52 protein-coding genes (1 of these 52 only partly in view) are annotated in these 56,570 nt (G+C 64.5%); 21 read left to right on the top strand and 31 right to left on the bottom strand.

Annotated features, from left to right (window positions below):
* The 7 genes from ACYVNQ_RS21660 to ACYVNQ_RS21630 form a co-directional block, all read left to right on the top strand.
* Positions 1-649: the final stretch of a xanthine dehydrogenase family protein molybdopterin-binding subunit gene (locus ACYVNQ_RS21660; RefSeq protein ID WP_460904636.1), read on the top strand. The gene continues 1,772 nt to the left of window position 1, outside the view; only the last 649 of its 2,421 coding nucleotides appear in the window; its start codon lies beyond the left edge, outside the window; it ends in the stop codon at positions 647-649.
* The gene (locus ACYVNQ_RS21655; protein ID WP_460904635.1) at positions 646-1,476 is read left to right on the top strand and encodes an FAD binding domain-containing protein; all 831 of its coding nucleotides are present in this window, start codon (positions 646-648) and stop codon (positions 1,474-1,476) included. The genes ACYVNQ_RS21660 and ACYVNQ_RS21655 overlap by 4 nt, the downstream gene beginning before the upstream one ends.
* Positions 1,473-2,000, top strand: coding sequence for a (2Fe-2S)-binding protein (locus tag ACYVNQ_RS21650; protein WP_460904633.1), 528 nt, complete (start codon positions 1,473-1,475; stop codon positions 1,998-2,000). The genes ACYVNQ_RS21655 and ACYVNQ_RS21650 overlap by 4 nt, the downstream gene beginning before the upstream one ends.
* Positions 2,001-2,039: 39 nt before the next feature.
* Positions 2,040-3,167: an SRPBCC family protein gene (locus ACYVNQ_RS21645; protein ID WP_460904632.1), complete on the top strand. Its 1,128-nt coding sequence runs from the start codon at positions 2,040-2,042 to the stop codon at positions 3,165-3,167.
* Entirely contained in the window at positions 3,164-4,516 is a 1,353-nt protein-coding gene (locus ACYVNQ_RS21640) for an oxamate carbamoyltransferase subunit AllG family protein (RefSeq protein WP_460904631.1), read from the top strand. Before ACYVNQ_RS21645 ends, ACYVNQ_RS21640 begins: the two co-directional genes overlap by 4 nt.
* Positions 4,517-4,594: 78 nt before the next feature.
* Positions 4,595-4,972: an oxalurate catabolism protein HpxZ gene (gene hpxZ / locus ACYVNQ_RS21635; RefSeq protein ID WP_460904629.1), complete on the top strand. Its 378-nt coding sequence runs from the start codon at positions 4,595-4,597 to the stop codon at positions 4,970-4,972.
* A 65-nt stretch (positions 4,973-5,037) separates the two neighbouring features.
* Entirely contained in the window at positions 5,038-6,297 is a 1,260-nt protein-coding gene (locus tag ACYVNQ_RS21630; RefSeq protein WP_460904981.1) for an amidase, read from the top strand.
* Here the strand turns inward: ACYVNQ_RS21630 and ACYVNQ_RS21625 are convergent.
* On the bottom strand, positions 6,283-6,918 hold the full coding sequence (locus tag ACYVNQ_RS21625; RefSeq protein WP_460904628.1) for a MarR family winged helix-turn-helix transcriptional regulator: 636 nt from the start codon (positions 6,916-6,918) through the stop codon (positions 6,283-6,285). The two genes, ACYVNQ_RS21630 and ACYVNQ_RS21625, sit on opposite strands and share 15 nt — an antisense overlap.
* Positions 6,915-7,595, bottom strand: a complete 681-nt coding sequence (locus ACYVNQ_RS21620; protein ID WP_460904626.1) for a DUF1989 domain-containing protein — start codon at positions 7,593-7,595, stop codon at positions 6,915-6,917. The genes ACYVNQ_RS21625 and ACYVNQ_RS21620 overlap by 4 nt, the downstream gene beginning before the upstream one ends.
* Before the next feature lie 414 nt (positions 7,596-8,009).
* Here ACYVNQ_RS21620 and ACYVNQ_RS21615 point away from each other — a divergent pair, with 414 nt between their 5' ends.
* From ACYVNQ_RS21615 to ACYVNQ_RS21600, 4 genes are all read left to right on the top strand, one after another.
* Positions 8,010-8,894, top strand: a complete 885-nt coding sequence (locus tag ACYVNQ_RS21615; RefSeq protein ID WP_460904625.1) for a transporter substrate-binding domain-containing protein — start codon at positions 8,010-8,012, stop codon at positions 8,892-8,894.
* Between the two features lie 22 nt (positions 8,895-8,916).
* Complete coding sequence (locus tag ACYVNQ_RS21610; protein ID WP_460904623.1) at positions 8,917-9,561, top strand: amino acid ABC transporter permease; 645 nt, start codon at positions 8,917-8,919, stop codon at positions 9,559-9,561.
* On the top strand, positions 9,558-10,217 hold the full coding sequence (locus tag ACYVNQ_RS21605) for an amino acid ABC transporter permease (RefSeq protein WP_460904622.1): 660 nt from the start codon (positions 9,558-9,560) through the stop codon (positions 10,215-10,217). Before ACYVNQ_RS21610 ends, ACYVNQ_RS21605 begins: the two co-directional genes overlap by 4 nt.
* Positions 10,218-10,306: 89 nt before the next feature.
* A complete protein-coding gene (locus tag ACYVNQ_RS21600) occupies positions 10,307-11,053 on the top strand; it encodes an amino acid ABC transporter ATP-binding protein (protein ID WP_460904980.1) in 747 nt (248 codons plus the stop codon).
* Positions 11,054-11,202: 149 nt separating this feature from the next.
* Here the strand turns inward: ACYVNQ_RS21600 and ACYVNQ_RS21595 are convergent, their stop codons facing one another.
* The 5 genes from ACYVNQ_RS21595 to ACYVNQ_RS21575 form a co-directional block, all read right to left on the bottom strand.
* The gene (locus ACYVNQ_RS21595; RefSeq protein WP_460904621.1) at positions 11,203-12,288 is read right to left on the bottom strand and encodes a sulfate ABC transporter substrate-binding protein; all 1,086 of its coding nucleotides are present in this window, start codon (positions 12,286-12,288) and stop codon (positions 11,203-11,205) included.
* A 79-nt stretch (positions 12,289-12,367) separates the two neighbouring features.
* Positions 12,368-12,814, bottom strand: coding sequence for a cupin domain-containing protein (locus tag ACYVNQ_RS21590; RefSeq protein WP_460904620.1), 447 nt, complete (start codon positions 12,812-12,814; stop codon positions 12,368-12,370).
* Positions 12,815-13,009: 195 nt separating this feature from the next.
* Positions 13,010-13,744: an MmgE/PrpD family protein gene (locus ACYVNQ_RS21585; protein ID WP_460904619.1), complete on the bottom strand. Its 735-nt coding sequence runs from the start codon at positions 13,742-13,744 to the stop codon at positions 13,010-13,012.
* The gene (locus ACYVNQ_RS21580) at positions 13,737-15,092 is read right to left on the bottom strand and encodes an MmgE/PrpD family protein (protein WP_460904618.1); all 1,356 of its coding nucleotides are present in this window, start codon (positions 15,090-15,092) and stop codon (positions 13,737-13,739) included. Before ACYVNQ_RS21580 ends, ACYVNQ_RS21585 begins: the two co-directional genes overlap by 8 nt.
* A complete protein-coding gene (locus ACYVNQ_RS21575) occupies positions 15,089-16,519 on the bottom strand; it encodes an MFS transporter (protein WP_460904617.1) in 1,431 nt (476 codons plus the stop codon). The genes ACYVNQ_RS21580 and ACYVNQ_RS21575 overlap by 4 nt, the downstream gene beginning before the upstream one ends.
* Before the next feature lie 217 nt (positions 16,520-16,736).
* On the opposite strand from ACYVNQ_RS21575, the gene ACYVNQ_RS21570 reads away from it, so the two are divergent.
* A complete protein-coding gene (locus ACYVNQ_RS21570) occupies positions 16,737-17,441 on the top strand; it encodes a GntR family transcriptional regulator (protein WP_460904616.1) in 705 nt (234 codons plus the stop codon).
* A gap of 139 nt (positions 17,442-17,580) precedes the next feature.
* Complete coding sequence (locus ACYVNQ_RS21565) at positions 17,581-18,345, top strand: hypothetical protein (RefSeq protein WP_460904615.1); 765 nt, start codon at positions 17,581-17,583, stop codon at positions 18,343-18,345.
* A gap of 152 nt (positions 18,346-18,497) precedes the next feature.
* Here ACYVNQ_RS21565 and ACYVNQ_RS21560 read toward each other — a convergent pair whose 3' ends face one another.
* Both ACYVNQ_RS21560 and ACYVNQ_RS21555 read right to left on the bottom strand, forming a co-directional pair.
* Positions 18,498-18,962: a DUF302 domain-containing protein gene (locus ACYVNQ_RS21560; RefSeq protein WP_460904613.1), complete on the bottom strand. Its 465-nt coding sequence runs from the start codon at positions 18,960-18,962 to the stop codon at positions 18,498-18,500.
* Positions 18,963-19,069: 107 nt separating this feature from the next.
* A complete protein-coding gene (locus tag ACYVNQ_RS21555) occupies positions 19,070-19,885 on the bottom strand; it encodes a TlpA family protein disulfide reductase (RefSeq protein ID WP_460904612.1) in 816 nt (271 codons plus the stop codon).
* Between the two features lie 342 nt (positions 19,886-20,227).
* Here ACYVNQ_RS21555 and ACYVNQ_RS21550 point away from each other — a divergent pair, with 342 nt between their 5' ends.
* Positions 20,228-20,839, top strand: coding sequence for a glutathione S-transferase family protein (locus ACYVNQ_RS21550; protein WP_460904611.1), 612 nt, complete (start codon positions 20,228-20,230; stop codon positions 20,837-20,839).
* 72 nt (positions 20,840-20,911) lie between these two features.
* A complete protein-coding gene (locus ACYVNQ_RS21545; RefSeq protein WP_460904610.1) occupies positions 20,912-23,095 on the top strand; it encodes a 2Fe-2S iron-sulfur cluster-binding protein in 2,184 nt (727 codons plus the stop codon).
* Between the two features lie 210 nt (positions 23,096-23,305).
* On the opposite strand, the gene ACYVNQ_RS21540 is transcribed toward ACYVNQ_RS21545, so the two are convergent.
* From ACYVNQ_RS21540 to ACYVNQ_RS21530, 3 genes are all read right to left on the bottom strand, one after another.
* On the bottom strand, positions 23,306-24,766 hold the full coding sequence (locus ACYVNQ_RS21540) for a mechanosensitive ion channel family protein (protein WP_460904609.1): 1,461 nt from the start codon (positions 24,764-24,766) through the stop codon (positions 23,306-23,308).
* Positions 24,767-24,933: 167 nt separating this feature from the next.
* A complete protein-coding gene (locus ACYVNQ_RS21535; protein ID WP_460904608.1) occupies positions 24,934-25,341 on the bottom strand; it encodes an FKBP-type peptidyl-prolyl cis-trans isomerase in 408 nt (135 codons plus the stop codon).
* 248 nt (positions 25,342-25,589) lie between these two features.
* Positions 25,590-26,990: an FAD-dependent oxidoreductase gene (locus tag ACYVNQ_RS21530; protein WP_460904607.1), complete on the bottom strand. Its 1,401-nt coding sequence runs from the start codon at positions 26,988-26,990 to the stop codon at positions 25,590-25,592.
* A 306-nt stretch (positions 26,991-27,296) separates the two neighbouring features.
* Here ACYVNQ_RS21530 and ACYVNQ_RS21525 point away from each other — a divergent pair, with 306 nt between their 5' ends.
* Positions 27,297-27,530 (top strand): hypothetical protein, encoded by a 234-nt coding sequence (locus tag ACYVNQ_RS21525; protein WP_460904606.1) that lies wholly within the window; start codon positions 27,297-27,299, stop codon positions 27,528-27,530.
* 23 nt (positions 27,531-27,553) lie between these two features.
* Here the strand turns inward: ACYVNQ_RS21525 and ACYVNQ_RS21520 are convergent, their stop codons facing one another.
* Together ACYVNQ_RS21520 and ACYVNQ_RS21515 are read right to left on the bottom strand one after the other, a co-directional pair.
* Complete coding sequence (locus ACYVNQ_RS21520) at positions 27,554-28,099, bottom strand: DUF1003 domain-containing protein (RefSeq protein ID WP_460904605.1); 546 nt, start codon at positions 28,097-28,099, stop codon at positions 27,554-27,556.
* Positions 28,100-28,213: 114 nt separating this feature from the next.
* Positions 28,214-29,239, bottom strand: coding sequence for a LysR family transcriptional regulator (locus ACYVNQ_RS21515; RefSeq protein WP_460904604.1), 1,026 nt, complete (start codon positions 29,237-29,239; stop codon positions 28,214-28,216).
* Between the two features lie 94 nt (positions 29,240-29,333).
* On the opposite strand from ACYVNQ_RS21515, the gene ACYVNQ_RS21510 reads away from it, so the two are divergent.
* From ACYVNQ_RS21510 to ACYVNQ_RS21490, 5 genes are all read left to right on the top strand, one after another.
* Positions 29,334-29,648, top strand: coding sequence for an NIPSNAP family protein (locus ACYVNQ_RS21510; protein ID WP_460904603.1), 315 nt, complete (start codon positions 29,334-29,336; stop codon positions 29,646-29,648).
* A gap of 16 nt (positions 29,649-29,664) precedes the next feature.
* The gene (locus ACYVNQ_RS21505) at positions 29,665-30,648 is read left to right on the top strand and encodes a D-2-hydroxyacid dehydrogenase family protein (protein WP_460904602.1); all 984 of its coding nucleotides are present in this window, start codon (positions 29,665-29,667) and stop codon (positions 30,646-30,648) included.
* A gap of 80 nt (positions 30,649-30,728) precedes the next feature.
* Entirely contained in the window at positions 30,729-32,048 is a 1,320-nt protein-coding gene (locus ACYVNQ_RS21500; protein ID WP_460904601.1) for an MFS transporter, read from the top strand.
* Between the two features lie 124 nt (positions 32,049-32,172).
* The gene (locus ACYVNQ_RS21495) at positions 32,173-32,568 is read left to right on the top strand and encodes a hypothetical protein (RefSeq protein WP_460904600.1); all 396 of its coding nucleotides are present in this window, start codon (positions 32,173-32,175) and stop codon (positions 32,566-32,568) included.
* A gap of 241 nt (positions 32,569-32,809) precedes the next feature.
* Positions 32,810-33,544, top strand: a complete 735-nt coding sequence (locus tag ACYVNQ_RS21490) for a FadR/GntR family transcriptional regulator (RefSeq protein WP_460904599.1) — start codon at positions 32,810-32,812, stop codon at positions 33,542-33,544.
* Positions 33,545-33,567: 23 nt separating this feature from the next.
* Here the strand turns inward: ACYVNQ_RS21490 and glcF are convergent, their stop codons facing one another.
* The 17 genes from glcF to ACYVNQ_RS21405 all read right to left on the bottom strand — a co-directional run bounded on the left by glcF (position 33,568) and on the right by ACYVNQ_RS21405 (position 56,294).
* Entirely contained in the window at positions 33,568-34,791 is a 1,224-nt protein-coding gene (gene glcF, locus ACYVNQ_RS21485) for a glycolate oxidase subunit GlcF (protein ID WP_460904598.1), read from the bottom strand.
* Between the two features lie 44 nt (positions 34,792-34,835).
* A complete protein-coding gene (gene glcE, locus ACYVNQ_RS21480) occupies positions 34,836-35,915 on the bottom strand; it encodes a glycolate oxidase subunit GlcE (RefSeq protein WP_460904597.1) in 1,080 nt (359 codons plus the stop codon).
* Positions 35,915-37,414, bottom strand: a complete 1,500-nt coding sequence (glcD, locus tag ACYVNQ_RS21475) for a glycolate oxidase subunit GlcD (RefSeq protein ID WP_460904596.1) — start codon at positions 37,412-37,414, stop codon at positions 35,915-35,917. Before glcD ends, glcE begins: the two co-directional genes overlap by 1 nt.
* 129 nt (positions 37,415-37,543) lie before the next feature.
* The gene (locus tag ACYVNQ_RS21470) at positions 37,544-38,434 is read right to left on the bottom strand and encodes a LysR family transcriptional regulator (RefSeq protein WP_460904595.1); all 891 of its coding nucleotides are present in this window, start codon (positions 38,432-38,434) and stop codon (positions 37,544-37,546) included.
* A 155-nt stretch (positions 38,435-38,589) separates the two neighbouring features.
* On the bottom strand, positions 38,590-39,513 hold the full coding sequence (locus tag ACYVNQ_RS21465) for an extracellular solute-binding protein (RefSeq protein ID WP_460904594.1): 924 nt from the start codon (positions 39,511-39,513) through the stop codon (positions 38,590-38,592).
* Between the two features lie 4 nt (positions 39,514-39,517).
* Complete coding sequence (locus ACYVNQ_RS21460; protein WP_460904593.1) at positions 39,518-41,677, bottom strand: TonB-dependent receptor; 2,160 nt, start codon at positions 41,675-41,677, stop codon at positions 39,518-39,520.
* A 127-nt stretch (positions 41,678-41,804) separates the two neighbouring features.
* The gene (gene moeA, locus ACYVNQ_RS21455; protein WP_460904979.1) at positions 41,805-43,031 is read right to left on the bottom strand and encodes a molybdopterin molybdotransferase MoeA; all 1,227 of its coding nucleotides are present in this window, start codon (positions 43,029-43,031) and stop codon (positions 41,805-41,807) included.
* A gap of 90 nt (positions 43,032-43,121) precedes the next feature.
* Positions 43,122-43,655 (bottom strand): molybdopterin-guanine dinucleotide biosynthesis protein B, encoded by a 534-nt coding sequence (mobB, locus tag ACYVNQ_RS21450; RefSeq protein WP_460904592.1) that lies wholly within the window; start codon positions 43,653-43,655, stop codon positions 43,122-43,124.
* Complete coding sequence (gene fdhF / locus ACYVNQ_RS21445; RefSeq protein WP_460904591.1) at positions 43,652-46,417, bottom strand: formate dehydrogenase subunit alpha; 2,766 nt, start codon at positions 46,415-46,417, stop codon at positions 43,652-43,654. Before fdhF ends, mobB begins: the two co-directional genes overlap by 4 nt.
* Positions 46,414-48,123 (bottom strand): NAD(P)H-dependent oxidoreductase subunit E, encoded by a 1,710-nt coding sequence (locus ACYVNQ_RS21440; RefSeq protein ID WP_460904590.1) that lies wholly within the window; start codon positions 48,121-48,123, stop codon positions 46,414-46,416. The genes fdhF and ACYVNQ_RS21440 overlap by 4 nt, the downstream gene beginning before the upstream one ends.
* Before the next feature lie 282 nt (positions 48,124-48,405).
* Complete coding sequence (locus ACYVNQ_RS21435) at positions 48,406-48,885, bottom strand: winged helix-turn-helix domain-containing protein (RefSeq protein ID WP_460904589.1); 480 nt, start codon at positions 48,883-48,885, stop codon at positions 48,406-48,408.
* A gap of 242 nt (positions 48,886-49,127) precedes the next feature.
* Positions 49,128-50,525: an MFS transporter gene (locus tag ACYVNQ_RS21430; protein WP_460904588.1), complete on the bottom strand. Its 1,398-nt coding sequence runs from the start codon at positions 50,523-50,525 to the stop codon at positions 49,128-49,130.
* Between the two features lie 226 nt (positions 50,526-50,751).
* Entirely contained in the window at positions 50,752-51,567 is an 816-nt protein-coding gene (locus ACYVNQ_RS21425) for an HpcH/HpaI aldolase/citrate lyase family protein (protein ID WP_460904587.1), read from the bottom strand.
* Positions 51,564-52,961 carry an MmgE/PrpD family protein gene (locus ACYVNQ_RS21420; RefSeq protein WP_460904586.1) on the bottom strand — a complete coding sequence of 466 codons (1,398 nt, stop codon included), beginning with the start codon at positions 52,959-52,961 and terminating at the stop codon, positions 51,564-51,566. Before ACYVNQ_RS21420 ends, ACYVNQ_RS21425 begins: the two co-directional genes overlap by 4 nt.
* An 81-nt stretch (positions 52,962-53,042) precedes the next feature.
* Entirely contained in the window at positions 53,043-54,221 is a 1,179-nt protein-coding gene (locus ACYVNQ_RS21415; protein WP_460904978.1) for a CaiB/BaiF CoA transferase family protein, read from the bottom strand.
* A gap of 18 nt (positions 54,222-54,239) precedes the next feature.
* On the bottom strand, positions 54,240-55,403 hold the full coding sequence (locus ACYVNQ_RS21410) for an acyl-CoA dehydrogenase family protein (protein WP_460904585.1): 1,164 nt from the start codon (positions 55,401-55,403) through the stop codon (positions 54,240-54,242).
* Between the two features lie 48 nt (positions 55,404-55,451).
* Positions 55,452-56,294: an HTD2 family dehydratase gene (locus tag ACYVNQ_RS21405; protein WP_460904584.1), complete on the bottom strand. Its 843-nt coding sequence runs from the start codon at positions 56,292-56,294 to the stop codon at positions 55,452-55,454.
* Between the last annotated feature and the right edge of the window lie 276 nt (positions 56,295-56,570).

Raw genomic sequence — 56,570 nt, 5'->3', positions numbered from 1 at the left:
GGTGCGCTGGGAACCGGGTGCGGTGGTCGGCGCAAACGGCACCTGCCCGCTCGAACAGATCGCGCACACGTGGTACCTGAAACCGCAACTGCTGCCGCCGGATGTCGACCCGCGCGGTCTCGAAGTCGCCACCACGTACCAGGCCAAACGCGACACCGGCACCTTCAGTTACGCGTGCCACGCCGTGGTGATCGCACTCGATACCGCACTCGGCCAGACCGAGATTCTCGACTATGTGATCGTCGAAGACGGCGGCGTGCTGATCAACCCGATGGTGGTCGACGGTCAGGTGTACGGCGGCGCTGCGCAAGGCATCGGCACCGCGCTGTACGAAGCGATGCCGTACAGCGAAGACGGCCAGCCGCTCGCGTCGACGCTTGCCGACTATCTGCTGCCCGGCGCGACCGAAGTGCCGCCGATCCGCATCGAGCATATGGAAACGCCCGCACCGTACACCGAGTTCGGTCAGAAAGGCATTGGCGAATCCGGCGCGATCGGTTCGACCGCGGCCATCGCCAACGCGGTCAACGACGCGCTGCGTGCGCTCGGCGCCGAAGTGACGTGCCTGCCGATCTCGCCGCGCGTGGTGCTCGAAGCGCTCGCGCAAGCGGGCGCGCGCCAACCCGCCACGCAAGGAGTGCCCGCATGAAAGCCGCCATGTTCGATTATGAAAAGCCGCAGCACAGCGACGAAGCGGTACGCCTCGTCGCCGCGAGCGGCGGCATCGGCAAGTACGTGGCCGGCAGCCAGTCGCTCGGGCCGATGATGAATCTGCGTTTCGCGCAACCGGAACTGCTGGTCGACGTGCGCGGCATCGCCGCGCTGCGCGAGTGCCGCGACGAAGGCACACACGGCGTACTCGGCGCGGGTATCACGCACGCGCAGATCGAAGACCGCGCGGTCGACGATTACACGCAAGGCTTGATGGCCTACGTCGCGCGCGGCATCGCGTATCGCGCGGTGCGCAATCGCGGCACGCTCGGCGGCAGTCTCGCGCATGCGGACCCGGCGGCCGACTGGATCAACGTGATGAGCGGCCTCGACGCCGAGTTCCTGATCGCCGGCCCGCAAGGCGCGCGCACCGTGACAAGCGCGGACTGGATGATCGGCGCATTCACCACCGCGCTCGAACCGGAAGACATGCTGACCGGTGTACGCATCCGCAAGCTGAGCGCGACCGCGCGCTGGAGCTACTACAAGTTCAACCGCAAGCCGGGCGAATTCGCCGAGGCGATTGCGCTTGTGATAGACGATGCCGCAGCCGGCGTGTGCCGCGCGCTGATCGGCGCGCTCGACGGCGCACCGCATCTGATCGCCGATGCGCGCGCACTGGTGGCCGATGCGTCCGCGGCTGCACTGGAACCGCATCTGCTCGACGCCGGCCTCGAAACCGGCAGCTACGAATATCAGGTGCATCGCGTCGCGCTTGAACGCGCGATCGCGACGCTCCGCACGCATGGCAGGAACCCGCAATGAGCGATACGCTGAAAAAACCGCTGCAATTGACTGTGAATGCCGCGCCCGTCGCTGCGTTTGTCGAACCGCGCACGCATCTGGCCGACTTCCTGCGCGAAACGCAAATGCTGACCGGTACCAATATCGGCTGCGAACAGGGCGTGTGCGGCGCATGCACGGTGATGGTCGACGGCGCGCCGGCCCGTTCGTGCATCACGCCGGCCATCGCCTGCGCAGGTGCCCAGGTACGCACCATCGAAGGCTTCGACGAAGACACGCTGATGAACGAGCTACGCACCGCGTTCAGCGCCGAGCACGCGTTGCAATGCGGCTATTGCACGCCGGGCATGCTGGTCACCGCGCGCGACATCGTCACGCGGCTGCCCGACGCCGACGATGCGCGTGTACGCGTCGAGTTGTCCGGCAATCTGTGCCGCTGTACCGGCTATGTCGGCATCGTGCGCGCAATCCGCCGCGTGCTCGATGCGCGGCGCGCGGCGGCAGCGCAAGCGCTCGCCGTTGCGTCGGCCACCGCAGCCGCCTGAAACCTTCTGCTTCTAACGCTCCTTCGCCCGCGAGACTCAATGGAAATCGAACAAAGCTTTAGCGTCGCCTATCCGCTCGACGACGTGTGGGCGTCGTTTCACGACACGCCTGGCATCGTCGCGTGCCTGCCTGGGGCTTCGCTCGCGGCGCCGCCCGATAACGGCCAACTCAAGCTGATGATGACCGTCAAGCTCGGCCCGATCGTCGCGAACTTCGCCGGCGACGGCGAGATGACGCTCGACGAAGCCGCGAAGTGCGGCAGCGTTAGTGGCGGCGGCGTGGACCGCAAGAGCTCGTCGCGCGTGAAAGGCGTCGCGGCATTCGCGCTGCACGCGGTCGCGCCGCGCGAAACGCGCGTCGACGTGACGGTCGATTACACAATCGCCGGCACGCTTGCGCAGTTTTCGCGCGGCGGCATCGTCAAGGAACTCGCGACGCGGATGACCGAAGCGTTTGCGCAGAATCTGAAGGTGAAGCTTGACGCTGCGCAGGGTGCGCCGGTGCCTCGCGGCGACGACGTTGCTGTCGCTGTGGACACCACCGCTGCGCCCGCTCATACGCAGCCGGTATCGACTGCCGCAGCGCAGAGTGCACCGCCTGCCGTTGGCGACGTACAAACCGATAGCGTGCTCGCACAGCCCGCAGCGGCCCCCGGCGGCGTTGGGCACGCAACCATTGGCATGTCGTCCGACGCGTCGGCTACGCCGGTTTCAGATACACCGCGGACGAGCACCGCAATGCAAGCGGACGCTGCAAGCGTGTTGCCCGTTGCAGTAGCAGAACATTCGGCCAGCACGCGTGGCGAGCCGGTGGCAAACGATCGATCGTTGCCCGCCGACGATGCAGCGGAACCCCTCACCTCTGTGCAGCAACCGGCGCCTGCGGTTCCTTCAGGCGCCGCCGCGCAATCGGCGGCGATCGAACCGACGCGCCAGCAGATCATGCAAAGCATCGCCGCGGCCCAGACCGCACCCGCGTCCGCGGCTGGGACGACGCCAAAGTCGGCGCCCGCTGCAAACGCCGCGCATGGCGCAACACGCGCGCCGCAAACGTCTTCTCCCGCACCGATGCCGCAGAACGCCCCGCTCGATCTCGGCAACCTGTTCTGGAAAATGCTGTGGGCGCGGGTGCGCGGCTGGCTGGGTTTCGGCGCGAGTTCCCGATGAGCGCGGCCGCTGCAAACCACGCGGCGCTGGAGCGCCTGTACGCCGTGCGTCCGCATTGGCAGCGCGTGGTGCGCGCGCGCGACGCACTCAACCTGCCCGACTACACGCTGCTGCACGCCGGCCCGCCTTATGAGGATCCGCGCGATCCGGCCGCGCCGGTGTTGTCGTCGGCGGTGCTGTCCTGCCTGTACGAAAAGTGGGCCGCGACCGAGGCCGAAGCCGAACGGTTGATCGCCAATGGCTGGGTGCGCCTCGTCAGCGCGCAATCGTACGGCGTCGTCACGCCGCTCGCTGCGGTTGTGTCGCCTTCCGCGATGCTAGTCGAGGTGGCAGACCCGGTCGCATCGGCGCGCCGCGCTTGGTCGCTGCTCGGCAGCGGCGCCGGCCCGCAGATCCGTTTCGGCAGTCGTAACCCCGCAGTGCTTGCGCGGCTCGAGTGGCGCGACACGGTGCTCGCGCGCGAACTGGCCACCGTGCTCGAAGCGGGTCCGCTCGATCTGCTCGCACTCGCCGCTGCTGGCGTTGCCGGTGGCGACGATCTGCATGCGCGCACCAGCGCCGCCACCGCGGCCTTGCTCGCGCACATCGCGCCGCGTCTGCGCGAGCCGTCGGTTGCCGCGATGCTTGCGGATACGCCGCTGTTTTTCCTCACGCTGTGGATGGCCGCATGCCATCTGATGATGGGTGCTGCCGCAGAATCCGTCGCAGTGCCTGAACCCGACGCGGTGCCGAAACGGACTGCCCAGACCGGATCCACTGCGGCACCCAAACGCACTGCGGCGACCCAATCGACCGCTCAGACCAAACCCGCCGCTGTATCCAACCCCGCCGCCGCGACCGAACCGCCCCATCCTGCCGATCGCACATCACATCCCGCATCGACACTCGTCATCGCGCTGGCCGGCAATGGCCGCGAAGTCGGTATCCGCCTGGCAGGCAACCCTTCGGTGTGGACCACCCGTCCAACCGCCGCGCCCGCCGGCCCGCGTCTCGACCCCACGGCACAGCATGCGGTGGCGCCGCTCACCGGCGATAGCGGCGTAATCGATGCCGCGGGCTTCGGCGCGCAGGCGTTCGCGCTGGCCCCCGAACCGGCCAGCGCACTCGCCGCGTGGTTGCCGCCACGGTGGCGCGACACGCAGCCCGCACTGCTCGCCGGCCGCCACCCCGGCTTCGCCACATTGCGCTGCGCGCTCGACGCGGCCGCGATCACGCAGCACAATATCGAACCGCTAGCCGCAATCGCGATGATCGGCGCCGACGGACGCACCGGGCTACTTGGCCGCGGCGTCTATGCGGCTCCGGTCGAACTGTTCGCCGCCGCGCTGAATATCCTGAACGCGCGCTGAGCATGCGCGGCACACGCAACACGCGGTGAACCGCACCATGCAACCGCCCGCTCTTTTGTTCCGTTCTTACCGTACCCGATGCTGATCAACGACCCCGCCACCTTCGCCGCCGTATCCGCTGCCTTCGACGCTTACGAGAAAGCGCTGACGAGCAACGACGTCGCGATGCTCGACACGCTGTTCTGGAACAGCCCGCACACGCTGCGCTACGGCGCCACCGAGAACCTGCAAGGCTACGATGCGATTCGCGCGTTCCGCGCGCAGCGGCCCGGCAAGGGCTTGATGCGCACCGTGGTGGACCGCTCGATCACGACCTTCGGTTACGACCATGCGGTCGCCAATATCACCTTCACGCGTGACGGCGAACCTCGCATCGGCCGGCAATCGCAGAGCTGGGCAAAAATCGACGGCGACTGGCGCGTGGTCGCCGCTCACGTGAGCTGGATGGACACATGAACACCTCGACTGAATCGACCCACTCCACCAACCCGACCAACCCGACCGACTCGACCGACCGCAGCGTGCAGAACCCGCTGTTGCAACCGGGGTTGGACGGCGCTTACGTGCGCGATGGTTTTGGTGCGTTGCCCGCCGCATATGCGGAAAAACTCGCGGAAAAACTCGCCGCGCAGCGCGCCTCATCCAGCAACGCCCCCCTCGCTGGCCGCACGCTCGCCGTCAAGGATGTATTCGACGTCGAAGGTCTGCGCACGGGCAGCGGTAATCCGCTGTGGGCCGCGCAGCAGCCGCTCGCCGCGCACACCGCACCACCCGTACGCGTGCTGCTCGAAGCGGGCGCGCAATGGACCGGCAAGACCGTCACCGACGAACTGACCTACAGCCTCGCCGGCATCAACGCGCACTACGGCACACCGCGCAACCCGGCGGATCCGCAACGGCTGCCTGGCGGCTCGTCGTCAGGCTCGGTGGTGGCGGTCGCGGCCGGCCATGCGGACATCGGCCTGGGCACCGACTGCGGCGGCTCGATCCGGCTGCCGGCGAGCTACTGCGGCATCTGGGGCATCCGGCCTACTCATGGCCGCATCGCCGCCAACGGCTGCTTCACGCTCGCGCACAGCTTCGACACGGTCGGCTGGTTCACGCGCGACGGCGCGCTGCTCGCCGAAGTATTCGCCTTGCTCGCGCATAGCGAAGTGGCGCCGCTGCCGGAGCGCGTCACGCTGTGCATACCCGACGACATCGTGCCGCTGTTGCAAGGCCACGTGCGCGGCGCGTTCGCGGCTGCGGTCGCCGCGCTGTCGGACCGCTTCACGACCAATCTGCTCGCGTCGGGTAGTCTCGCGCCGCACAAGTGGGCCCAAAGCTTCCGTGTACTGCAGGCCGCCGAAATCGCACAGCAGCATGGCGCCTGGGCGCTCGAGCATCTGGACAGCTTCGGCGCGGACGTAGGCGCACGCATGAATGCCGCCGTCACTATCGGCGCGGCGCAGGTGCACGACGAACAACGCACGCGCAGCGATGCGATCCGGCGTCTCGCGGGCATTTTCGACGACGCGCCCACCTATCTCGTGATGCCCACGCTGCCGTGGATCGCGCCGCGTATCGACGCGTCGCGCGACGAAGTCGACGACGTGCGCGCCCGTTCGCAACAGATGCTGTGCATTGCAGGGCTCGCGGGCTTGCCGCAAGTCAACCTGCCGTGGCTGACGTTCGACGGCGCACCGCTCGGCATGTCGGTGGTCGGCGCGCGCGGCGACGACGAAAACGTGCTTGCGGTCGCACGCGCGGTACACGACGCACTCGCGTCAGCCGCCGTCTGAATCTGCCTGTTTTGCTCGCGCGCCGTGCCGACGGCCCGGCAGGATCGGCGTGCGGCTCAATTCGTTGTTGGTCTCGACGAGCTTCAGCAGGTACGTCATGAACTGCTTGCGGTCTTTCGCCGGCAGCGCGGCCAGCGTGCGCTCGTGTGCGCGCTCGACGCCCACTTCGAGCCGCGTCAGCAGTGCGCGCCCGACGTCGGTCAGCTCGGCGAGCTTCTTGCGCTTGTCGGTACGCGAGCCGCGCCGCTGGATAAAGCGCCGCTCGGCGAGCCGCCCGATCACATCGGCGGTATTCGCGCGATCGAGCCCGACCGCGCGCGACAGCACGATCTGCTCGGACGGCCCTAACTGGTCCAGCGCGGTCAGAATGCTGTATTGCACCGGCGTGATGCCCTCCGGCGCGCACTCCTCGATAAACAGCGCCACGTGAATCTGATGCAGCCGGCGAATCAGAAAGCCGGGCCGCGCTTCGAGCGCGATGTGCCGCCACTCGGAGGAATCGTCGTCGGCGACGTCTGCGGCGGCGGCCTCATCCGATGCAGCGGACGCGTTGGAAGCATTGGACGCAGCCGATACAGCTGCGTTGCCGCTGCGCTTGCGCGCCACGCGGGCCGTGGTCATGGTGCGGATACACCGACAGCTGCGGATGCGGTAGCGGGCGCAACCGCAGGCGCGGGCCACACCGTCACTTCAATCGGCGTTGGCCGGAAACCGGACGACGGGTTGTTCTGCTGCGGGCAATTCGACAACACCGCAAGCACCGGCATTTCAGCTTGCAGCAGCACGTAATCGCCCGCCTTCGACGTACTCGGCGCGATCTCGACCTGGCCATCGGCATCAAAGGTCACGCGCATGAAGAAGTTGATGTTCGACACGATCTCCGAAGGCGACAGCGACCACTTCGCCAGCTCCGCCACGAAGTTGCTGCGGCAGGACAGCGTCTTGACGACGCCATAACGCAGATGGTCCATCTCGTTGCTACAGCAGCCGGCCAGCGTATCGTGCAGGCCGCAGGTGTCTTCGAGCACCGTGAACATCTTGCGCGCGCGATCGGACCATAGCGTCTTGCCTTTGGTCACATACAGCGAGCGGTTCAGCTTGACGGTGTTCGGCACGTTGAGCCGGTCGAGCGGCAGCTCGGCCGAATAGCACAGGAAATCGACTGCCTGCTGCCCTTCGAGATCGACGATCTTAAGCCGCTCGCCAGGTTCGAGACGGCGCGACCAGCGGCCGCCCGGCGCAATCGTTTCGGTATAAGACGGCGCGGCAACCGTGCCTTGCGCGTATGGCTCGCTCATCGTCGGATCTCCTTGTATTCGCGATATCGTTAGTACACATCGTATCAGGAAGAAATCCGCCGCGTGACACTGATTCATCACGCTGTCCGAACGTTTCAGAGGTTGCCGAAGCGCCGCTGCCGTGCGTGCACGCGCACTGCGTCCAAACGATCCAAACCAGTGCAAAACACGCTGTGCAGCGTGCATTGGCGTGACGCTTTGGTGCGCCGCGCCGGTGCAGCCGCGATGCAGTGCGGCGCGACCCACCGTCGCACGAAGCGCATCTTGTCATGCGCTTCGTTGGCATGCCCCTTGCATTGTCAAAACCGAAACTCGTAAGTGTGCATACAAATATCGCTGTTCGCAGCGACGACTCATCGACCGGCACGCACGCCATACGCTACGCACCGGTTTTAACCGCAAAGGGGTAATGCCATGTCGTCCCGTCTCACTCGCGTCACCGCCCTCCCGACTCACGCGCGCACGGCCGGCCGGCGCGCCGCGCTCGTCATGCTGCTCACCGCGGTGGCCGCGGTCGGCACCGGCATCGGTCACATCAAGTCCGCGAACGCGGCGAGCGCCGACGAGATCAAGGCGCGCGGCTATCTGAGCGTAGCGACCGAAGACGACTTCAAGCCGTTCGAGTTCGTCGACAACGGCACGCCGACCGGCTACGACAACGAGATGCTCGCGCTGGTGAAGAAGAAGCTGCCGATCGAAGTGCGCCAGCAGATCATGCCGTGGCCGGGCATTCTGCCGGGCGTGACCACCGGCAAGTACGACATGGCGGTGACCGCGGTGCTAGTCACGCCGGAGCGCAAGAACACCTTCGATTTCACCACGCCGCTGGTCGAATCGACCACCTTCTACGCGACGAAAAAAGGTTCGAGCATCAAGTCGGCTGACGATCTGCTCGGCAAGGTGGTCGGCGTGCAGACTGGCAGCGCGATGCTGGCCGACGTGAAGGCCTACGACGAAGCACTGAAGAAGAAGCACGGTGGCCAAGGCATCAAGCAGATCGTCGAATACCAGTCGTATCCGGAAGCGTACCAGGACCTGGGTGTCGGCCGCCTGGATGCTGTGGCAAACACGCAGATCAATCTGAACTCGCTGATCAAGACGCGCCCCGACACCTTCGTGCTCGGTCAGGCGATCGGCCAGCCGGTGTATATCGCGTGGGCCGTGAAGAAGGGCAATGCCGCTGCACTGCAGATGATCAACGCCGTACTGTTCGATCTGCGCAAGAGCGGCGAAATGTACGCAATGCAGAAGAAGTGGTTCGGCGCGAGCTTCGAATCGATGCCGCAGTCGATCAACTGATGTTCGTAGACGAGCCCGCCTGATGACCGCATTCGACTACTGGAGCATTACCCGTGGCGCGCTCGCGACGATCTCGCTGTCGCTCGCGAGCATCGTGCTCGGCGTGCCGCTCGGCCTCGGGCTCGCGCTGATCCGCTGGGCGCGCGTGCCGGTGCTGGACCGTATCGTGTATTCGTACGTCAGCATCGTGCGTTCGTGCCCGACCGTCACACTGACGCTGCTGATCTTCTTCGCGCTGCCGCAATTCGGGCTGTCGCTCGACCCGATCCCGGCCGCGATCGTGGCGCTGACGGTCAGCACGTCCGCGTTCAATTGCGAGGTGTGGCGCGGCGCGTTGATTGCGTTTCCGCGCGATCAGTATGACGCGGCATTGTCGTTCGCGATGCCGCGTGCCACGCGGATGCGCCGCATCGTGCTGCCGCAGGTATGGCGCGCGAGCCTGCCGGGCCTCGTCAACGAAATGACGCTGCAGATCAAGTCGACCCCAGCGGTTGCGGTGATCGGCATTGTCGAGATCACGCGTGCGGCGCTGCGGGTCGGCTCGAATACGTATGAGCCGCTGCCGCCGTTCGTGTTCGCGCTGGTGCTGTACAGCGTGATCGTCTATGCGCTGTTGCGTCTGCAAAAAATGATCGAGTTGCGCATGCGGCATGGAGCGCTCGCATGATCCATGACTTCGCCATCATCTGGGCCCAACGCGCCGACGTGCTGGCCGGCCTGCTGAACACGGTGATCCTGCTGGTCGGCTCGGCAATCGCGTCGCTGGTGCTCGGTGCGCTGCTCACGCCGATGTTGATGAGCAAGCGCCGCGCGATCGCACGCGCCGCCACCGCCTATGTCGACGCGATGCGTTGCGCGCCGTTCCTGTTGTTCGTCTACCTGATCTATTTCGGATTGCCGACGCTTGGCATCAGCCTGTCGAACTGGTGGTCCGGTGCGATTGCGCTGATCCTGTACAACACCGCATATATGGCGGAACTGCTGCGCGGCGCGTGGCACGAACTGCCGGAAACGCTGATCGAGTCGGGCAAGGCATTCGGCTTTTCCGGCTTCACGCTGCTGCGCCGGATCATCCTGCCGCCGATCTTCCTGCGCGCGTTGCCGATGATCGGCAACCAGATCATCCAGATCGTCAAGGACAGTGCGTTTCTGACCGTGATCGCAGTCAACGAACTGACGCACGAGATGACCGGCATCCAGTCCACCTATTTCATTCCATTCGCTGCCTTCGTCACGGCAGTGCTGCTTTACTGGTGCGTGTGCCTTGCAATCGAGGCCGGCACCGGCGTGCTGAACCAATACGCTGAGGACCGCCGCTCGTGAACTCCCCTATCGATTGGGCTGCCGCTCAGACCGCCACACCGGCCGCACAAGCCGCCGCCACCGCGCACGACAGCGTGCGTCCGGTGGTGATGCTAAGCGGCATCTCGAAGTCGTTCGGCACGAACCAGGTGCTGCGCGACGTGTCGTTGCAGGTCGCGCCCGGCGAAACCATCTGTCTGCTCGGGCCGTCCGGCTGCGGCAAATCCACGTTGCTTCGCTGCATCAACTGGCTCGAGACGCCCGACGCGGGCAGCATCCATATCTCCGGCAAGCGGATGGGCGTGCGCGACAACACCCGCATCAAGATGAGCGATACGGATCTCGCGCAGATGCGCGCGAAGATCGGCATGGTGTTTCAGCATTTCGCGCTGTGGCCGCATCTGACGGTGATCGAAAACGTGATGGAAGCGCCGCTGCATGTGTTGAAGCGCGACCGCGCCGAAGTGCGCGCGGAAGCCGAAGCGCTGCTCGCGCGCGTGGGCCTGTCCGACAAGCACGACCAGTTTCCGTCGCGGCTGTCGGGTGGCCAGAAGCAGCGCGTCGGCATTGCCCGCGCGCTGGCGATGAAGCCCGATGTGCTGCTGTTCGACGAGCCGACCAGCGCGCTCGATCCGGAACTGGTCGGCGAAGTGCTGGCGGTGATGAAGGCGCTCGCCAGCGAAGGCGCGACGATGATCATCGTCACGCACGAGATGGAGTTTGCGCGCCAGGTCGCATCGCGCATCGTGTTTATGGATGGCGGCGTGGTGGCGGAGACCGCGCCGCCTGAAGCGTTCTTCAGCGCGCCGAAGTCGCCGCGCGCGCAGCAGTTTCTGTCGCGCTTTAACAAGAACTGAGCGCAGCAGCCGGCCGCGGCGTTGCGGCGTGTTTTCGGCTGCTGCCGCAGCCAGCGCTCGCGGTTACTCGCGGCCCAGATAAATCTGGTCGAGGCAGCCGGCGGTGCGATGCGCTGCTGCCCCGCGCGGCTGCGCGTACGCGCTCGCCGTTACTTGCGCCCCGCGTAGATCTGATCGAACGTGCCGCCATCGGCGAAATGCACCTTCTGCGCGTTCTGCCAGTTGCCGAACATCTGTTCGACGGTGAAGGTCTTGATCGGTTTGAACTCGGCCGAATGCTTCGCGAGCACCGCTGCATCGGTTGGCCGCAGGTGGTGTTTCGCGAAGATCTCCTGCCCGGCCGGCGAATACAGAAAGTCGAGAAACGCCTGCGATTCCTTGCGCGTGCCACGCTTGTCCACCACCTTGTCGATCAGCGCCACCGGCGGTGCCGCGACGATACTCACCGACGGATACACCGCCTCGTATTTGTCGCCGCCGCCCACGCCGCTATCCATCAGCGCCACTTCGTTCTCGAAGGTCACCAGCACGTCGCCGATACCGCGCTGCGTAAAGGTAGTGGTTGCGCCACGGCCGCCCGTATCGAGCACCGGCACGTTGGCGAAGATCGCCTTCTCGAAGTCGAGCGCCTGCGCATCGGTTGCGCCGTGCTGCTTCTTGTAGCCCCACGCAGCCAGATACGTGTAGCGGCCGTTGCCGGCCGTCTTCGGATTCGGAATGACCACCTGCACGCCAGGCTTCGCCAGGTCGTCCCAGTCCTTGATGTGTTTCGGGTTGCCCTTCTTCACGAGGAACACCATCGTGGTCGTATACGGCGCGCTGTCGTTCGGCAGCCGCGTGCGCCAGTTTTCCGGCAGCAGATGCCCTTGCTGCGCAAGCAGATCGATGTCGTTCGGCTGGTTCATCGTCACCACGTCGGCGGGCAGCCCCTGCAGCACCGACAACGCCTGCGCGCTCGATGCGCCATGCGACTGGTTCACCGTCACGGTCTCGCCGGTCTTCTGCTTATAGGCCGCGATAAAGGCCGGATCGATATCCTTGTAGAGTTCGCGAGCAACGTCATACGACACGTTGAGGATCGTCGTGTCAGCCTGCGCGCGTTGCGGCGCGGCTTGCCACAGCGCGAGCGCCGCGGCAGTCGCAAACAGTGCGCGGGCCAGCGCCGGCCGGCGCGATCGGATCGTGTTGGTTGTCAATTCTGTTCTCCGTTGAATGTCCCGTTGGGTGTGTCCCATTGCAGCCGGTGCGCGCTGCCCGCGTCATGCGCGGACCGCGGCACCGGAGCGCTATTATCGCGAAAGTGCGGGCACGGGCTTACGGATGCTGCGAAAGTGGCTGACCTTGCGCGCCGGCATAGAACACGATCAGCGTGACCGGGCTGTCGCCGGTCACGCCGCGATGCACGCTGCCCACCGTTTCGGGCAGCACCTGGCCCGCCTTGACGGTCATCTTTTCGCCGCTCGGTTTTTCGACGGTGATCTCACCGGATTGCACGTAGCCGGCGTTCGGAATCGGATGCTTGTGCCACGGCAACTCGGAGTGCGCGGGAATCTCGATCTTCAGCACCGTCAGTTGCGGCTGGCCCGACGGATAGGACTCGTAGCGCGTGCCATCCCACGAGCTGTCGGTTTTCAGCAGCGTTTCGATGTGGATACCGGCGGGCGGCTGCTGCGCAAAAACGGCGCCGCTCAATGCCGCGCCGATGGCGAGCGCGGCCAGTTGGCGCGACAGACGACGGCGGGTGGTGGCGAGGGTATACATGGTTGGATCGCTCCTGAGAAACTCGAATAAAAAAACGGCGGGCTCGAAGCGCCGGAAATTGTCTTGAACAGACACTTACCAGGACACCTGAACCCGCCGCTTCATTCCATTATCGAGTCTGCGCGCAATGCGCCACGACCCTCGAGCCGCGTCCCACGCCGTGTCGCGCGCGGGAGGCGGCTCGACTCACCGGGCTCAGCCCAGCGACGTCCAGCGCTCGCCGAGGCCACCGATGATCGACGCTTCGTCGAACCGGTAAGCCATCAGCGCGGCAAAGCCACGACGGCCATCGATCGAGGCCGGCGCGCTGGTGAAGCCGTGCTTGGCCATCAGTGCGGCTTCGATCGCGTCGGCGGCAGCCTTGCCGGTTTCGATTGCAGCAAGCGTGTCGCCGGCGTTGTGCGCGAGGCCTGCGGCCTGCGTCGCGGCGATACCCAGTGCGTGGCGCGTACGCGTTTCGTCGAGCTTCAACAGACGCGCGACGGCCAGCACCGCGCCGAGCACGCCCAGCGACGATGCCACGTTCCAGCGCGTGCGGAACTCGTCGCTATCGACTGCGGCGAGAATCCGCGCCGCTGCTTCGATACCGATCGCAGCAGCCGCTGCAATGTCTGCTTCCGACGACGACAACAACTCGCCCGTCGCGATCACGGCAGCCAGCACCGGCGTGGCGCTGCTTGCCTTCTGCGTCGACAGTGCGGCGCCGAGAGCCCACGCACGCACACGTGCGTCGTGCGGGCCACTGCCTTGTTGTGCGAGCAGCGCGGCAACTTTCTTGCCGGCATCGTCGAGGGCGGCGAAGCTCGCGCGCGCCTGGGCGAGCGCACCCGCCGCGGCGTCGGCTGCGTGCGCGCCGGCGGCCTGAAGCGAGCTCGTCGCGAACTTCACGAGCGCATCGGATACGGCGGATTGGGCGGCGGGATTATGCATGTTGAGTGTCCTTTTTCGGGGCGCAAAGCGCGAAAAGCGTATCGAGGTTCGGCGCATCGGCCAGGCCGTCAACCACAGTGGCGAGCTGCGCTGCAACGCCTTCGCCCAGCAGCGGATCGATCAGCAGGCGCACCTTGTCCATCAGTTCTTCGTCGGTCAGCGGGCGTGCCAGCGAACCGCGCGCGTGTTCGACGTGATGTTTGACAACGCTGCCATCCTTCAGGCGCGCTTCGATAAACACTTCGTCGCGGTTCACGGTCGCGTCCGGCGCGAGCGTGGTTTTCGCGCGCATGGCCGTGACGTCGGCCTTGACGACGCGTTCGTCCTCGTACTGCGCGAGGCCGACCACCTTGTCGCACAGCGCGGCTGCGACCCCGTGAATCGCCGAGAAACGCGCCTGCAGGCCGTCCTTCGGCTGCGGGTTGCCCATCAGTTCCGGCACCAGCGGATGGCAGCGCAGCGTGATCGCTTCGACGTCGTCCGCATTGGGGATCTTCTGCGACAGCGACAGGCCGCCGTCGATTGCCGGGTGCGCGACGATGCCGCACGGGAACGGCTTGTACGTGTTGAACAGCAGTTCCCAACGCTCGCCGAACGCGCCGTTCATCAGATCGAAATCGACCTTGGTCGACATCGAATGCGAATAGCCGCCCTGCGCTTCGAAGATGTCTTCTTTCGCGCGTTGACCTTGCTGCGCAAGACGCGCGGCGGCGATGCCGTTCGACGCGGCCTTGCCCGGGTGATACGGCTTGGTCATCGTGCCGAACGCTTCGCGCATGCCGACGAACATCGAAGCGGCGATCGACACGGCTTCGGCCAGTTGTTCGGTGGTGAGGTCGAGCAGCAGGCCCGCCGTCACGGCGCAGCCGATCACGCCGCAGGTGCCGGTGATGTGCCAGCCGCGGTCATAGTGCTCCGGCGAAATCGACACGCCGACGCGCAGTTGCGACTCGCAGCCGAGCGCGAACGCCATCAGCGCCTTCGCGCCGCTCGGCTTGGTCTCGGGCGTGAGCGCGGTCAGCACCGCGAGAATCGACGCCGCCGGGTGAATCACGGTGGCGAGGTGAGTGTCGTCGAAGTCGTCGAGGTGACCGGCGAACCCGGTGGCCAGCGCCGAAAAGTGCACATCGACGCGCTCGGTGCGGCCCGGCACGGGCGCCAGCGCCGCGACGCCCAGATCGCGTGCGGTGCCGAGGATCGCGTCGACGCCGGGGTGCAGTGACGCCCCGATCGACGTTCCAACCACATTGATGAACGAACGCCTGGCCTCCCGCTCTACCTCGGCGGGCAGCGGACGCTGCGCGAGCGCATGGAGGCCCTGCGCAAATGCGGCGGCGACAAAACTCATTGAGACAACTCCTCGAGACGAACGCCGTTGGTTTTCGGCCCGAACAGGCCGACCATCACGACGATCACTAACATGGCTGACGAAATCAGCACGAATACGGCGGCCACGCCCGACTGCTTGAGCAGCGCCGCCACCCAGAACCCTACGAAAATCGAACTGACGCGGCTCCAGCTGAACACGAAGCCGACCGCGCGGGCGCGGATGCGGGTCGGGTACAGCTCAGCCTGGTATGTATGGAAAATGCCGATCAGCCAGTTGTTGGCGATCGTCACCGCGCTGCCGCACAACAGGATCATCGCCGGCTCGCGCGCGCTGCCGAACACGAGGCCCGCGCCCGCCACCACCAGCGCGCAGCCGACCAGCTGCCACTTGCGCTCGACGCGCTCCGCGAAGGTCATCGCGCCGATTGCGCCGAGCGGCGTCGCGAATGCGATCACCATCGTATAAAGCAGCGAATGCGTGACCGTGATGCCCTTCGAAAACAGCAGCACCGGCACCCACGAGCCAAAGCCATACACGCCGAAAGTCTGGAAGAAATTGAAGAACGACAGCATGATCGTGCGCGGCAGATAGCGGCCCTTCCACATCTCCGACCACGAGCCTTGCGCGGCACCCGTCGCGTGATGCGCGTTCTGCGCAGCCACCTCATCGACTAGCGGCGCTTCGAGCTCGCGGCCAGTTTCTGCCACCACGCGTGCCTCGATCTGATCGACGATCGCGCGCGCTTCGGCAATCCGCCCCTTGCTTTCGAGCCAGCGCGGCGATTCCGGCAGGCCGCGCCGTACGAACCAGATCGCGATCGCGCCGGCCGAACCGATGATCATCACCCAGCGCCAGCCTTCGAGCCCGAACACCACTTGCGGCACCAGCATGTACGCGAGCACCGCGACCACCGGCACCGACGTGAGGATCACCAGGATGCTGAACGCCATGTACTTGCCGCGCGTGCGAAACGGCGTCAGCTCGGAAATGTAAGTGTCGACAGTCAAAAGCTGCACGCCGATCCCCGCGCCGGCGACGAAGCGCCACACGTCGAGTGCTTCCGGCGAATGCTGGAACGCGGCCACGAAGGTCGCGATCGAGTAGATCACCATCGCGCCGGTAAATACCGCGCGCCGCCCGTAGCGGTCCGTGATGCCGCCGAGCGCTACCGTGCCGACGAACATGCCGGCAAAGAACGAGCCGAGAAAGCTCGCGAAACCGTTGATGTCGAACAGGCCCGCTGTGGTGGTGCGGTACAGCCCGCTGTGAATCAAACCCAACGACACATACGCCGCCATGAACAGCTCATAAAACTCGAACCAGCCGCCAACCGCGATGCGCGCGACCAGCCCGCGGAAATAACGGGTGGGCGGCAGGCGGTCGAGCCGCGCCGAGACGCTCGCTTGCGCTAACGCCTGCGTAGCGAGCTCCTTTTCCATATACATATCGTCTCCTGTTTCCCCGGCAATGCGGTACTCAAATTTCTTTAGTGTCGACACTTTGAGGCAGTATAGCGACCAAATTGCAGTAGACTCAAGCAGAAAATGGCCAAGTGTGCACACTTTGGTGACTTGTCATACCAGTGCGTCAGGGCTGGCCATGCTGTTTTGCTAGAATCTGGCCTCGCGAACCGCGCAGGCAACGAGGTCGAGAGGAGATGCGATGGACAAGGAAGGACAAACAAGCGCGGCGGTAGAAGAAAACGACTCGCCCAACGACTCGCCGCGCGTCGCGGAGGTGGTCGACTGGGTGGCGCGCGGCATCATCGAGGGGCGGCTGCAGCCGGGCGACGACCTGAACTCGGTCGACCTCGCAAAACGCTTCAGCCTGAGCCGCACGCCGGTGCGCGAAGCGCTGTTCGTGCTGTCGCGCGAGGGGCTGGTGGACTGGTCGCCGCGCCGCCGGCCGCGCGTGTCGACGCTCGACATCAAGAATGTGCGCGAGCTGTACCAACTGCGCGCGATGTTGTATGCGCAGGTGTCGCACGCGATCGTCGAGCATGCCACCGCGGACGACATCGCCGCGCTATGGCGCGCGCACGCAAAGCTTGCCGAAGTAGCCGCGCGCGGCGACGTAGATGGCTATTTCTGGGCCAACGTCGCGTTTCGCGACGAAGAACTGCGTGTGAGCCGCAACGGCATCTTCAAGGAAGTGCTCGATACGCTGAGGTTGCGCACCAACCGGCTGCGGCATCTGAGTACGTCGCTGCCCGGGCGTCTGCAGCGCTCGTGCGCGGATCATCAGCGGCTGTGCGAAGCGTATGAAGAGCGCGACGGCACGCTCGCCGCAGCGTTGAACCGCTCGATCGTGCTCGGCGCGCTGCATGCGATCGAACAGGCGTGGCAACACGAGCCGGGAAAGTTCTGAGGGCGTAAGGTCGAAAAGCCCTGCTTCCTGTACCACCTCGCACGGCCCGTTTTTGCGTTAATACGTTCATGCGCTGCACTGTCGTCCCGCGATATACAGCACACGCAGTGCACCTCCAATCACGCAGACGAGGTTCAGCATGAACGTATTTCGCTTCGCTGAAGCACCCTGGCACGCTTCGGAAGGCCGGCTGCCCGCCGCCGTGGAGCCGGCGCCTGCCGCCTTGCGCGGCGAACCGCCACGCGGGTCTGCCTATGCGGGAGCACCAATCGTATCCGCCATCGTCGGCCGGCAGGCCTTCACATCTGCGCAACGCTCGCCTCTGTTGCCGCTGTCCCATCACGCCGGTATCGCGTCGACACAACGCGGCACGTACGCCGGCGTGCGCATACCGGTGCCGGAAATCCGCACAGGACAGCACGACATGACCACCGGCCAAACCGGCGTGCGTCTGCTCGAAAGCATTCGCGGCCGCAGCGCAGCGCAAGCTCGCACACGCGACGGCATCGAAACCGGTTTGCGTGGCGGCAGCCCGGGCGACCGGCTTGAAGCCGGACATCAGGATCTGCTGCAAAAGCGCGACGCGCAATACCGGATGCTCGCGGACCTGGCGAGCAGCGAACGCGACATACAGGTGGAACTGGAACGGATGGAATTGGACATCCCGGGTCTGCAGGCGGAGATAGCAGCGCTACGCGAGCGCGGAGAAGACCCCGGCGCACACGAGCGCATGCTGGCCTTGACGCAAGATCGGCTGACCCAGTGGCAGAACCTCTTGCGAGACGCGCGCACCGCGCAACGTGCAACCATGAGCGAGCTGCGCGACACCCAGCGCAATCTCGAAGTGTTGGCGCAGTTGCGCCAGCAGAACGCCGCGGGGCCATCCGGAGCCGGCCGCAGCTAGGCCGCGACCAACGTCGCACAAGCACGCCGCGCAGGCAAGTCGCGCAACCAACGTAGGCAACGCAGACAGCTGAAGCTGCTCGACTAACTCACGCGACCGAAACAACCCAGGCCACTCGATCCACGCCACCGCCACGGCGGCGCGATCCGTCGTTACTGCTGCACCACCTGACGCAGCAGCGCCGGCACCTGCTGCAACGGCGCGAGCAGTTGCGCATCGACGCCATAGGCGGGCAGCGTCTTCGTCACATCCTGATAGTCGATGAACACATGCTGCGCATCGTCCTGCCACACCACCGCGCGCAGCGGCAGTTCGAGCGCCGCATGCGGATTCGCGGCCATCACCGGCGTGCCGCCCTTCGGATTGCCGAACAGGAACAGCCGCGTCGGGCGCAGCGGCATACCGACTTGCGCGGCTGCCTCGCTCTGATCGATGTCGGCGAATAGCGTCACGTGGTGCGTGACGAGCGCTTCTTTCAGCCGCGCGACCGTGGTGGCGAAATCGTAAGGGCTCGGCAGCGTGACGAGTGCAGCGAGGCTCGCAGCGGATGCGTGACTCACGCGCGATGCGTCGGGCGCTTCGGGTGCATCGGATGCAGTGGCGGCTCGGACAGTCATGACGGCTCCAGTCATCGAAAGAATGAATACGATCAGCGGCGCAGCGTACCGCAGGCGTGCTGCGCGGCCAGCTAGACGTAACGTCGTTGCAGCGGGTTCCCGGCGCATCATCGCGCAGCCTCCGGCGCCTGCTGCGGGTACAGTTGTTCGAGCGCCTGCTGGAAGGTCGCCGCCGAAAACGGCCCGAGATGCGAGGCGACCAGATGCCCCTGCGCATCGTAGAACAACGTCGTCGGATACCCTGCCGCGCCCACCGCGCGCGCCACTTCGAGCCTTGGGTCGAGCAGCGAATTGGCGATGCGGATGTCGTGCGTCTGCAGAAAATTTTCGATGGTGCCGGCCGTCTCGCCCTGATTGACGAACACCATGTCGATGCCCGCGTGCTCGGCCTGGGCTCGCGCCAACGCCGGCATCTCTGCCTGACACGGCGGACACCACGTCGCCCACAGATTGACCACCAGCGGCTTGCCGTCGTGCCGCGCGAGCGTCTGCCACTGTCCGCCGCCATCCGCCAGCCGCACGCCCGGCACCGTCTGCGGCGTCCGTGCATGTTCGGCCGCGGCGGTGGCCACACTCCAGGTCGCCACGCCGGCCACCAGCGCCGCTACCAGCGGCTTGCGCACCGCGCGGCGGCGCAGCAGCGCCCACGCCGCCACGGCCGCACCCGCGACCACGCCGGCCAGACCATCGAAGCCCAGATCGCGGAAATCGAGCATCTTCAGCAGGTTGCCTTCATACGCGGGCAGATAGCGTCCGACAAATACCAGCCGCGCCGCCACGAGGCCAACCAGCAACGCGGTGAAAACGGTCTGGTCCACGTTTGCCGCGGCCTTGCCGGCGAAGCGTGCGGCCAGCAGCGCTGCGATCACGCTGGCGAACAGGATCAACGGGGTGATGGGCAGAGAAAAAAATCCGAGATTCATCCGGGGTTCGTCCGAGGTGCGTCGATCAGCACGTGCCACGTGCATCAGGAAAAAGACACTTTCTGGCGCCAGTGTAGCCGTGCGAGCCGCCCGGGCGCATGCTCGAACGTCTCAAGCCTATGCCTGTTCGGCTCGACTCGCGCACGCACGGCCGCCGCTGCCGACAGCCGCCAACAGCGGCCGCCACCGCCACTGGCTGCAAGGGTCGCACGGCGATCATTCTCGTTACGAGAAGAATCCTTTGGGCGCGCCGCGTATTCAGTGATGCGCCGTGCTTGCCTACACTGCGAAGCAGGGGCACGGATCGTCCGGCGCCCACCAGCATATGAGACCGATATCACCATGAAGCTCTACTACCACCCGCTTTCCGGCCATTCGCATCGCGCCCGCCTGCTGCTGTCGCTATTGGGTGTCGACCACGAACTGATCGAAGTCGATCTGTCCGCCAACATGCAGAAGTCGCCGGAGTTCCTGAAGCTGAACCGTTTCGGGCAGGTGCCGGTGCTGGTCGACGGCGACCTCGTGATCGCCGATTCGAACGCGATCCTCGTGTACCTCACGCGCAAGCTGGGCAAGACCGACTGGTTGCCGGATACGCCGGCGGCCGAAGCGGCCGTGCAGCGCTGGCTGTCGGTGGCGGCCGGCGAGATCGCCTACGGCCCGGCGGCTGCACGCCTGATTACCGTGTTCAAGAGCGATTACCGCGCGCCTGAAGTGATTGCCCGCGCGCACCGGATTCTCAGTCTGCTCGAAACCGAACTCGCCGAGCGCGCGTTTATCGTCGGCGCGAAGCCGACCATCGCGGACGTCGCGCTGTACAGCTACATCGCGCGCGCTCCGGAAGGCAACGTCGACCTGTCGGGCTACCCGCACGTGCTGGCGTGGCTCGCGCGTATCGAAGCACTGCCGGGCTTCGTGTCGTTCGTCAACACGCCGGTCGGGCTCGCGGCCTGACCTTGGAAGACATCGGCTGTAGCACCACATGACGAACAGGCCCGGCATGAGCCGGGCCGCAGGAGTGCAAGCATGGACGCGATCTCCCCCGCCGTACGCGACAAAACCGACACCACGCCGTGGCACAAGGGCGAGGTGGAACTGCAGCAGCGCGTCGGCGTCGCCGAGCGGATGGCCGAGATCGGCACGCGGGTAGTGCGCACGTTCATGCCCGACCAGCACCGCACGTTTTTCGCGCAACTGCCGTTCGTCGCGTTCGGCGCGGTGGACGACGACGGCGACGTGTGGGCCACGATGCTCGCCGGGCGGCCTGGCTTCATGCAGTCGCCGAACCCGCACGCGCTCGACGTCAGCGCACTGCCCGACCCACGCGATCCGGCTTACGCCGGCGTGCATGACGGCGCAGCAGTCGGCCTGCTCGGCATCGAGCTGCACACGCGGCGCCGCAATCGCATGAACGGCGTGGTGCGCGGGCGTTCGGCGAGCGGCTTTTCGATCGGCGTCGACCAGAGCTTCGGCAATTGCCCGCAGTACATCCAGCTGCGCAGCTTCGAATTCGTGCGCGAGCCGATGCAGTGGGCCGATGACGCGCCGCAGTACAGCAACACGCTGAACGCTCGCGCCCGCGCGATGATCGAAGGCGCCGACACGTTCTTCGTGGCGTCGTATGTGGATCGCGACGACGGCCGCCAGGTCGACGTATCGCATCGCGGCGGCAACACCGGTTTTGTTCGGATCGGTGCGGACGGCGTGCTGACGGTGCCGGACTTCGCCGGCAATCTGTTCTTCGCGACGCTCGGCAATTTCCTGATCAACCCGCGCGCGGGGCTGGTGTTCGTCGATTTCGCCAGCGGCGACGTGCTGCAAATGACCGGTGACGCGACGGTCGATCTCGACTCCGCGGAAATCGCCGCGTTTCAGGGCGCGGAGCGCCTGTGGCACTTTACGCCACGGCGCATCGTGTATCGCGCCGGCGCGCTGCCGCTGCGCTGGAGTTTCAAGCAGGACGGCTGGTCGATCAACTCGCTGATGACCGGCAACTGGCGCGAAGCGGCGAGCCGCGTGAAAGCAAGCGAGCTTGCCAATGCGTGGCGGCCGTTTCGCGTGGCGCAGATCGTCGACGAGAGCAGCACGATCCGCTCGTTTCATCTGGAGCCGATGGACGGCGCGGGGCTGGTGCCGCATCAGGCGGGCCAGTATTTGCCGATTCGTGTGACGCTGGCGGATGGGGCTGATACTGCGGGGGATGGTGCTACAGCCGGTGGTGCTGCACACGGAGATGACGCCGCTGCCGATAGTGCCGTGCCCGCGCAAGCCGGCGGCACCATCGTGCGCCGAACCTACACGCTGTCGTCGGGCCCCGCGGACAGCGCATACCGGATCAGCGTCAAGCGCGAAGGCCGCGTGTCGCGCCATCTGCATGACACGCTGCAAGTGGGCAGCGTCCTCGAAGCGCGTGCACCGGCGGGGCACTTCACGCTCGATGCGCACGAGCGGCGCCCGGCGGTGCTGCTGGCCGCGGGCGTCGGCATCACGCCGATGGTCGCGATGCTGCGCGATATCGTCTACGAAGGGATGCGCACGCGGCGCATGCGGCCGACGTGGCTGTTTCAGTCGTCGCGCACGCTGGCCGAGCGCGCGTTCGGCGAAGAGTTGAACTATCTGGAGCAAACCTCGGACGGCGCGATACAGGTGGTGCGCGCGCTATCAGACCGGCGCGGCGCACAGTCCGGCAAGGACTACGACCACGAAGGCCGGATCGACATCGAACTGCTGCGCGACACGCTGCCGTTCGATGACTACGACTTTTATCTGTGCGGGCCGGCCGGGTTCATGCAGTCGCTGTACGACGGCTTGCGCGATCTGAACATCGCCGACGAGCGGATTCATGCGGAAGCGTTCGGGCCTGCGTCGATGCAGCGCCGGCGCGCGGAGCAGGCTGAGGATGCGAGGCCGGCACTCCTGCCGCCCGCGGAGCAGCCGACGCCGGTGATCTTCGCGAAGTCCGCGAAGGAAGCGCGCTGGGCGCCGGGCAGCGGCTCGCTGCTGGAATTGGCGGAAGCACGCGGCCTCGCGCCTGAATTCAGCTGCCGCGCCGGCAGTTGCGGCAGTTGCCGCACGCGGATCGTCGAAGGTGCGGTGAGCTATGCCAATCAGCCGGAGTTCAAGACGGCTGACAACGAAGCGCTGATCTGCTGCTCGGTGCCGGCGAAACAGGAAGACGGCGTAATGAAGCCGCTGGTGCTGGATTTGTGAGCAAGGCGCGCTGCGAGGAAGGCGCTGCTGGCGCTGCTGGCGCTGCTGGCGAAGCTGCGAGCAAGCGCTCCGGGCAACGCGTTGCGCGTAAAGCTGTGAGCAAGCGCTCCGAGCAAGGCGCTCTGAGCAACGCGCCGCGAGCAAAGCTGCGAACAAGGCGAGCCTGGCAACGCGCCATGAGCACGACGCGGCGACGCCGCCCGCGCCAGCTCAAAACGTCAGATTATGCAGCTTGCGCACGCCGTCGACCAGCCACTGAAACAGCGAATGTTCCTGATTGCCGTTGACCGGCGCCGCGGCGGACAGCTTGAGCAGCGTGTCCTTGCGCCGCGCCACCAGTTCGCACATCTGCCGCGCCACCTCCGGCCTGCGCTTGAGCACCGGCGTCAGATGTTCCTTGCCTAACTGGAACACGATCACGCGGGTCAAGGCCGACACTGTCACACGCATCGGCTTGCCCGACAGCAGCCCGATTTCGCCGAGCGTATCGCCGGGGCCAAGACGCGACACTTCGACTTCACCGTCGGTGGAATCGACGACCGTGACGCGCAGAATGCCCGATTCGACGATCGTCAGCCGGTCGGGCACCTGCTCGGGCGTCAACAGCACCGCGCCCATTTCATATTCTTCGCGCGTCAGGAGCGGCGCGAGTTCATGCACCTCGTCGCGGTCCAGCGCGGTGAACAGGTCGACGCGCCGCACCAGCGCCTCGCGCGGGTCTTCGCGCAACGAGGGCACCGCCGGCACGCCGAGCGGCCGCATGTCGACCCCCGCCGCAGCCAGATGCCGGTAACACAGGTCATACAGATCGTTGCCCACAGGCGTCTTCTTGCCCATCTCGTTGACGAACACGGTCACCTCGTAAAGGATCGAGTTCATCGAGCTGCGCTTGGCCTGCACGTAAGGCGCGGGGTCGGTCATGATCGACGTCAGGCTGCCGTAGGCGCGTTCGAGCGCGCCGATCACAGTGGCCGGGCGCTCCTGCGGCGACAGTTCGAGCCCCACCGTCACGCCATGCAGCGCGCCGGGCCGGCTCTTGTTGGTAATGTTGGTTTTCGCGGCCACCGCGTTGGGCACGATCACGACATTGCCCTGCGAAGTGAGCAGATGGGTGGCGCGCCAGTTCATCTCGACCACCCGCCCTTCGACGTCGGACATCTCGACCCAGTCGCCCACTTCATACGGCTCGGTCGTGTTGATCACGATGCCGGCGAACACGTCGCTCAGCGTGCTCTGGATCGCCAGACCGACTACGATCGCCAACGCGCCGGAAGTCGCGACCAGCCCGCGCACCGGCAGTTCGAGCACGAAGCCGAGCGAAGCGACCACCGAGGCCAGAAACACCACCGCGCCGAACACATCCTGGAACAGACGCTGGCGGCGCCAGCGGCGCGGCAGCAGCAGCGTATCGAGCGCGAGACTCAACAGGCGCGCGCCGTTCAGCCACCAGACGATTTCCAGCACCTGGCCGAGCAGATGCAGCGGCATCGCGCCGAAACCGGGCGCCTGCGAAAACGGGCTGAGCCCGGAGTCGAACAGGATGTAGCTGAGAATCGTGAATAGCAGCAGCCGCACGAACAGTCGCGCGACTTCGTTTTGCGGCCGGCCGAAGCGCCACACGGCAAGATCGGCGGCCAGCGTCAGAAAGCCGAGCAGCAACGGATGATCCAAGGCATCTCCATGCGAAGAAAGTCGCGCGGCAGCGTGCCGCGGCGCCGGATCATCATGCTGGGCGCGACACGAGAGCGCAGGCGCTCACAGTACCATGCAGTGCAAGAAGCTTGCCGCAGAGGTCCCGCGCGCGCGGCGGCATGCACCGCGGCACGCGGGCAAGCGCTTTACTTGACGATGCCGAGCAGTTCGACTTCGAAGGTCAGGTCGCTGTTGGCCGGAATCGTGCCGACCGCGCGCGAACCGTAGGCGGTTGCCGCCGGGCACGTGAGTTTGGCCTTTTCGCCGACCTTCATGGTCGCCACGCCTTGCGTCCAGCACGGGATCACGCGGTTCAGCGGGAACGTAGCCGGGCCGCCGTGCTTGGCGGACGCATCGAACTCGGTGCCGTCGGCGAGCGTGCCGCGATAGTTCACCTTGACGACGTCGGTAGCCGCCGGTTGCGCGCCGCTGCCGGCCGTCAGATGCTGGACGACCACGCCGGACGGCAGCTTCTCGGTGCTGCCTGCGGCGTAGGCGCTGCTGGCAACGGTTGCGACGAGCGCCGCGGCAAGCGCGAACAGTGCATGTTTCATGGATATCTCCTTGTGAATGGGCGGCGCTATTGTAGCGAATCGCTTCTGCAGCGAAATGTCATTCACGTTGGGAGAAGGAGCGGCGCGAAACGCCGGGGCGACCGGGGTGTGCTTCGCGCCGCTGCTTTGTGCTGCCTGGGCTACTCGTTGCGCTGCTCCTGGCGCTGCCGCTTCGTACCGATGGGTTCTGGTTCGCGCCGCCGGCGCATCGACTTCGAGGCATTGCACCGGCGGCGGCACCCGACGCGCTACTTGACGCTGCGCGCCGGCACGTTGCCCAGCAGCGGCCCGAGCCCTTCCGCATAGGTCAGATGCGAAATCACCGCGTCGCGCAGCTTCGTGTACGGCAGGTCCGCCAGCATCGCCGTCTGCATCGCCGCCATCACTTCGCCGGATTCCGCGCCGAGCATCGTGAAACCGAGAATGCGATCGTCGTCGGCTGCCACCAGCACTTTCATGAAGCCGAGCGTTTCGTCGGTCGCTTCGCCGCGCAATACGTGGGTCATCGGCAGCCTGGCCACGCGCACCGCAATCTGCTGGCGCGCCGCTTCGCGTTCGTTGAGCCCGACGTGCGCGAGCGGCGGGTCGGTGAACATGCAGTACGGCACCAGCCGATCCTGCGTGCTGCGGCTGCCGCCCGCCATGTTGTCGCGCACGATGCGAAAGTCGTCGACCGACACGTGCGTGAATTGCGGGCTGCCCGCGCATTCGCCGATTGCCCAGCTATCCGGCGCGCTCGCCTGCAGTTTTTCGTTGACGCGCACGAAACCGCGCTCGTCGAGCTCGATGCCCGCCTTGTCGAGGCCGATGCCGGCAGTGTTCGGAATGCGCCCTGCCGCGACCAGCAGATGGCTGCCTTCGACGCCCTGTTCACCGCCGCTGGTACGCACCGTGAGGCGCACGGTCTGGCCGGATTGCCCGCTGACCTGGGTGGTCTGCGCACCCAGTATCACCTCCACGCCTTCGTCACGCAGAATGCGCAGCACTTCCTCGGCGATGTCCGGATCCTCGCGATGCATCAGCTGCGGATTGTGATCGACGATCGTCACGCGGCTGCCGAAACGCCGGAACGCCTGCGCAAGTTCGATGCCGATGTAGCCGCCGCCGAGCACGATCAGATGGGCCGGCTGCTGGTTGATTTCGAGCGCTTCGATATGCGTCAGCGGTTTGGCGTCGGCGAGACCCGCGATGTCCGGAATCGCCGCATGCGAGCCGACGTTGATGACCAGCTGCGTGCCCGTCAAGGTACGCGTGCCGCCATGGTTGAGCGTGACTTCGATGGTTTTCGGCGCGATCAGGCGGCCGCTGCCCATCACCAGTTCGGCGCCACTCGACTCGTAGAACTGCAGGTGTGCTTCGACTTCGCGTTGCACCATGTCGCGCTTGCGCTGCAAGACCTTCGACAGGTCGGTGCTGACCGGGCCGGTCTGCGTGCCGAAGTCCCCGGCGTGATGCGCGAGGTGCGCAATGCGCGCGCTCCAGATTTCGTTCTTGGTCGGCAGACACGCCACTGCGGGGCAGGACCCGCCGACCCATTGGCGCTCCACCACGGCTACGCGTTGCCCGCTGCGCCCCAGATGCCATGCGAGCAGCTTGCCGCCCTGACCGCTGCCGAGAATCAGGGTGTCGAAATGTTCGGGATTGGCCATTCACTCTCTCCGTCGTGATTGCCGTGATCTCATGAAATCGCCCGTGCGATTTCACAAAAGGCGCGGACATTGTCACGGTCCGGGTCGCGGCCGGTTTAGCAGAATGCGCAAGCCTTAGCGAGTTCGCACGGGCGCGGATCGGGCGATACCCAGGCGGATCCGGGCGGATACACGCGGGCAGAGGCGGAGTCTGCGTTGCTAACTTTGCGCTCATTGTGTGCCGCTACGATGCCCTTCATCCGAGCCGCACCGCATTGTTCGCCGCACCGGCAAAGGCAAAAGCAGGCTCTTGTTCAGGAGACACTGATGAACTTCTACCCGTCACTCTCGCTGTTTTTTGCAGTCGGTATTGCAATGGCCTCGCTGGCCTGCCTGCTGGCGGTGGCCGTGCGCGAAATCGACGAACGGCTGATGAAGCGCGCCTGCGAAAAAGCACTCGCGGCACATGAAGCCCGGCGAGCGCAGTATTCGCCGCGCATGCGCACCGCGTTCGAAACCACCGATGCGCCGATGCACGGAGCCACACGCGAAGCGGCGTAAATCTCAGGCCAGAACGTGCCCGTTCAGCCTTTCGCTTCGACCAGCTTCTGATGCATCTCGCGCGTCAGCATTTCGATGCGTTCGCTCAGTTGCCGCGTGGTTTCGGTGAGTTCGGTGTTCTGGCGCAGCAGCGCGGATAGCTGCGCAGTCTGCTCGGCCATCTGCGTCTCGCGCATTTCAGCGGCGTGAGCGAGCGCCTCGCGATGCTGCGCGTCCGCTTCTGCCGCGGCCTTGTCGCGATCGGCCTGACGCGTCTGCGCCAGCAGAATCAGCGGCGCCGCATAAGCAGACTGCAAGCTGAACGCAAGATTGAGCAGGATGAACGGATAGACGTCGAACTTGACGAGGCCCACTACATTGATCAGCACCCACACGGTCACGATCGCCGTTTGTGTGAGGAGAAAGGTCGGCGTGCCGAAGAAACGCGCGAACGCTTCCGCTTTCAGTGCGAACCACGCATCGCCGAACGGCGAAGCAAGATGCGCATGCCCGACGTGAAAGCGCAACGGATGACGCTCGGGCGCGGTGGGAGGCGTTGCCTGCGGGGAAGATGGATCGAAGCTGGGCATGTTGGCGAAACCGGCTGCGCGCGCACGGCGCATGGTGCAAAGCGGAAAATGTACTACAGCCACGCGCGGTCGCGGCGCGCGTCCCGCTCGGCCTTGCGGTGCGGGCGACTGCGCTTAGGTGGATGGTGTCGCGGGCGGTGTTGCTGGCGGCTGTGGCTGTGGCTGTGGCTGTGGTTGAATCTGTGGCTGCAGCAGCGCTGGCGCGACGCGCACGCCCGGCAAACGGGCAAGCTGAGGCATCGCGTCGCGCACGAACTGCAGCATCGTGGCGGCTGCCGGCGACAACGATTTACCCTGGCGGCGCAACACACCCACGGTGCGCTTCAGTTCGGGCTGCGATAGAAGGCGCAATTGCAGCCGGTCGAGCGGCGCACGCTGCGCGGCAAGCGCCGACATGATCGACACCCCCACGCCGCGCGCCACCAGCGTTTCGATCGTCGCCGTGTTCGACACCCGATAGCGCGGTTCGCGTACCTCTTCGCTCAAACCCGGCGTGCGGCTCAACTGGTGCTGCATGCCGAGATCGGGGCTAAAGCCGATCACGCGATAGTTCGACACGTGCTCCCACGTGAGTTCGCCATCGATACTCGCCAACGCGTGATGCGGCGCGAACACCACGCCATACGAATCTTCGAAGAGCGGCTCGAACACCAGTTCCGGATCGTGCTCCCACGGGCTGCAGATGCCGAAGTCGACGTCGCCGCTCACGATGCGCTGCTGCACCGATTCGGAATTGTCTTCGCGCAGATAGATGTCGATGTTCGGATAAGCCCCGATATAGGCGGCCACCGCTTCGGGCAGCAGCAGCGCCATCACCGAAGGCACCGCCGCGACGCCCACCCTGCCGCGTTCGCGCTTGCCGAGCGCGCGCATCGCGCGGATCGACGAATCGAAATCCTGCAAAAGCCTTTCAGCGGCCGGCAAAAACTCGTGCCCGGCCTGGGTGAGTTCGATGCGCCGCGTCGAACGATCGAACAGCGCGACGCCCAGATCGTCCTCCAGATGGCCAATCGTCAGACTAAGCGCCGATTGCGTAACGAACAGCGATTCCGCCGCGCGCGTCAGGCTGCGATGCGCAGCCACTTCGACGAACGCGCGCACATGACGGATCGAAAGCCGTTTGGAAGATTTCTCACTCATCAGTTTTACTCGTGAATCAAGCGATTTATATCGATTGTAGCGGGGTATCACTCGCCACTAGACTCGCGGCACGGATTGTCCAAAGGAGACTTCGATGTTGGTGGATTTGCGCCGTTACACGATCGTGCCGGGCCAGTTGAAGGCCTATCTGGCGCTGTACGAAAAGTTCGGCCTGCCGGTGCAGCGCCGGCACGTAGGCGACCCGCTCGGGTATTTCATTTCGGAAGTCGGCACGCTGAACCAGGTCGTGCATCTGTGGGGCTACGAAAGTTTCGAAGATCGTCAGCGCCGCCGTGCGGCCATGGAAGCCGACCCGGACTGGACTGAGTACAAGAAGATGACGGCGCAAGGGTTTATCCAGCGCCAGGAAAACCAGCTGGTGCAGTCCGCACCGTGGTCGAAGATCTGAAGCAGAGACCGATACGATGAAAGTCATTATTTCCGACGACTATCAGGATTGCGTACGCACGCTCGACTGCTATCCGAAGCTCGCGGAGCAGTTCGACGTGGAGATTCACAACGACACGCTCGAAGATATCGATGCACAGGCACAGCGTTTCGCCGATGCGGATGCACTGCTGCTGGTGCGTGAACGTACGCCGGTCGGCGCCGAACTGCTTGGGCGCCTGCCGAAGCTGAAGTTCATCAGCCAGACCGGGCGCGCTGCGAATCACGTCGATCTGGCCGCCTGCACCGCGCGCGGCATTCCGGTTTCCTCTGAAGGCTCGGCCACTACCGCGGCTGCAGAACTGACGTGGGCGCTGGTGATGGCATCGATGCGCAAGGTGCACGTCGAAGCCAACCGCCTGAAAGCGGGCCTGTGGCAAGGTCATCTCGGTATGGGCCTGAAAGGCCGCACGCTCGGCATCGCAGGCTACGGCAAGATCGGCAGCGTGGTCGGCGGTTACGGGCGCGCGTTCGGCATGCGCGTGGTCGCGCTCGGCGATCACGAAACGTCGCGTGCGGCCGCAGCGGCCGATGGCGTCGAAACCGAAAACGACCGTCATGCGTTCTTCGCACAGGCCGATGTGGTGTGCTGCCATTTGCGCTTGCTGCCCGCTACGCGCGACTCGATCACGCTGCAGGATCTGGCCGCGATGAAGCCGTCCGCGCTGTTCGTCAACACGAGCCGCAGCGAAGTGATCGCGCCGGGTGCGCTCGAAGCAGCGCTCAACGGCGGCCGGCCCGGCTTTGCCGCGATCGATGTGTACGAACACGAACCGATCTACGGCGCCGACCATCCGCTGCTCAAGTTCGACAACGTGCTCGCGACGCCGCATATCGGCTACGTCGAGAAAGACACCTACGAGCATTACTTCGGCATTGCGATCGAGCAGCTGCTTGCGTGGAAGGCGGGGCAGCCGATCAACCTGCTCAATCCGCAAGCGGTCAACGCAGCAGCGGGCTAAATCAGACCAGGCGCGCACGCACGCGAATGACCTACGACGGCGCGGCCCTGTAACGGCCGCGCCAGCATCAGGAGACAGACTTGAACCACACACTCGAAACATCTACGGTAAGCCGCGTTTACCGGCGGCTCGTGCCGCTGCTGTTCGTGCTGCTCATCATCAATTACATGGACCGCGTCAACGTCGGCTTCGCCGCGCTGCGCATGAACCATGAGCTCGGCTTCAGCGCTTCCGTGTTCGGCCTCGGCGCAGGCATCTTCTTTATCGGCTATGCGCTGTTCGAGGTGCCGAGCAATATCGCGTTGCATCGCTTCGGCGCGCGCATGTGGATCGCACGGATCATGATCACGTGGGGGCTGATTTCGGGCGCGCTCGCGTTCGTGCATTCGCAGACCTCGTTCTATGTGCTGCGCTTTCTGCTCGGCGTGGCGGAAGCGGGCTTCATTCCGGGCGTGGTCGCTTATCTCGCGTTCTGGTTTCCGGTGCGCTACCGTTCGCGCGCGAATGCCGGCGTGATCATGGCCACCGCGATCGCCTCGGCGATCGGCTCGCCGCTGTCGGGCATCCTGATGCATGCGCTAGACGGCGTACACGGCTATTCCGGCTGGCGCTGGATGCTGCTGCTCGAAGCAGCGCCCGCGGTGGTGCTCGGCTTTTTCGTGCTGTACTGGCTGACCGATCGGCCGCAGAACGCGACGTGGCTGCGCGACGATCAGCGCGCGTGGCTGGTCGCCGAACTCGCCGGCGAAGCGGGCAAGCTCGAAAAGACCGCCAGCCTGCCGTTCTCGAAGATCGCGGTGATGCCGCGTGTGTGGAGCCTGTCGCTGCTGTTCGTGTGCTTTCTGACCGCGTTCTATGGCGTGCTGCTGTGGCTGCCGCAGATCGTCAAGAACATGGGCTCGCTGACCGATTTGCAAGTGGGCTTCGTCAGCGGGCTGCCGTTCTGCTGCGCGGCGGTTTCGATGTATCTGGTTGCGCGCCGCTCGGACCGGGTCGGCGAACGCAAAATGCACATTGCCGTGTGCATGACGGTCGGCGGCCTTGCGTTGCTGGCGTGCGCATTCGTGTCGCAGCCGCTTATCGGTCTGGTGCTGCTGTGTATTGCCGCGGCCGGCATCTGGGGCTGCCTCGCGGTGTTCTGGACGCTGACCGGTGAATTCCTGACCGGCGCCGCGGCTGCGATCGGGATCGCGCTGATCAACACCATCGGCCAGTTCGGCGGCCTGCTCGGGCCGTGGCTGGTCGGCATCATCAAGGACTTTACCGGTCACTTCGGCGTGGCGCTGATCGCGCTGGCGGTAGCGGCGTTCCTGGCTGCGCTGATCGCGTTCATGTTGCCGGAGCGTGCGCCGGTGCGCGACGATGAAGAAGTGCTGACGGGTTCGAGCACGGTGCAATGATGAATGGGCTTGCCGCGGCGGTGTAAGCGGCAAGTCGTGTAAAGTCGCGGCGAGTACGGCCGGCGCTGCGTTCAGGGCGTCAGGTTATGCTCGCCGTTTTTCGTTGCCCGCAATCCGAAACCTCATGACTACACCCCCTGTTCTCGACTTCGCCGCGCTCACCGAACTCGCCACCGCTTCGGAGCGTGTTTCAATCGACTGCACGTGCGTCGCCACACCGACCGACGGCTGGCAAACCCTGCCGCTATCGATGCCCGTCGCGCAACTGCACGAAGTGGGCACGCTCGTCACCGGTGACGAAGACGAGCCGAGCTTCGCCGAGTATCACCCGCACGGCACGCGTTACTGGGCCGCAGAGGCACCGATCGCGCCGCGTTATTTTCCGTACAACCGCTGCAGCGTCTCCGAATGCACAGTGTGCGGCCGCTGCTATCTGCGCTATACCGAAGGCGGCGGCTACTTTGTCGATCAGCGAATCCGTTTGCTGAAGGCGTCCTTGCTCGCCGACGCTGCGCTGTAGAGGTCACGCGCGCCGCGCTCGCGTATGGGTCGAACGCTGCTGCGGCGTATTCGCGGCCTTGCCCGACAGCGATGAATTGACCGGATTCCTGATCCTAGCTACAGTGGCCCGTGCAAAACACCGTATTCACGGTGCATGTTGCGCTGTCTGCCGGTGCGCACAGTCACGCGCAATCGCACCCCGGCGCACACCGCACTCTCCGCCACGATAAGAGCTGCACGAGCAGCAGGAGCACGAGCCGATGTCCTTTTCTCCCATCGTTCCGCCACCACGCTTTCGACTCTCCGACGCGGTTTGCGACCAGCTCGAGCAGTTGATTGTCGACGGAACGCTGCGGGCGGGCGAAGCCCTGCCGTCCGAGCGGGATCTCGCGCAAAAGCTGAACGTATCGCGGCCTTCGCTGCGCGAAGCGCTGCTGCGGCTCGAGGGCAGCAAGCTGATCCAGTCGAAGACCGGCGGCGGCTACGTGGTGGCCAATTCGTCCGCGCCGATGATCGCAGACCCGCTCGCGCACCTGATGGCGCGGCACCGCAAGGCGGCCGGCGATATTCTGGAAATGCGCGAAGGGCTCGAAGCGATCGCCGTCGAGCTCGCTGCGGTGCGGGCGACCAAAACCGATCTGCAGAACATCAAGGAAGCGCTTGCCGCGCTGGAGACAGCCTTCAGCAAGGATCATCCGTACGACATCGCGGACGGCGAAGTCTCGCTGCCGCAGCTCGACGGCGCGTTTCACCTGCGGATTGCCGACGCCACGCACAACATCGTGCTCGTGCACGTGATGCACGGGATTCACAACCTGGTGCAGAAGTCGATCGAAGAAACTTACGCGACGTTCAGGAAGCGCAATGCCGACCTGTTCTATCTGGTGCAGCAGCATCGCACGATCTATGAAGCGATTCGCAAGCATGATCCGGCCGCGGCGCGCGCCGCGCTGGGCACACACCTCGAGTTCATTCGCGAGAACGCGTCGCGGTAGCGGTGGGTTGCGGACGCCCTACCTCACGCGCCGCCAAGCGCCTCTTCGACAATCTCGATCCAATGACGCACCGGCGTGCGCCCCGCGCCGGCCAGATGCGTCTGGCAACCGATGTTCGCGGTCGCAATCAGCTCAGGCTTGCCGCTCTCCAGTGCCGCGAGCTTGTTGTCGCGCAGCTGCTTCGAAAGCTCCGGCTGCGTGATCGAATACGTGCCCGCCGAACCGCAGCACAAGTGCCCGTCGGGCACGGCGGTCAACTCGAAGCCGCAGCGCTGCAACACGCGCTCCACCGCGCCGCCCAGCTTCTGCGCATGCTGCAGCGTGCACGGACAATGAAACGCAAGGCGCTGCTGGCTTTTCACCTTCAGCGAGTCGATATCTTCATTGGCGAGCACCTCGACCAGGTCGCGCGTCAATTCGCTGATCCGCTGCGCCTTCGCCGCATAACGCGGATCGTCGCGCAACAGTTCGCCATACTCCTTGACGAACGCGCCGCAGCCGCTTGCGGTCTGCACGATCGCTTCGATGCCCGCTTCGACCGCGGGCCACCATGCATCGATATTGCGGCGCGCGCGCTCGAGCCCCGCTTGCTGCGCATTCAGGTGATACTCGGTCGACCCGCAGCAGCCCGCCTGCGGCACGTGCACGATGCTGATGCCGAGACGGTCCAGCACGCGCGCGGTCGCGGCATTCGTATTCGGCGACAGCGACGGCTGCACGCAACCTTCGAGCATCAACATGCGCCGCGTGTGCCGCGCGGCAGGACGCGGCTTGGCAGGAATGTGGGGCGCCGGAATCTTGTCGCTCAAGGCCTGCGGCAACAGCGGCCGCACCGCGCGTCCAGCCTTCAGCAGCGCGCCGAATACGTTGGTGCGCGGCACCACATGCTGCAGGCCGCGGCGCAAAACGCGCTCGCGCATCGGCCGCTCGAGCTGACGTTCGAGTTCGGCACGCCCGATGTCGAGCAACGAGTGATAGCGCACGCCGGACGGGCACGTGGTTTCGCAATTGCGGCAGGTCAGGCAGCGGTCGAGATGAAGCTGGGTCTTCTCGGTCGCGGTCTCGCCTTCCAGCAGTTGCTTGATCAGGTAGATGCGGCCGCGCGGTCCGTCGAGCTCGTTACCGAGCAACTGATAGGTCGGGCATGTCGCATTGCAGAAGCCGCAATGCACGCATGAGCGCAGGATTTCGTCGGCTTCCTCGGCACGCGGCAGGCTGCGTGCGTGAGCGGAAAGATTGGTCTGCATGCTGTGCCTTTACTTCAATGAGCTTCAATGAGCTTCAATACGCGTCACAGGTCCGCATACATGCGGCCGGGGTTGAAGATGCCGTGCGGATCCAGCCGCTGTTTCAGTTGCCGGTGCAGGCGCATCACCGGCGCGGCAAGCGGATGAAACGGCTCGACGCCGGCTGCCGGCGTGAAACACGTCGCATGGCCGCCGGCCGCCTGCGCGATGCCGCGAATCTGCACCGCGCTCGCGCTGCTCTTTAGCCAGCGTTGCGCGCCACCCCAGTCGAGCATCGTGGTGCCGGGCAAGGCTTCCATCTGCGAGCGGGTTTGCCCGACATCGGGCACCGACACGCGCCACAGGCACTCGGGCCCCGCGAAGAACGGCAAACGCTGCTCGCGCAGATCGGTCCAGAACGACGCATCGATTTCGCTGCCGCCAATGCTGCGCGCCGCGTTTTCCACCGAAGACGTACCGCCTTCGAGCCGCACATGCAGCGCGTCGCCGAGATGGCAGGCGCCGCTGATCGGCAGGCCCGCCCTGCGCCATTCGACGCTGCGCGCAAGCGCTTCGGTTGCGCTCGCTACGATGCGCAGGCTGCGCTGCGCGCGCGGTTTCGGCAGCACCTTCAACGACACTTCGGCGATCACGCCGAGACAGCCGAAACTGCCCGCCATCAGACGCGACACGTCGAAGCCCGCGACGTTCTTCATCACCTCGCCGCCAAAACGCACGTACTTGCCTTCGCTCGTGATCAGCCGGCAGCCGAGCACGTAGTCGCGCAGCGCACCGGCCCACGGTCGGCGCGGACCGGACAGGCCGCTGGCAACCGCGCCGCCGATCGTCGCCGCACCGCCGAAGGCCGCCGGCTCGCACGGCAGCATCTGGCCGGCGGCGTCGAGCACCGCGTCCATCTCCGCGACCGGCGTACCGGCGCGCAGCGTGATGATCAGTTCGGTCGGATCGTAGTGCACGACGCCGCGATGCGCGCGCATATCGAGCGTCTCGCCGTCGACCGGCCGGCCGAGTGCTGCCTTGCTGTCGCCGCCGCGAATGCGCAGCGGCATGCGCCGCGTCGCTGCGTCGCGCACCTGTTCGATCAACTGGATGCTGTGATCGCTCGCTTCGAAGTCGCGCTGCATCAGAATCGCTCCAGTTCGGGAAAGGGCAACGCGCCGCGATGTATGTGCATCGCGCCGAATTCGGCGCAACGATGCAGCGTCGGTACGTTCTTGCCCGGGTTCAGCAGGCCCTTGGCATCGAAGGCCGCTTTCACCGCATGAAACACCGTCAGTTCGTCGCTGTTGAACTGCGAGCACATCTGGTTGATCTTTTCGCGGCCCACACCGTGTTCGCCGGTAATGCTGCCGCCCACTTCGACGCACAGCTCCAGAATGCGGCCGCCGAGCGCTTCGGCGCGGTCCATTTCGCCGGGCACGTTTGCATCGAACAGGATCAGCGGATGCATATTGCCGTCGCCCGCGTGGAACACGTTCGCGACACGCAGGCCGTATTCGGTGGACAACTGCGCGATGCCATTCAGCACACGCGGCAATTCGCGGCGCGGAATCGTGCCGTCCATGCAGTAGTAGTCGGGCGAAATGCGGCCGACTGCGGGAAAGGCATTCTTGCGGCCCGCCCAGAAGCGCTGACGCTGCGCTTCGTCCTGCGCGAGGCGCACTTCGGTCGCGCCCGCTTCGCGCAGAATCGCATCGACGCACGCGATATCTTCGTCGACGTCGGACTCGGCGCCGTCGAGTTCGCACAGCAGGATTGCTTCCGCATCGATCGGGTAGCCGGCCTTGACGAAATCTTCCACGGCGCGAATCGCGAGGTTGTCCATCATTTCGAGGCCGCCCGGAATCACGCCCGCGCCGATGATCTTCGCCACCGCACCGCCCGCTTTTTCGACGTCGTCGAAACTGGCGAGCAGCACCTTCGCGGTTTGCGGTTTGGTCAGCAGCTTGACCGTCACTTCGGTGACCACACCGAGCATGCCTTCCGAACCCGTGAATAGCGCAAGCAGATCGAAGCCCGGGCTGTCGAGCGCCTCGGAGCCGAGCGTCACGCGCTCGCCTTCGATCGTCACCATCTCGACGCGCAGGATGTTGTGCACCGTCAGGCCGTATTTCAGGCAATGCACGCCGCCGGCGTTTTCGGCGACGTTGCCGCCGATCGAGCAGGCAATCTGCGACGACGGATCCGGCGCGTAGTACAGACCGTATGGCGCTGCCGCATGCGAAATGGCGAGGTTGCGCACGCCGGGCTGCACGCGTGCGAGGCCGGCATCGGCGTCGATCTCGAGAATCCGGCTGAAGCGCGCCATCACCAGCAGAATGCCCTTTTCCAGCGGCATCGCGCCGCCCGACAGGCCGGTACCGGCGCCGCGCGCGACCACCGGAATCTGCTGTTCGTGCGCGTATTTCAGCAGCGCCTGCACCTGCTCGACCCGCTCCGGCAGCGCGACCAGCAGCGGCGTGGTGCGGTACGCAGACAAGCCGTCGCATTCGAACGGCCGTAATTCTTCGCGTGAATCCAGCAATTGCAGGTCGGGCACCAGCCGCCGCAGCGCGTCGGCGACGCTCGCGCGGTCGTGCGATACGAGCGCTCCGTCGAGCTTCTCGTCATACAGGTAGCTCATCGTGTTTCCTTTGCACCTTTCTGCGGCGGGTGGTCAACTGGTCGACCACCCGACCAGCGGTCATGCTAGGGATCGGATCGGTGCCCGGATACCGGTGAAAACCCTGGTGAGGGGCGCGGTCGTGGTGGCTCAGTCCGCTTCTGCAGTCAGCATGTCGACCAGTTCGCGCGAGAACTGCGGCAAGTCCTTCACGCTGCGCACGCAGATCTTCAGCTTGCGCTCCGACCACGCGTCGTTCAGCCGCACGATGCGGATGTTCATCGTGTTCGCGTGACGCAGCGCGACCGATTCCGGCACGATGCCAATGCCGACGCCCGCCGCGATCATCCGGCACGCGGCTTCGAAATTGCCGACCTGGATGCGCAGCTTCACGCGCCGTCCAAGCGCATCGGCGGCGATATTGATAAACGAATGGATCGCACTGGAGGTAGGCAGCCCGATGAAATCTTCATCGAGCGTTTCGGCGAAATCCGCCGATTCGCGCTGCGCGAGCGGATGCTCGGGCGCCGTGACCAATACGAGGCGGTCGTCGCGATACGGCAGCATTTCCAGATGCCCGATGTCGACATTGCCCGCAACGATGCCGATATCGGTCGCGCCCTCCGCCAGACCTTTGACGATCTCGCCGCTCAGCACTTCGCGCAATTCGATGTTGACGTCCTGATGTTCGCGCAGAAAGCGGCTGAGCGCCGCCGGCAGAAATTCGCTGATCGCCGTCGTGTTGGCCCACACGCGCACATGGCCTTTGATGCCTTCGCCATAATCCTGCATGTCGGCAGCGAGCCGCTCGATCTGCTCCAGCACGAGGCGCGCGTGGCGCACGAAGCTTTCGCCGGCCGGCGTCAGCGTCATGCCCTGGCTGGTGCGATACAGCAGGCGAAAACCCAGCCCCTCTTCGAGATTCTTGACACGGTTGCTCGCGGCCGGCGCGGACAGATGGCAACGGCTCGCGGCGCGCGCGAGATTCTTCGTATCGGCAAGGGACGCCATCAGGCTCAGATCAACGAAGTCGAAATGCATGGAACAGACCAACGGTAGCGCGGAGCCTGCATGGTACCGCGACCGGGCCCGTATCGACGTTTGCGTGCCGCGACCTTTCCGGCACGCGCCGGGAGGCGCTGCCAGTGCATTGGCTACCTTAGCGGCTGCACTGACGCACGCCCATCGGAAACACGCTATTTGCTTCGAGCGAGCGTTTTTGCCGCATCGCTGACAGGTTGAAACCCATACGCCGCAAATGTCGCCTGCGCTCCCGGCGTCAGAACGAACAGCGCGAAGCGCAACGCAGCCGCCTGCCGCGATGCGTTGAGAACGACCAGCCCGTAGTCAGCCTCGACTTCGAGTCCGGCGGGCAACGCTACCTTCTCGACGTCATCGGCGCGCGAGCGCGACTGTGCGCTGCAGTAGCCGACAAACATATCGGCTTCATGCTGCCTGAAGAAATATCGGACGGCATCCTGTCCAGCCGGTACCGCCGGACTCTGCGGGCCGCCTACCAGTTGCCGCGCTTTTCCACTTAGCGTCGCAAACGAACCGCTGCGCAGGCCATCCGCGCGGGAAAACATCTCCCACGTATAGTCGCCTCCCGGGTCGGACTTCGGCGTGGACGTGCCGAGCTTGAGAGCCGGGTCCAGCATTTTGTCCAGTACGTTCGAGGTTGTCAGCCCGAGTCCGGCTCTTCCCGTCACGCATAGCTGGTTGCGTGCAAACACGACCGGCGGCAACGCTTTCCCTGCAGTTGCCAGACGCTGCGGATGCTCAAAGTTCGCTGAGAAAAACAGGTCAGGGTCTGCACCGTTTTCGATCCTCTTCGCGAGGCCGCCGGCGGGTCCATAGACGGTTTTGAAAGTCACACCATAGCGCTCGGTGTATTGCTGCTCGATCTCCTGCATTGCGCCACGCAAGCTGCCTGCGGAAAATACCGTTAGCTCGGTCGAATCAGGCTGTGCTGGAGACGCTGCCCATGCACTGGACAGACTCAGGACAACAGGTAGAACAACAAATCGCGCTGGGAATCTCATGGTCTGCTGGGCTCGATGAAATTTGTGGAAGTTGCGCGTGCGCGGCACGCACGCTTCGAGGTTGGCTTCGTCAGGCATCGCATCAATAGTCGAACTCGAGCGCCGCCATGAACGTTCGCGGTGTGCCAAGGTATGCGGTGTTTGCGCCGGGACTTCCGACGATATTGCCGTCAGCGATCGACGAGTAGTATTGCTTGTTGGTCAGGTTGATCACCTGGAAGCGAAAGGTGGCGTGGTGACCCAGCACGCCATTTGAATATCGCATGCCGACGTCAAACGTCGCATAGGCCGGCGCGAACGAGTTATTCGTATTGGTCGCAGCGCGCTCGGTTTCGAAATGGACGGCACCCGTAAAGGCCAGGCCGTATGCAAAGGCCGGGTGATAGTCCGCGGCGAGATCGCCCTTGAACTTCGGAACGCCCACCACCAGCTTGTCGTTCGTCGACGCGCGGCCGGTATCCTGCAGCCTGGCGTCAATGTAGGTGACGCCGCCGAACAGACTGAGATCGGATGTTGCATCTCCCTGAACGAACAGTTCTACACCCGCGTTTCGCTGTGTGCCGACCACCGAGAAAACGTTGGTCACGGCATCGGTGCTCGCGAGAGGACGGGTCATCCAGAATGCCGCGGTACTCACGAGGAAGCTTTCATTGAGCGCGTACTTTGCGCCCACTTCGTACTGACGATCGCGGTACGGCGACAGGAACTGATTCACGTTAGCCGATCCGGCCGGCGCCTGTTCTCCCTCTTCCACGCTGTTGGAGTAAGTGGCGTACGTGGTCAGCGCCGAGGTGGGCTTGTAGATGATGCTGACGGTCGGACTCAGCACGCGATTTTGCGCATCGGTGCTGGTTTCCTTGCCCGCTGCGTTAAAGCTTTTCTGATGGATGAACGAGGTGCTCAACACACCTTGAACCGCCCACTGGCTATTCAGGTGCAGCGTATCGCCCACCACAATGCTTTGCTCGAACAACGTCGCCGAGCGGAACTGCCCGCCGTTCGCCGGCACCGGCGGCGCGGAAAACACCACCGGGTTCGCGAGGTTGGCATTGCCGAGTGTCGTGGCAATCGAGTTGCGGTACGAGTATTGCCCGTTGACGAAGCCATTGGTGCCAATGGTCAGGTCGTTCATCATCCCCAGAACGGCGAAGTGCCCGTTGAGCGCAGCGGTATTGCTGAGAATCGAAAAATGCGGAACCGCGTTGAAGTTTTTCGTGACCGTATAGTTGCCGTGGTCATCGATCAGCGCATTGGTGATGCCGAACAGACCTCGCTCAGCGTTCTGATACAGGCCGCCGATTTCAAAATTCCACTGGTCGTTGATGGCATGTTTCAGCTTGACCGAGGCCGTGTTCGTCTCGAGGTCCGTGCCGGCGCCGGGCTGCCCATAGCCGAGCCGTGTGGCGTCGACAGCGGGCGGCAGGAACGTGCTCTTGCCGCTGTCGTAGGTAATGCTGCCGGGCAGCCCGGTCACCTTGGTTGAATAGTGGCTGAAATCGGTCTCGATGACGGTATCGCGATCGATATGAAAGTCCAGCCCTGCGCTCAGCAAGGTGCGGTTGCTGTTGCTTTCGGGCGCCCAGCTTTGCCCTTCACCGTGCACGAGATTGAAGCGGTAACCGACATTCCCTGCAGGGCCGATGCGTCCGCCGATATCGGCCTGCTCGGTAAACACGCTGTCGGAATCGTAACCCTCGATAAAACGGAACAGCGGCTGATCGGTCGGACGCTTCGATATGTAGTTGAATGTGCCTGCAGGGGTCTGCGGTCCGTATAACGAACCGGCCAGACCATTGAGCACCTGCACTTCCTGCAGATTCTCCGCGGCAATGGCCGTTGTGCCGATCACATTGAAACCGTCGAGCCGGGTGTTCTGGACGATCGATCCCTGGAAGCCTCGCGATTGCGGGCGCGATACCTCGTAGCCTTGCTGGTTGCGGATCATGACGGAAGGCAGATAGCGCAGGGTCTCGTTGACCGTCGACAGTTGCAGGTTCGTTATCAGGTCCTGCGGCACCACGGTCACCGAGGCGGGCGTGTCGCGGATCGCGCGTGTGCCAAGCGGGCCGAGATCCGCGCCGCTGCTGAAGTAGCGAGGCGTCGCCGCGTAACCGCCCTGGTCCGCCGGCGCCGTCACCGTGACCGGAGGTAACTCGACGGCAGACGATGCTTCCTGCGCATGGCTTGTCCCGATCGACGAAGCCAGAACCGCGGATCCCAACACCCATTCCCTAGCATTCATTTGCCACAAATCCCTGTTTGAGTTTTTGATGAAACAGCAAAAGTTGTTTCGATATATACAACTGAATATAACGAGGTGAAAAAAAATGGACCGCCCCGATAGCGGTCCTCTGTTCGTAGCAGTGGAGTCAGGTCAGGCCATCGAACAACCATACGCTCACCGGTTCGCCGGCCCTGACCGAACCCTGGTCATGCGCGAGCACGATGAGGCCGTTGGCCTCGGTCATGCTGCGCAGGATGCCGGCCCCTTGCGAGCCGATAGTGCGAACTTCGTATTCGCCGGTGCTGCCGCGGTATACGTAGCCGCGCTGAAATTCAGTGCGCCCCGGCCTTTTGCGTATCGCGGACACGCTCCTCGCGTTCAGCACAGGCATCGGTTCCGATCTTGCACCCGCGAGCCTGAGCAAGGCTTCCCGTGCGAACACGTAGAACGTGACCAGCGAAGCCACCGGGTTGCCGGGCAACGCAAACAGCCATGCCTCACGTCCAGTATCGGTGCGCAGGCGGCCAAAAGCGACCGGACGGCCAGGGCGCATCGCAACCTTCCAGAAGCTCACCTCGCCCATCTGCGCCATCACATCCCGTGTGTAATCGGCATCACCCGCACTGACACCACCGCTCGTCACAACGGCGTCGGCCTGCTCCACAGCGGTCTGAAGCGCTGCCCTCAATGCATCGCGATTGTCGGGTAACAGCCCCAGGTCGATCGGCTCCATGCCGAGGCGCTGCAACGCAGCGATCAGCACGTACCGATTGCTGTCGTAAATGCAGTTCGGTGGAAGCGGCTGCCCCGGCGACACGACTTCATCGCCGGTCGAGAACACGGCGACGCGCAGCTTGCGCATCACGTCGATATGCGTCATTCCGAGCGACGCGAGCAGCCCGATGTCCGCGGGTCTTAGAACGCGCCCGGCAGGCAACGCGGGCTGGCCGCATGCAAGGTCTTCGCCGCGCCGTCGACGATTTTCACCGGCCTTGACTACGCCTGCCGGAATCGAAATCTGGTCGCCTGCAACCTCGCACAGTTCGAACGGCACCACGGTGTCGAGACCCGGCGGCATCACGGCGCCCGTCATGATGCGCACGCATTCGCCCACACCCACGCCATCTACCGGCGCGCCGCCTGCGAACACCGTCGCCGTCGATCGCAGCGTGTGAGGGCCATCGATGGACAACGCTGCACCGTCAAAGGCATAACCGTCCATCGCAGAATTGTCGTGCGCCGGCACGTCGATTGGCGATATCACGTCGGCCGACGTGATCCGGTTGATTGCCTGAGTAAGCGGAACGCTCTCGGTTTGCGCGAGCGGCCGGAGCACCGCGTGAATCGACGCTTGCGCTTCGTCCACGCTGATATTGTCTTCCCAGCGGCAAGCGGGTTCGGTCCCGGATTGGCCGAAGCAGTCGAATCTTTAGGGGATGTCATTTCGCAGTCCGCGCAGTCGTCATCGATGCGATGCCAAGCGCTTCAATGTTTGATCAATAGGCAACGCAAGTGCCAGCGCGAGGTCCGCAATCGCAGGAATGTCATCGATATGCGCGTGCGGAAGCGGCGGCTCCACGCCCTGCGCGTCGCTCACCACGCCCACGATATGGCGGTCGTTGGCCCATATCCATGGCTTGCCATTCGCTACGCGGTGCACCTCGATCCGGGCGTGTGCTTCAGCCTTGTACCCTTCGACCACGACAAGATCCACCGGGCTGAGGTGAGGCAGCAGGTCGACGAGCGCCGGCTCCGGCGCGCCTCGCAGTTCGTGCATGATGGCCCAACGGCTGCCTGAAGCCACCAGAACTTCAGTCGCGCCCGCCTCGCGATGGGCATACGAGTCCTTGCCCGGCTGGTCGAAATCGAACGCATGATGCGCGTGCTTCAGCGTCGATACGCTGAGCCCCCGGCTTTTCAGCACGGGGATCAGCTTCGCGATGAGTGTCGTCTTGCCGGCTCCGCTCCAGCCCACGAACCCTATGACGCGCATCAACCAACGGTGCTGGCAACGTCTGCACGTTCAGCCCGTACCGCACAGAACTTGAACTCCGGAATCTTGCCCGACGGGTCCAGTGCCGGATTGGTCAGCAGGTTTGCCGCAGCTTCCGCGTAGCAGAAAGGCATGAAGATCATGTTCTCAGGTACGTCCCGATCGGAACGCACCTTGATCTCGATCGCGCCACGCCGGGTGAACAGCCGGGCAAACTCGCCGGGCTGCAACTGCAGGCGGCGCATATCCTTCGGCGACATCAGCGCGACGGCTTCCGGTTCGATGCCATCGAGCACGTTGGAACGCCGGGTCATGGAGCCGGTGTGCCAGTGTTCCAGCACGCGGCCGGTAGAAAGCACCATCGGATAGTCTGCGTCAGGAATTTCGTCTGGTGGCCGGATATGGGCAGGCACGATCCGCGCGCGGCCATTGGCCGTCGGAAATCCGCCCGAGAAAATAATGTCGTTGCCGGGCACGCTGGGGCCATCCACCGGATAGGTCACCGCGCCTTCCCGCTCCAGTCGCTCCCACGTGATGTGGTTCAGCGACGGCATAACCTGCGTCATCTCGGCGAACACGTCGGCGGGACCCTGATAGCTCCAGTCGAGGCCCATGCGCTGCGCGATCTGCTGGATGATCCAGAGGTCCTGACGCGCATCGCCGGGTGGTTCGATCACTTGCCGCGCCAGTTGAACGCGTCGATCCGTATTGGTGAAGGTCCCCACTTTTTCCGCGAACGCCGAGGCCGGCAAGATCACGTCCGCATGAAAAGCCGTCTCCGTGACGAACAGATCCTGCACCACGAGGAACTGGAGTTTGGCCAATGCCTGCCGGGCATGCTGCAGATCCGGATCGGACATCGCAGGATTCTCGCCTTCGATGTACATGCCGGTGATCGTTCCCGCGTGTATCGCGCCCATGATCTCGACGACGGTCAGGCCCGCCTGCGGATCGACTTCCTGTTGCCAGACCTGCTCGAAGGGCTCGCGCAGATCGGTGCGCGCGACCGACTGATAGTCCGGCAGGAACATCGGAATCAAGCCCGCGTCCGACGCGCCCTGCACGTTGTTCTGCCCTCGCAGCGGATGCAGCCCTGTGCCCGGACGGCCGACCTGGCCGGTGACGAGCGCCAGTGCAATCAGGCAACGGGCGTTGTCCGTGCCATGCACGTGCTGGCTGATGCCCATGCCCCAGAAAATAATCGAAGCCTTCGAGGTGGCGTAAAGCCGCGCGACCTCGCGCAGCGTCTGCGCCGGAACGCCGCAGATCGGCTCCATCTTCTCAGGCGAGAACGCGAGAATGCGTTCCTTCAGGTCCTCGTAGCCTTCCGTGTGGTCTGCGATGTACCGCTCGTCGGTCAGGCCTTCCGTGATGATCGTGTGCAGCATTGCGTTGAGCATCGCGACATCGCTGCCAGGCTTGAACGCAAGATGCATGTGCGCATGCCGCGACAGGGTTTGCCGGCGCGGATCCATCACGATCAGTTTGGCGCCGCGTCGCGCCGCATTCTTGAGGAACGTCGCCGCAACCGGGTGGTTCACCGTCGGGTTGGCGCCAATCACGACGATGACTTCTGCGTCCAGCGCTGCTTCAAACGGCGCCGAAACCGCGCCCGAGTTCAGCCCTTCCATCAGCGCCGCAACCGACGACGCGTGACACAACCGCGTGCAGTGGTCGACGTTGTTCGAGCCGAAGCCGGTACGCACCAGTTTCTGGAACAGGTACGCTTCTTCATTGGAGCCCTTCGCCGAACCGAAGCCGGCGAGCGCCTTGACGCCCTGTGTATCGCGGATCGTCGCAAGCCCGCGTGCCGCGACGTCGAGTGCTTCCTCCCATGTCGCCTCGCGGAAATGGGTGTACGGATTGGCGGGGTCGACCTGATCGGTCCAGTCCTTCTTCGCGTTCGGCAGGCGGATCAGCGGCGTCGTCAAACGATGCGGATGGTGGATGTAGTCGAAGCCGAAACGCCCTTTCACACACAGGCGGTTGTGATTGGCCGGGCCGTCCTTGCCGTCCGCGTACAGGATCTTGTTGTCCTTCACCTGATACGTGACCTGGCAACCGACGCCGCAGAACGGGCACAGCGAATCGACCTGTTTGTCCGGATAGTTGACGCGCGTCTGCTGATCGTCGAGCAGCGACGCGGGCATCAGCGCGCCAGTCGGACACGCCTGCACGCACTCTCCGCACGCGACGCAGGTTGACTCGCCCATCGGATCGTCGAAGTCGAACACGACCTTCGCCTGGTGGCCCCGATACGCCATGCCGATCACGTCGTTTGCCTGAACTTCGCGACACCCGCGCACGCACAGGCCACATTGAATGCAAGCGTCGAGATTGACGCGCATCGCGGTGTGACTCGCATCCCCTTCCCAGCGCTGCGCGGCGGGAAAGCGGCTCGAGTTCACGCCGGTTTTGTCGGCCCAGCGCCAGAATTTCGAGTCTGGGTCGTGCGAGGTGGCGCGCGCCGGCTGATCGGCGACCAGCAGTTCCATCACCATTCTTCGCGCCGACTCCGCACGGGCGCTCGCCGACTTCACCTTCATTCCCACTGCCGGCGTGCGCTTGCAGGAAGCAGCCAGCACGCGCTCGCCTTCGATCTCGACCATACACGCGCGACAGTTGCCGTCGGCGCGATAGTCCGGTTCAGGCGAGTAGCACAGGTGCGGGATCTCGGTGCCGAGCCGTTTGGCCACCTGCCAGATCGTTTCGCCAGGCGCGGCTTCAACCGTCTGTCCGTCGAGTTCAAACTGGATGGAATTCATTGCGTGAGCTCCCGGGCCGGAAACAGTTCGGTGAAGTACTTGATGACGGTCGCCAACGGATTCGATGCGGCCTGACCCAGGCCACAGATCGACGCGTCGCGCATCGCCTGACTCAGTTCGCCGAGCAGTTCCTCATCCCATACCTCCTCGGCCATCAGCTGTGCGGCTTTCTGCGTTCCCACGCGGCACGGCGTGCACTGGCCGCAGCTTTCGTCTTCAAAGAAGCGCATCAGATTGAGCGCAGCCTGCTTGACGTCGTCCTGGTCCGAAAGCACCACGACGGCAGCCGAGCCGATAAAGCACCCGTATTTTTCGAGCGTTCCGAAGTCGAGCGGAATATCGTCCATCGCAGCCGGCAGGATGCCGCCCGATGCGCCGCCCGGCAGATATGCGCGGAAACGGTGTCCGTCAGCCATTCCGCCGCAGAACTCTTCGATCAGTTCGCGAATGGTGACGCCGGCGGGCGCCAGTTTGACGCCCGGGTGCTTCACGCGTCCCGACACCGAATAACTGCGCAAGCCGACACGCTCGTTGCGGCCATGCGCCTTCCACCAGTCCGCGCCTTTCTCGACGATGTCGCGCACCCAGAACACGGTTTCGACGTTGTTGATCAGCGTGGGGCGACCGAACAGACCCACCTGGAACGGATAGGGTGGCTTGTGCCGCGGATAGCCGCGCTTGCCTTCGATGCTTTCCAGCAGAGAGGATTCTTCGCCGCAGATGTAGGCGCCGGCACCGCGCCGCAGGTGCAGCACCGGGCCGCCCGGCGGAAGCTTGTCGATCTCGCGCGCAAGAATTTCGCGCACGGCCGGATACTCGTCACGGATATAGATGTAGACCTCCGGCGCTTCGACAACATGAGCACCGATCAGCGTGCCCTCCAGGAAGCGGTGAGGATCGCGCTCGAGGTAGTAGCGGTCCTTGAAGGTTCCGGGTTCGCCCTCGTCACCGTTGATCGCCATCAGACGCGGCCCCGGCACGCCCAAAACGGAGCGCCATTTGCGGGCAGTCGGAAATCCCGCCCCGCCCAGACCGCGCAGGCTCGAATCGTCGAGCGCTTTCAGCAGGTCTTCCGTTGCCAGTGCGCCCGAGCGCAAGCGTTGCAGCAGCTGGTAACCGCCGCCCGCCACGTAGTCCTCGTATTCGACATATTGCGGCAGGTGAGCATGGGTATCGTTGCGCTGCGCGGTATCCAGCACGGCTTGCGCCGTCGCGTGATCGACAAAATTGTGGCCGACTTCGGCTACCGGCGCGGTGTCGCAGCGGCCGACACACGGCGCGCGAACCACCCGCACGCCCGGACCCGCGGTTTCCTGCAGCTGCGCCAGCAGTTTTTCGGCGCCGAGCATCGCGCAGGTCAGGGAGTCGCACACGCGGATAGTCAGCGGCGGGATCGCCGGGTCGCCCTCCTTGACGACATCGAAGTGTGCGTAAAAGGTCGCCGTCTCGAACACCTCGGAGAACGCCAGCTTCATCTCGTCGGCAAGCGCCGCCAGATGCGCGGCAGAGATCTGGCCGTACGTGTCCTGAACCAGATGAAGATGCTCGATCAGCAGGTCGCGTTGCCGCGGCCGGCTGCCGAGCAGTGTCTCGATCTCATGAGCCGCCTGCGGATCGATCATCCGCCCCTTCGGCGTGGCTTTGGCCTTGCGCCGTCCCGCACCGGGATGCTCGAAGATCCGGATCGTCTGTTCGTGCTGACTCATGGTTTACGTCTCCGATACCGCACCAGCGCGACAGGACCTCAGCGCCGTCGCCGCGAATTCTCGCGCGGGCCGCCCGCCTGTCCGCGGGCTGTGTAGCCAGCGGGGCACTTATGCAGTCTGTTTTCAGGTATTGCGGGTAATGGGCAAACGCCCAGCTTTCGAGCCTCGCCACCGGGAGGTGGCAAGCAGCCACGATTGTCGGTCGCGTTTTCGATATGTTTTCCAGACTATATCGAACCTCGACAGGTCGGAAAATATGAAATTTGACTACCGGAGTTAGCGTTATGTAATGTCGCGGCTATGGCGAGCAAGCGCTGGCAAGTGCGCCTGGACCACGCGATCGACCTCTTCCTGCAACAACCGGTATTGCGCGAGAACCGTTTCGCCCAGTTCGGTGATCCTCGCGCCACCGCCACCCGAGCCGCCTTTGTTCGCCTCGACGAGCGGCGACCGGAAACACTGGTTCATGGTCTCGACCAGCAGCCACGCACGCTTGTAACTCATGCCGAGACGACGGCCGGCCGCCGAGATCGAGCCGGTTTCCTTGATGGCCGTCAGCAGATCGGCCTTCCCCGGCCCCATGGCGATATCGGTTGCCAGCAACAGCCGGATCTGAACGTCGTAGGTGAATGTCGTGCGGTTGCCCGCACCGCACCCGGCCGCGCCGGATACCTCTGAAACCGGGCTCTGGGCTGCGTCGACTCGCGTCTCGACGGCGCCTCGCGTCGCAGCCGACACATCGGGTGATGAGGTCGCGCTCATGCCTCAAGCAGCATGTCGAAGTTGCGTGCGTCCTTTTCGACGCTCAGGCGCAATGCTGGAACTGCGTTGATCTTGCTCATCACCCTCTTCCAATGTCATCCGAGTTCAATGATATGGCCTGCGGGCACGGCAGTCGATTCGAGATACCGTTTTTGGCGTAGGGGTTGAAGCCGTAAACGGAAAAAGGGTTACAGGCAAGAACCTGCAACCCTTCGACACACACCGCTATGGGTGGGCGAGCGTCATGAAGACTGATTCGCCACCACCTCCATCCGCTGGCTTTCTGCCCCAGCGCCGGCCAGTGTTTCCGGCGCAATCGCCTCGAGCGTCTGGCGGCTCGTTTCGATACGCAGTGCAAGAATCGCCGCGCTCATCAGCAGCAACACCGCGCTCACCATCGACACCACGCCCGTCACACCGAACTGCGTGTACAGCACGATCGCCACATAAGGTGTCGACATCGAAGCCGCGCGCCCGCAGGTGCCGGCCACGCCGGTGCCGCGCAGCCGGTGCGTGGTCGGGAACAGCTCCGGGATATAACCGAACAGCCCGAGCGTGCACACCGTATAAATGGTCGTCACCAGCGCGAAGCCGACGATCGAAATCGCCGCGGCATCGCGCATATGCACGTACACGTAGCCGAGCACCACCGTCAGCACCGAGAACAGCACCAGCCCGTTGCGGCGCCCCAGGCGGTCCGCGGTGAAGTAGCCGACCACCGCGCCCGCCGGTGCGCCAAACGACATCAGCAGCACGAAGCCGAGCGACTGCACGATCGTCAGCCCCTCCTTGACGAAGAAGGTCGGCAACCACGCCACGAAGCCGTACAGCGACATGTTGATCGCCATGCAGGTCAGCGCGGCCACCAGCGTGCGCCCGAGCATGCCGCGCTCGAACAGCGCGGAAAACGGCGTGCGCGGCGCTTCGTGATCGAACACGTGCGCGACCGGCGGCAGCTTGCCGACCTTCGCCGCCACTTCGCGCTCGATCGCGGCGACCGTCGCTTCCGCTTCCTGCAGGCGGCCGACCGTTTCGAGCCAGCGCGGCGATTCCGGCATCCGGTGCCGCAACACCCACACGATCATCGCGCCGATGCCCGCAATGCCGAACATATAGCGCCAGCCCAGATGCGGAATCACCCAGTAGCCGATTGCAGTCGCACCGAGCAGCCCCGAATTCGTAATCAGCGCGAGCAGCGAAATCCAGCGGCCGCGCGTGCCCGGCGGCACGAATTCGCTGAGCGTGCCGGCCGCCACCACCAGTTCCGCGCCGAGGCCGATGCCCATCACCAGCCGCAGGAAAATCAGCCAGTAGATGTTCGGCGCAAACGCCGCGGCAATCGAAGCCAGCCCGAAGATGGCCAGATTCGCCTGATACGAATAGCGACGTCCGAAGCGGTCGCCCAGATAGCCCGACAAGCCGGCGCCGAGCATCATGCCGAGAAAGGTCGCCGAAATGAAGAACGAGCCGACGTGCAGATCGGTAAAGCCGCTCTTCACCATCGCGGCGAGCGAACCGTTCGCGAGATAAATGTCGAACGCGTCGAGGAAAGCACCGGCGCTGATCAGGCCGAGAATCTTCCAGTGAAAGGTCGAAATGGGCAGGCGGTCGAGCCGAGCGCCCGAATTGACGATAGCCAATTCAGTCTCCAATGTGAATTTGTTCGTAGCCGCATTCGCCCGGTGCTTTCTGTAGGTGCACTTGCCGGGTTGAAGCTAAAGCTAAAGCTCAATCTCAAGCGATGGTTATCGCTTGAGATCGAGCGAATGGCGGACGCGCCTTAGGTGCGTGCGTAAAGCGTGCCTTTATAAGGGCCGTGAAGCAATTTGCATTTTCCAAAGGCGGCCTTCAGCAAAATCGAATGCGTCATGCGGGGCGCCGTGGCGTAGCGGCAATGCGCTCGGCCTTCAGGATCACCGGGGCGTCGACCATCTTGCCGTCCACTGCAACCGCTGCGCCGCCGCTTGCGCGGACTGCTTCCAGCACGCGCTTCGCCCAGTCGTACTCGGCTTCGCTCCATGCATAGGCGCGATGCACGGCGGCGAGCTGCTTCGGGTGAATGCACAGCTTGCCGCCAAAGCCCAAGCGCCGCCCGAGGCGCGCATCGGCTTCGATCGAAGCGGCATCGTCGAGCACGGTCGATACGCCGTCTACGGGAGCCGCAAGCCCCGCGAGTCGCGATGCGAGCACGATGCCCGAGCGGAACACGATCAACTCGTCTTCGTTGGCCTCCATGCCGAGATCGAACTGGAAATCGAGCGTGCCGAACAGCAAACGGTCTACGCCAGGCGCGCCGCATAGTTCGTTTAACCGTGTGTAGCCGAGCGCCGATTCGATGATCGGCGATACCGTCAAGGCCGCATGCGCACGCTCGCGGATCGTAGCGATCGACGCAGTTTCCTCGGCCTTCGGCAAGACGAGGCCGGCTACGCCGGGGTGCGCGGCTAGCGCGGCGACGTCGTCAGCGAACCATTCGGTTTGCGCGCCGTTGATGCGCACGTAAACCGGTGCGGCTGCGTCGAGTCCATTCGCTATCGCGGCGCGCGCCAGTGCTTTTTCAGCGGGCTGCACGGCATCTTCGAGATCGAAGATCACGGCATCCGCGCCGGCCGCACGCGCCTTGACGAACCGTTCGGGGCGGTTGCCCGGCACGAACAGATACGAGCAGTGCGGCGCGCTCATGCGGCCGCTGCCGTCAAGCTGCCAAGCAACGAGCCGACGCGCGGCTGCGTGGTGACGTGCCATGCGCTGTCGAGTAGTTGCGTGGCCTGAACCTCGTCCAAAGCGCCGGAAAATTTCACCAGTTGCTTCAGCTTGATCGAAATCTCGTCGCGCGACAGCGTGTTGCCGGGGTCGCCCTTCGGTTCGTCGACGCGTCCTTGCAGCACGCGTCCATCGGTGGTGTAGACGGTGACCTTGCCGATCCAGCGTGCGGGATATGCGTGGTCCACTTCCTCGTCGTACTCCATTTCCACCTTGCCGCGAAACGCGACCACCGGGTCCGCGAGGAAATGCTGCTCGAACTCGTTGACGCCCGCAAAACCGTAATGGCCGACCAGCGCGAGCACGGTGCCCATGTTGAACTTCGCCTGATGAACTGTTTTCGGTTCGACCACCGCGCCCAGCACGTCGATGGCGCCCTGGTGTACGTGCGTTACGACACGCGCAATGTCCTGCGCGCGGATCTGATGTTTGACAAGCACGTCGATCAACGCATCCGCTGCCGGATGCGTATGACGGCATGCCGCGTGATACTTGAACGAAGTCTCGACGGTGGCCCAGCGTTCGCCGAGGCGGTCGAGCAGTTTCGCCGGATCGGCGTCGCTCGACATACCGGCCGCCATGCCCTTGCTGCCTTCAAGGATGCGCTTCGCACCCTTGAAGCCGTCGGCGGCCAACTCCGCGGCCATCAGGCCGTTCGCTGCCGCCATTGCGGTGTGCAGCTGCTTCGAATCGGCCGCATCGCGCAGAAATTCCCACAGTCCCGCGGCCTGCGTGCCGGCAGAACCAAACGCGTCGAGCATCGCCTGCGGCGACAACTTCAGCATGCGTCCCGCAGCGGCAGCGGCCGCCACCGTACCCGCGGTGCCCGTGGTGTGAAACACCTTGTAGTGCGAACGCCCGAGAAACTCGCCGACCCGGATCCCCACTTCATAACCCACCACCGCAGCCGTGATCATGTCGCGGCCCGATGCGTTCAACTGCTGCGCCAGCGCCAGCACCACCGGAAACACCACCGCGGCCGGATGAAACACCGAGCCGTTGTGCACGTCGTCCTGCTCGACGAAATGCGACGCCGCGCCGTTCACCATCGCCGCGAAAAACGGCGTGGTGCGGCTGCCGTCGATCAGCACTTCGGCGGGACCGTCGTCCGGCCCCATCGTGCGTGCGAAGCGCGCAATGCTTTCGACCGGCCGCGCCCCCTTGCCGCCCAGCGCCGAGCCGAGCCAGTCGACATACAGGTTGACGGTGCGCTCGACGACCGAAGCCGGGATCGCATCGAATGCGAGATTGGCCGCGAAGGCGGCGAGCGCCTCGCTCTGGTTGCCTTCGATATGCAAGGTGGTGGTTGTCATGGGTGTCGTCTCCGGAATGCTTGAACAGGCTGCGTATGTTTGAGGTGTTTGCCCGCGGGCAGGAATGCCGTGCATTGCCGCTCAGACCGCGCCGGCGCTGCGCAATGCATCGATACGTGCCGCGTCGTAGCCGAGCTCGCGCAAGATCGCATCGGTGTGCGCGCCGAGCGCGGGCACCGCGTCCATGCGCGGCGCAAAGTTATCGCCGAGACCCGGCGGCAGCAGCGCCGGCACCATGCCCGCTGCCGTGCTCACTTCCCGCCAGCGCTCGCGCGCCTTCAATTGCGGATGCGCCCATACGTCGTGCATCGAATTCATCTGCGCATTGGCAATGCCGACCTTGTCCAGACGCTCGACCACTTGCGCCGCGCTCAGGTTCGCAAACGCCTGCACGATGATCTCGCGCAACGCATCGCGCGCTGCGCTGCGTTTCGAGTTCGTCGAGAAGCGTTCGTCGGTAGCCAAAGCGGGCTGCTCGAGCACCTCGTCGCAGAACAGCTTCCATTCGCGCTCGTTTTGCAGGCCCATCATCACGATGCGGCCGTCACCCGCCGCAAACGGACCATACGGATAGATCGTGGCGTGAGCCGCGCCTGCCAGCGCCGGCGGCTTTTGCCCGTCGAACGCGTAGTACATCGGATAGCCCATCCACTCGACCATGCTCTCCAGCATCGACACGTCGATGCGGCAGCCCTTGCCGGTGCGGCCACGCAGCAGCAGCGCGCTCAGGATGTTCGAATACGCGTACATGCCCGCGGCGATGTCGGCAATCGAGCAGCCCGCTTTGGCAGGTGCATCCGGCGAACCCGTGACCGATAGAAAACCGGCTTCGCTCTGGATCAGCAGGTCGTACGCTTTCTTGTCGCGATACGGGCCGTCTTCGCCGTAGCCCGAGATATTGCAAACGATCAATTGCGGATGCTTTGCGCTCAGCGCTTCGTAACCGAGCCCGAGTCGCTCGGCCGCGCCCGGCGCGAGGTTTTGCACCAGCACGTCCGCATCGGCGATCAGCGCGGCGAGAATCTGCGCCGCTTCAGGCTGCTTCACATCGAGCGTGAGGCTTTCTTTCGAGCGGTTGGTCCATACGAAATGCGACGACAGCCCATGCACGCGTTCGTCGTAACCGCGCGCGAAGTCGCCGGCGCCGGGACGCTCGACCTTGATTACGCGCGCGCCGAGATCCGCCAGCTGGCGGGTGCAGAACGGCGCGGCAATCGCGTGTTCGAGCGTGACTACCTTGATCCCGTCCAAAGGTCTGATCGACATCGCACAGCCTCCTTAGAACGAACGCGGCAGGCCGAGGATGTGCTCGGCCACGTACGACAGGATCAGGTTCGTCGAAATCGGCGCGACCTGATACAGCCGCGTTTCGCGGAACTTGCGCTCGACGTCGTACTCGCACGCGAAGCCGAAGCCGCCGTGAAACTGCAGGCACGCATTGGCCGCTTCCCACGATGCATCGGCTGCGAGCAGCTTCGCCATATTAGCCTGCGCGCCGCACGGCTCGTGCGCATCGAAACGGCGCGCCGCGTCGAAGCGCATCAGGCTCGCGGCCTCGACGTTGACGAACGCGCGCGCGATCGGAAACTGCACGCCCTGGTTCTGCCCGATCGGACGGCCGAATACGATGCGTTCTTTCGCGTACTGCGTCACCTTGTCGATAAACCAATAGCCGTCGCCGATACATTCGGCCGCGATCAGCGCGCGCTCGGCGTTCAGACCGTCGAGAATGTACTTGAAGCCCTTGCCCTCTTCGCCGATCAGGTTTTCAGCCGGAATCTCGAGGTTGTCGAAGAACAGCTCGTTGGTCTCGTGATTGACCATGTTCGCGATCGGCTGCACCGACATGCCGTGCCCGATCGCCTCACGCAGATCGACGATAAAGATCGACATGCCTTCCGATTTGCGCTGCACGTCCGCGAGCGGCGTGGTGCGCGCGAGCAGAATCATCAGGTCCGAATGCTGGATGCGCGAAATCCACACTTTCTGCCCGTTGATCACGTAACGGTCGCCGCGCTTGACCGCGGTGGTCTTGATCTTCGTCGTATCGGTGCCGGTGGTCGGCTCGGTGACGCCCATCGACTGCAGCCGCAGTTCGCCGCTCGCGATCTTCGGCAAGTAGCGCTGCTTCTGCTCGGCCGAGCCGTGGCGCAGCAGCGTACCCATGTTGTACATCTGCCCGTGGCACGCACCTGAATTGCCGCCCGCGCGATTGATCTCTTCCATGATCACCGACGCCTCGGTAAGGCCGAGCCCCGAGCCGCCATATTCCTGCGGAATCAGCGCGGCCAGCCAGCCGGCTTCGGTCAGCGCGTTGACGAACTCCTCGGGGTAGCCGCGCGCTTCGTCGATCTTGCGGAAGTACTCGCCCGGAAACTGCAGGCACAGGTCACGCACCGCTTCGCGGATGTCGATGAAGGTATCTGAATGGCTCGTTTGCATGTTCGAAAGCGAATGGGGTACGGGGTTACGTTGCTGGTACGTCGGGCGTCAGGCGAGCGTTGCGCTCGCGTGCATCGTCAGATAGCCGTCGTGGTCTTGCGCCCACAACGCGATCGTCTTGCCGTCTTCGGACGGTTTGCCGCACACGGCGAACGGACGGTTCGCAAAGGTCGGGCGCACCGCGCGGAATTCGAAACCGCGCAGCAGCGCGTGTGGCAACTCGCGATGCACGAGGTCGACCAGCAAGGTGGCGATCAGCGGACCATGCACGACAAGGTCCGGATAACCTTCTTCCTGCGTCACGTACGGGTAATCGTAATGAATGCGGTGGCTGTTGAAAGTCAGCGCCGAATAGCGGAACAGCAGAACCGGGTCGGGATGGATCGCGCGGCTCCATGTGGCGTCGCCGGGGGCGCGCTCCGGCACCTTGTCGGCTTCTGCGGGCGAAGGCGGGTCGCGATACGCGATGTCCTGCTGCTCTTCGATCGCCACCCGGCCGTCTTGCGTGATGCGGTGCGACACCGTGACGAACACCAGCTTGCCGGTACGGCCTTCTTTTTCGCGGATGGTCTCGATCTTCGAGATGCGGGTGGCAGGGCCGCCTACGTTGAGCGGTGCATCGAACGACAGCCGTCCACCGGCCCACATGCGGCGCGGCAGCGCCACCGGCGGCAGAAAGCCGCCACGCTGCGGATGGCCGTCGGCACCGGTTTCGGCTAACGGCGAGACCGGCAGGAAGTACAGCCAGTGCCACAGCGCCGGCACGATTTGCGGCGGTGCGGGACGGTCGAGGGTTGCGGCTAGCGCGCTGATGGGGAACGGCGCGAGGTAGTCATCCTGGGATGCTGTGCGGCCAACCCATGCCTCGAGCGGCTGACTGGTTTCGGTCATGTGTGCGTGTCTCCGGCAGATTGGCTATTTGACAGCCATCATGCACTGGACGCGCGGCTTGAAGAAGTTGTTATTGCTTAAGGGGGTGTTCGGATCTGGTTAACACCGGAGCGGTCGGAGCACCGTGGCTGAGCGCGAACTGGACGATTGGCACCTCGCCATTTCCACGATTTCCCCGTGTTCAGAACCATACGCAAGTAGCGTATAGTTTTGCTTCTGGATGCTTTCTTTGTTGAATTGCCAATATTCGAATCGGCGCGCAAAACCCACCTGGAC

This window comes from Paraburkholderia jirisanensis, from assembly GCF_054782355.1.
This window is presented reverse-complemented; position numbering and strand designations above follow the sequence as displayed.

What these genes read in the sequence shown, in the direction of transcription:
- glcF (WP_460904598.1), bottom strand. Translation starts at nt 34,791, where the DNA reads ATGCAGACCAATCTTTCCGCTCACGCACGCAGCCTGCCGCGTGCCGAG.
- ACYVNQ_RS21550 (WP_460904611.1), top strand. Translation starts at nt 20,228, where the DNA reads ATGAAGCTCTACTACCACCCGCTTTCCGGCCATTCGCATCGCGCCCGC.
- ACYVNQ_RS21580 (WP_460904618.1), bottom strand. Translation starts at nt 15,092, where the DNA reads ATGAGTTTTGTCGCCGCCGCATTTGCGCAGGGCCTCCATGCGCTCGCG.
- ACYVNQ_RS21545 (WP_460904610.1), top strand. Translation starts at nt 20,912, where the DNA reads ATGGACGCGATCTCCCCCGCCGTACGCGACAAAACCGACACCACGCCG.
- ACYVNQ_RS21470 (WP_460904595.1), bottom strand. Translation starts at nt 38,434, where the DNA reads ATGCATTTCGACTTCGTTGATCTGAGCCTGATGGCGTCCCTTGCCGAT.
- hpxZ (WP_460904629.1), top strand. Translation starts at nt 4,595, where the DNA reads ATGCTGATCAACGACCCCGCCACCTTCGCCGCCGTATCCGCTGCCTTC.
- ACYVNQ_RS21615 (WP_460904625.1), top strand. Translation starts at nt 8,010, where the DNA reads ATGTCGTCCCGTCTCACTCGCGTCACCGCCCTCCCGACTCACGCGCGC.
- ACYVNQ_RS21515 (WP_460904604.1), bottom strand. Translation starts at nt 29,239, where the DNA reads ATGAGTGAGAAATCTTCCAAACGGCTTTCGATCCGTCATGTGCGCGCG.
- ACYVNQ_RS21625 (WP_460904628.1), bottom strand. Translation starts at nt 6,918, where the DNA reads ATGACCACGGCCCGCGTGGCGCGCAAGCGCAGCGGCAACGCAGCTGTA.
- ACYVNQ_RS21610 (WP_460904623.1), top strand. Translation starts at nt 8,917, where the DNA reads ATGACCGCATTCGACTACTGGAGCATTACCCGTGGCGCGCTCGCGACG.
- ACYVNQ_RS21590 (WP_460904620.1), bottom strand. Translation starts at nt 12,814, where the DNA reads ATGTATACCCTCGCCACCACCCGCCGTCGTCTGTCGCGCCAACTGGCC.
- ACYVNQ_RS21495 (WP_460904600.1), top strand. Translation starts at nt 32,173, where the DNA reads ATGACTACACCCCCTGTTCTCGACTTCGCCGCGCTCACCGAACTCGCC.
- ACYVNQ_RS21640 (WP_460904631.1), top strand. Translation starts at nt 3,164, where the DNA reads ATGAGCGCGGCCGCTGCAAACCACGCGGCGCTGGAGCGCCTGTACGCC.
- ACYVNQ_RS21525 (WP_460904606.1), top strand. Translation starts at nt 27,297, where the DNA reads ATGAACTTCTACCCGTCACTCTCGCTGTTTTTTGCAGTCGGTATTGCA.
- ACYVNQ_RS21570 (WP_460904616.1), top strand. Translation starts at nt 16,737, where the DNA reads ATGGACAAGGAAGGACAAACAAGCGCGGCGGTAGAAGAAAACGACTCG.
- ACYVNQ_RS21410 (WP_460904585.1), bottom strand. Translation starts at nt 55,403, where the DNA reads ATGCAAACGAGCCATTCAGATACCTTCATCGACATCCGCGAAGCGGTG.
- ACYVNQ_RS21425 (WP_460904587.1), bottom strand. Translation starts at nt 51,567, where the DNA reads ATGAGCGCGCCGCACTGCTCGTATCTGTTCGTGCCGGGCAACCGCCCC.
- ACYVNQ_RS21510 (WP_460904603.1), top strand. Translation starts at nt 29,334, where the DNA reads ATGTTGGTGGATTTGCGCCGTTACACGATCGTGCCGGGCCAGTTGAAG.
- ACYVNQ_RS21655 (WP_460904635.1), top strand. Translation starts at nt 646, where the DNA reads ATGAAAGCCGCCATGTTCGATTATGAAAAGCCGCAGCACAGCGACGAA.
- ACYVNQ_RS21565 (WP_460904615.1), top strand. Translation starts at nt 17,581, where the DNA reads ATGAACGTATTTCGCTTCGCTGAAGCACCCTGGCACGCTTCGGAAGGC.
- ACYVNQ_RS21555 (WP_460904612.1), bottom strand. Translation starts at nt 19,885, where the DNA reads ATGAATCTCGGATTTTTTTCTCTGCCCATCACCCCGTTGATCCTGTTC.
- ACYVNQ_RS21620 (WP_460904626.1), bottom strand. Translation starts at nt 7,595, where the DNA reads ATGAGCGAGCCATACGCGCAAGGCACGGTTGCCGCGCCGTCTTATACC.
- ACYVNQ_RS21435 (WP_460904589.1), bottom strand. Translation starts at nt 48,885, where the DNA reads ATGAGCGCGACCTCATCACCCGATGTGTCGGCTGCGACGCGAGGCGCC.
- ACYVNQ_RS21535 (WP_460904608.1), bottom strand. Translation starts at nt 25,341, where the DNA reads ATGAAACATGCACTGTTCGCGCTTGCCGCGGCGCTCGTCGCAACCGTT.
- ACYVNQ_RS21560 (WP_460904613.1), bottom strand. Translation starts at nt 18,962, where the DNA reads ATGACTGTCCGAGCCGCCACTGCATCCGATGCACCCGAAGCGCCCGAC.
- ACYVNQ_RS21505 (WP_460904602.1), top strand. Translation starts at nt 29,665, where the DNA reads ATGAAAGTCATTATTTCCGACGACTATCAGGATTGCGTACGCACGCTC.
- ACYVNQ_RS21575 (WP_460904617.1), bottom strand. Translation starts at nt 16,519, where the DNA reads ATGTATATGGAAAAGGAGCTCGCTACGCAGGCGTTAGCGCAAGCGAGC.
- ACYVNQ_RS21490 (WP_460904599.1), top strand. Translation starts at nt 32,810, where the DNA reads ATGTCCTTTTCTCCCATCGTTCCGCCACCACGCTTTCGACTCTCCGAC.
- ACYVNQ_RS21650 (WP_460904633.1), top strand. Translation starts at nt 1,473, where the DNA reads ATGAGCGATACGCTGAAAAAACCGCTGCAATTGACTGTGAATGCCGCG.
- ACYVNQ_RS21465 (WP_460904594.1), bottom strand. Translation starts at nt 39,513, where the DNA reads ATGCCTGACGAAGCCAACCTCGAAGCGTGCGTGCCGCGCACGCGCAAC.
- glcE (WP_460904597.1), bottom strand. Translation starts at nt 35,915, where the DNA reads ATGCAGCGCGACTTCGAAGCGAGCGATCACAGCATCCAGTTGATCGAA.
- ACYVNQ_RS21605 (WP_460904622.1), top strand. Translation starts at nt 9,558, where the DNA reads ATGATCCATGACTTCGCCATCATCTGGGCCCAACGCGCCGACGTGCTG.
- ACYVNQ_RS21585 (WP_460904619.1), bottom strand. Translation starts at nt 13,744, where the DNA reads ATGCATAATCCCGCCGCCCAATCCGCCGTATCCGATGCGCTCGTGAAG.
- ACYVNQ_RS21600 (WP_460904980.1), top strand. Translation starts at nt 10,307, where the DNA reads ATGCTAAGCGGCATCTCGAAGTCGTTCGGCACGAACCAGGTGCTGCGC.
- glcD (WP_460904596.1), bottom strand. Translation starts at nt 37,414, where the DNA reads ATGAGCTACCTGTATGACGAGAAGCTCGACGGAGCGCTCGTATCGCAC.
- ACYVNQ_RS21420 (WP_460904586.1), bottom strand. Translation starts at nt 52,961, where the DNA reads ATGACAACCACCACCTTGCATATCGAAGGCAACCAGAGCGAGGCGCTC.
- ACYVNQ_RS21405 (WP_460904584.1), bottom strand. Translation starts at nt 56,294, where the DNA reads ATGACCGAAACCAGTCAGCCGCTCGAGGCATGGGTTGGCCGCACAGCA.
- ACYVNQ_RS21595 (WP_460904621.1), bottom strand. Translation starts at nt 12,288, where the DNA reads ATGGGACACACCCAACGGGACATTCAACGGAGAACAGAATTGACAACC.
- ACYVNQ_RS21530 (WP_460904607.1), bottom strand. Translation starts at nt 26,990, where the DNA reads ATGGCCAATCCCGAACATTTCGACACCCTGATTCTCGGCAGCGGTCAG.
- ACYVNQ_RS21520 (WP_460904605.1), bottom strand. Translation starts at nt 28,099, where the DNA reads ATGCCCAGCTTCGATCCATCTTCCCCGCAGGCAACGCCTCCCACCGCG.
- ACYVNQ_RS21645 (WP_460904632.1), top strand. Translation starts at nt 2,040, where the DNA reads ATGGAAATCGAACAAAGCTTTAGCGTCGCCTATCCGCTCGACGACGTG.
- fdhF (WP_460904591.1), bottom strand. Translation starts at nt 46,417, where the DNA reads ATGAATTCCATCCAGTTTGAACTCGACGGACAGACGGTTGAAGCCGCG.
- ACYVNQ_RS21440 (WP_460904590.1), bottom strand. Translation starts at nt 48,123, where the DNA reads ATGAGTCAGCACGAACAGACGATCCGGATCTTCGAGCATCCCGGTGCG.
- ACYVNQ_RS21460 (WP_460904593.1), bottom strand. Translation starts at nt 41,677, where the DNA reads ATGAATGCTAGGGAATGGGTGTTGGGATCCGCGGTTCTGGCTTCGTCG.